Annotated in this window: 52 protein-coding genes and 1 tRNA gene (1 of these 53 only partly in view); 17 read left to right on the top strand and 36 right to left on the bottom strand. The window is 57.3% G+C overall.

From position 1 onward, the window contains the following. Nucleotides 1–28: 28 nt before the first annotated feature. The 4 genes from GRI34_RS05255 to GRI34_RS05270 are packed head-to-tail and all read left to right on the top strand — an operon-like array spanning nucleotide 29 to nucleotide 3,436. Nucleotides 29–514, top strand: coding sequence for a hypothetical protein (locus GRI34_RS05255; protein WP_160595050.1), 486 nt, complete (start codon nucleotides 29–31; stop codon nucleotides 512–514). Then, nucleotides 511–1,302 carry a tryptophan synthase subunit alpha gene (gene trpA, locus GRI34_RS05260; protein WP_160596398.1) on the top strand — a complete coding sequence of 264 codons (792 nt, stop codon included), beginning with the start codon at nucleotides 511–513 and terminating at the stop codon, nucleotides 1,300–1,302. Before GRI34_RS05255 ends, trpA begins: the two co-directional genes overlap by 4 nt. Next, a complete protein-coding gene (gene accD, locus GRI34_RS05265; RefSeq protein ID WP_160595051.1) occupies nucleotides 1,299–2,147 on the top strand; it encodes an acetyl-CoA carboxylase, carboxyltransferase subunit beta in 849 nt (282 codons plus the stop codon). The genes trpA and accD overlap by 4 nt, the downstream gene beginning before the upstream one ends. 8 nt (nucleotides 2,148–2,155) lie before the next feature. Next, nucleotides 2,156–3,436, top strand: a complete 1,281-nt coding sequence (locus GRI34_RS05270; RefSeq protein ID WP_160595052.1) for a bifunctional folylpolyglutamate synthase/dihydrofolate synthase — start codon at nucleotides 2,156–2,158, stop codon at nucleotides 3,434–3,436. Here GRI34_RS05270 and GRI34_RS05275 read toward each other — a convergent pair. Both GRI34_RS05275 and GRI34_RS05280 read right to left on the bottom strand, forming a co-directional pair. Beyond that, complete coding sequence (locus tag GRI34_RS05275; protein ID WP_160595053.1) at nucleotides 3,433–3,813, bottom strand: hypothetical protein; 381 nt, start codon at nucleotides 3,811–3,813, stop codon at nucleotides 3,433–3,435. The two genes, GRI34_RS05270 and GRI34_RS05275, sit on opposite strands and share 4 nt — an antisense overlap. Before the next feature lie 56 nt (nucleotides 3,814–3,869). Next, on the bottom strand, nucleotides 3,870–5,624 hold the full coding sequence (locus GRI34_RS05280; protein WP_160595054.1) for an AmpG family muropeptide MFS transporter: 1,755 nt from the start codon (nucleotides 5,622–5,624) through the stop codon (nucleotides 3,870–3,872). Nucleotides 5,625–5,697: 73 nt separating this feature from the next. Between GRI34_RS05280 and GRI34_RS05285 the strand changes: the two genes are divergently transcribed. From GRI34_RS05285 to rsmD, 3 genes are read left to right on the top strand one after another with little or no spacing between them, the layout of a single operon-like run. Next, nucleotides 5,698–6,861: an aromatic ring-hydroxylating oxygenase subunit alpha gene (locus GRI34_RS05285; protein WP_160595055.1), complete on the top strand. Its 1,164-nt coding sequence runs from the start codon at nucleotides 5,698–5,700 to the stop codon at nucleotides 6,859–6,861. 19 nt (nucleotides 6,862–6,880) lie between these two features. Then, complete coding sequence (locus GRI34_RS05290) at nucleotides 6,881–7,645, top strand: pseudouridine synthase (protein WP_160595056.1); 765 nt, start codon at nucleotides 6,881–6,883, stop codon at nucleotides 7,643–7,645. Then, complete coding sequence (gene rsmD / locus GRI34_RS05295) at nucleotides 7,642–8,187, top strand: 16S rRNA (guanine(966)-N(2))-methyltransferase RsmD (RefSeq protein ID WP_160595057.1); 546 nt, start codon at nucleotides 7,642–7,644, stop codon at nucleotides 8,185–8,187. The genes GRI34_RS05290 and rsmD overlap by 4 nt, the downstream gene beginning before the upstream one ends. A 91-nt stretch (nucleotides 8,188–8,278) precedes the next feature. Here rsmD and GRI34_RS13195 read toward each other — a convergent pair whose 3' ends face one another. Continuing rightward, nucleotides 8,279–8,872: a hypothetical protein gene (locus tag GRI34_RS13195; RefSeq protein WP_199800116.1), complete on the bottom strand. Its 594-nt coding sequence runs from the start codon at nucleotides 8,870–8,872 to the stop codon at nucleotides 8,279–8,281. A 116-nt stretch (nucleotides 8,873–8,988) separates the two neighbouring features. Between GRI34_RS13195 and GRI34_RS05300 the strand changes: the two genes are divergently transcribed. Beyond that, complete coding sequence (locus GRI34_RS05300) at nucleotides 8,989–11,301, top strand: ATP-dependent helicase (protein WP_160595058.1); 2,313 nt, start codon at nucleotides 8,989–8,991, stop codon at nucleotides 11,299–11,301. On the opposite strand, the gene GRI34_RS05305 is transcribed toward GRI34_RS05300, so the two are convergent. The 3 genes from GRI34_RS05305 to GRI34_RS05315 form a co-directional block, all read right to left on the bottom strand. Beyond that, the gene (locus GRI34_RS05305) at nucleotides 11,298–12,125 is read right to left on the bottom strand and encodes a sterol desaturase family protein (protein WP_160595059.1); all 828 of its coding nucleotides are present in this window, start codon (nucleotides 12,123–12,125) and stop codon (nucleotides 11,298–11,300) included. The genes GRI34_RS05300 and GRI34_RS05305 overlap by 4 nt on opposite strands. Nucleotides 12,126–12,168: 43 nt before the next feature. Continuing rightward, a complete protein-coding gene (locus GRI34_RS05310) occupies nucleotides 12,169–13,539 on the bottom strand; it encodes a DEAD/DEAH box helicase (protein ID WP_160595060.1) in 1,371 nt (456 codons plus the stop codon). A gap of 110 nt (nucleotides 13,540–13,649) precedes the next feature. Beyond that, nucleotides 13,650–14,237, bottom strand: a complete 588-nt coding sequence (locus GRI34_RS05315; RefSeq protein ID WP_160595061.1) for a hypothetical protein — start codon at nucleotides 14,235–14,237, stop codon at nucleotides 13,650–13,652. Between the two features lie 149 nt (nucleotides 14,238–14,386). On the opposite strand from GRI34_RS05315, the gene GRI34_RS05320 reads away from it, so the two are divergent. Beyond that, nucleotides 14,387–15,838 carry an FAD-binding oxidoreductase gene (locus tag GRI34_RS05320; protein ID WP_199800117.1) on the top strand — a complete coding sequence of 484 codons (1,452 nt, stop codon included), beginning with the start codon at nucleotides 14,387–14,389 and terminating at the stop codon, nucleotides 15,836–15,838. Nucleotides 15,839–15,920: 82 nt separating this feature from the next. Further along, the gene (locus GRI34_RS05325) at nucleotides 15,921–16,709 is read left to right on the top strand and encodes a SapC family protein (RefSeq protein WP_160595063.1); all 789 of its coding nucleotides are present in this window, start codon (nucleotides 15,921–15,923) and stop codon (nucleotides 16,707–16,709) included. Between the two features lie 25 nt (nucleotides 16,710–16,734). On the opposite strand, the gene GRI34_RS05330 is transcribed toward GRI34_RS05325, so the two are convergent. Beyond that, a complete protein-coding gene (locus GRI34_RS05330) occupies nucleotides 16,735–16,944 on the bottom strand; it encodes a hypothetical protein (protein ID WP_160595064.1) in 210 nt (69 codons plus the stop codon). Between GRI34_RS05330 and GRI34_RS05335 the strand changes: the two genes are divergently transcribed. Next, nucleotides 16,927–17,709, top strand: a complete 783-nt coding sequence (locus GRI34_RS05335; RefSeq protein ID WP_160595065.1) for a M48 family metalloprotease — start codon at nucleotides 16,927–16,929, stop codon at nucleotides 17,707–17,709. The two genes, GRI34_RS05330 and GRI34_RS05335, sit on opposite strands and share 18 nt — an antisense overlap. A gap of 11 nt (nucleotides 17,710–17,720) precedes the next feature. On the opposite strand, the gene GRI34_RS05340 is transcribed toward GRI34_RS05335, so the two are convergent. Continuing rightward, nucleotides 17,721–18,653, bottom strand: coding sequence for an N-formylglutamate amidohydrolase (locus GRI34_RS05340; protein ID WP_160595066.1), 933 nt, complete (start codon nucleotides 18,651–18,653; stop codon nucleotides 17,721–17,723). A gap of 112 nt (nucleotides 18,654–18,765) precedes the next feature. On the opposite strand from GRI34_RS05340, the gene cpdR reads away from it, so the two are divergent. After that, a complete protein-coding gene (gene cpdR, locus GRI34_RS05345) occupies nucleotides 18,766–19,158 on the top strand; it encodes a cell cycle two-component system response regulator CpdR (protein WP_090482863.1) in 393 nt (130 codons plus the stop codon). A gap of 85 nt (nucleotides 19,159–19,243) precedes the next feature. Beyond that, a tRNA-Val gene (locus tag GRI34_RS05350) sits at nucleotides 19,244–19,318 on the top strand. Between the two features lie 156 nt (nucleotides 19,319–19,474). Here GRI34_RS05350 and GRI34_RS05355 read toward each other — a convergent pair. The 17 genes from GRI34_RS05355 to GRI34_RS05435 form a co-directional block, all read right to left on the bottom strand. Further along, nucleotides 19,475–19,696, bottom strand: a complete 222-nt coding sequence (locus GRI34_RS05355; RefSeq protein WP_160595067.1) for a hypothetical protein — start codon at nucleotides 19,694–19,696, stop codon at nucleotides 19,475–19,477. 321 nt (nucleotides 19,697–20,017) lie between these two features. Further along, nucleotides 20,018–21,193, bottom strand: coding sequence for a hypothetical protein (locus GRI34_RS05360; protein WP_160595068.1), 1,176 nt, complete (start codon nucleotides 21,191–21,193; stop codon nucleotides 20,018–20,020). A gap of 20 nt (nucleotides 21,194–21,213) precedes the next feature. Next, nucleotides 21,214–23,352: a GumC family protein gene (locus tag GRI34_RS05365; protein WP_160595069.1), complete on the bottom strand. Its 2,139-nt coding sequence runs from the start codon at nucleotides 23,350–23,352 to the stop codon at nucleotides 21,214–21,216. Further along, nucleotides 23,349–24,074: a polysaccharide biosynthesis/export family protein gene (locus GRI34_RS05370; protein ID WP_160595070.1), complete on the bottom strand. Its 726-nt coding sequence runs from the start codon at nucleotides 24,072–24,074 to the stop codon at nucleotides 23,349–23,351. Before GRI34_RS05370 ends, GRI34_RS05365 begins: the two co-directional genes overlap by 4 nt. Before the next feature lie 70 nt (nucleotides 24,075–24,144). Next, complete coding sequence (locus GRI34_RS05375) at nucleotides 24,145–25,551, bottom strand: O-antigen ligase family protein (protein ID WP_160595071.1); 1,407 nt, start codon at nucleotides 25,549–25,551, stop codon at nucleotides 24,145–24,147. Between the two features lie 313 nt (nucleotides 25,552–25,864). Continuing rightward, on the bottom strand, nucleotides 25,865–26,833 hold the full coding sequence (gene fcl, locus GRI34_RS05380) for a GDP-L-fucose synthase (protein WP_160595072.1): 969 nt from the start codon (nucleotides 26,831–26,833) through the stop codon (nucleotides 25,865–25,867). A 9-nt stretch (nucleotides 26,834–26,842) separates the two neighbouring features. Continuing rightward, nucleotides 26,843–27,964, bottom strand: coding sequence for a GDP-mannose 4,6-dehydratase (gene gmd, locus GRI34_RS05385; protein WP_160595073.1), 1,122 nt, complete (start codon nucleotides 27,962–27,964; stop codon nucleotides 26,843–26,845). A 229-nt stretch (nucleotides 27,965–28,193) separates the two neighbouring features. Beyond that, nucleotides 28,194–28,955 carry a WecB/TagA/CpsF family glycosyltransferase gene (locus tag GRI34_RS05390; RefSeq protein WP_199800118.1) on the bottom strand — a complete coding sequence of 254 codons (762 nt, stop codon included), beginning with the start codon at nucleotides 28,953–28,955 and terminating at the stop codon, nucleotides 28,194–28,196. Continuing rightward, the gene (locus tag GRI34_RS05395; protein WP_160595074.1) at nucleotides 28,952–30,145 is read right to left on the bottom strand and encodes a glycosyltransferase family 4 protein; all 1,194 of its coding nucleotides are present in this window, start codon (nucleotides 30,143–30,145) and stop codon (nucleotides 28,952–28,954) included. The genes GRI34_RS05390 and GRI34_RS05395 overlap by 4 nt, the downstream gene beginning before the upstream one ends. A gap of 541 nt (nucleotides 30,146–30,686) precedes the next feature. After that, on the bottom strand, nucleotides 30,687–31,769 hold the full coding sequence (locus GRI34_RS05400; protein ID WP_160595075.1) for a glycosyltransferase family 4 protein: 1,083 nt from the start codon (nucleotides 31,767–31,769) through the stop codon (nucleotides 30,687–30,689). Continuing rightward, entirely contained in the window at nucleotides 31,769–32,554 is a 786-nt protein-coding gene (locus tag GRI34_RS05405) for a glycosyltransferase family 2 protein (protein ID WP_234028152.1), read from the bottom strand. Before GRI34_RS05405 ends, GRI34_RS05400 begins: the two co-directional genes overlap by 1 nt. Further along, nucleotides 32,535–33,371 carry an SAM-dependent methyltransferase gene (locus GRI34_RS05410; RefSeq protein ID WP_160595077.1) on the bottom strand — a complete coding sequence of 279 codons (837 nt, stop codon included), beginning with the start codon at nucleotides 33,369–33,371 and terminating at the stop codon, nucleotides 32,535–32,537. The genes GRI34_RS05405 and GRI34_RS05410 overlap by 20 nt, the downstream gene beginning before the upstream one ends. Before the next feature lie 4 nt (nucleotides 33,372–33,375). Further along, nucleotides 33,376–34,656 (bottom strand): hypothetical protein, encoded by a 1,281-nt coding sequence (locus GRI34_RS05415; RefSeq protein ID WP_160595078.1) that lies wholly within the window; start codon nucleotides 34,654–34,656, stop codon nucleotides 33,376–33,378. Beyond that, nucleotides 34,653–35,912 carry a glycosyltransferase gene (locus GRI34_RS05420; protein WP_160595079.1) on the bottom strand — a complete coding sequence of 420 codons (1,260 nt, stop codon included), beginning with the start codon at nucleotides 35,910–35,912 and terminating at the stop codon, nucleotides 34,653–34,655. The genes GRI34_RS05415 and GRI34_RS05420 overlap by 4 nt, the downstream gene beginning before the upstream one ends. Next, complete coding sequence (locus GRI34_RS05425) at nucleotides 35,909–36,841, bottom strand: class I SAM-dependent methyltransferase (protein WP_160595080.1); 933 nt, start codon at nucleotides 36,839–36,841, stop codon at nucleotides 35,909–35,911. The genes GRI34_RS05420 and GRI34_RS05425 overlap by 4 nt, the downstream gene beginning before the upstream one ends. 15 nt (nucleotides 36,842–36,856) lie before the next feature. Continuing rightward, on the bottom strand, nucleotides 36,857–38,098 hold the full coding sequence (locus GRI34_RS05430) for a lipopolysaccharide biosynthesis protein (RefSeq protein WP_160595081.1): 1,242 nt from the start codon (nucleotides 38,096–38,098) through the stop codon (nucleotides 36,857–36,859). Between the two features lie 434 nt (nucleotides 38,099–38,532). After that, nucleotides 38,533–39,624: a sugar transferase gene (locus GRI34_RS05435; RefSeq protein WP_160595082.1), complete on the bottom strand. Its 1,092-nt coding sequence runs from the start codon at nucleotides 39,622–39,624 to the stop codon at nucleotides 38,533–38,535. Between the two features lie 549 nt (nucleotides 39,625–40,173). Here GRI34_RS05435 and GRI34_RS05440 point away from each other — a divergent pair. Then, complete coding sequence (locus GRI34_RS05440) at nucleotides 40,174–41,394, top strand: NADP-dependent isocitrate dehydrogenase (RefSeq protein ID WP_160595083.1); 1,221 nt, start codon at nucleotides 40,174–40,176, stop codon at nucleotides 41,392–41,394. Nucleotides 41,395–41,452: 58 nt separating this feature from the next. On the opposite strand, the gene GRI34_RS05445 is transcribed toward GRI34_RS05440, so the two are convergent. Then, nucleotides 41,453–42,025: a sugar transferase gene (locus GRI34_RS05445; protein ID WP_160595084.1), complete on the bottom strand. Its 573-nt coding sequence runs from the start codon at nucleotides 42,023–42,025 to the stop codon at nucleotides 41,453–41,455. A gap of 39 nt (nucleotides 42,026–42,064) precedes the next feature. Then, a complete protein-coding gene (locus GRI34_RS05450) occupies nucleotides 42,065–42,835 on the bottom strand; it encodes a hypothetical protein (protein ID WP_160595085.1) in 771 nt (256 codons plus the stop codon). A 243-nt stretch (nucleotides 42,836–43,078) separates the two neighbouring features. Here GRI34_RS05450 and GRI34_RS05455 point away from each other — a divergent pair, with 243 nt between their 5' ends. Next, nucleotides 43,079–44,734, top strand: coding sequence for a bifunctional GNAT family N-acetyltransferase/carbon-nitrogen hydrolase family protein (locus GRI34_RS05455; RefSeq protein WP_160595086.1), 1,656 nt, complete (start codon nucleotides 43,079–43,081; stop codon nucleotides 44,732–44,734). 3 nt (nucleotides 44,735–44,737) lie between these two features. Here the strand turns inward: GRI34_RS05455 and GRI34_RS05460 are convergent, their stop codons facing one another. Next, complete coding sequence (locus tag GRI34_RS05460; RefSeq protein ID WP_325065227.1) at nucleotides 44,738–46,897, bottom strand: S8 family peptidase; 2,160 nt, start codon at nucleotides 46,895–46,897, stop codon at nucleotides 44,738–44,740. A 37-nt stretch (nucleotides 46,898–46,934) separates the two neighbouring features. Beyond that, nucleotides 46,935–47,087, bottom strand: coding sequence for a hypothetical protein (locus GRI34_RS13270; RefSeq protein WP_234028324.1), 153 nt, complete (start codon nucleotides 47,085–47,087; stop codon nucleotides 46,935–46,937). A 198-nt stretch (nucleotides 47,088–47,285) separates the two neighbouring features. Between GRI34_RS13270 and GRI34_RS05465 the strand changes: the two genes are divergently transcribed. After that, entirely contained in the window at nucleotides 47,286–49,046 is a 1,761-nt protein-coding gene (locus GRI34_RS05465) for a cation:proton antiporter domain-containing protein (protein WP_160595088.1), read from the top strand. Between the two features lie 53 nt (nucleotides 49,047–49,099). Further along, nucleotides 49,100–49,279, top strand: a complete 180-nt coding sequence (locus tag GRI34_RS05470) for a hypothetical protein (protein ID WP_090478612.1) — start codon at nucleotides 49,100–49,102, stop codon at nucleotides 49,277–49,279. Between the two features lie 41 nt (nucleotides 49,280–49,320). Here GRI34_RS05470 and alaS read toward each other — a convergent pair whose 3' ends face one another. The 7 genes from alaS to GRI34_RS05505 all read right to left on the bottom strand — a co-directional run. After that, nucleotides 49,321–51,984, bottom strand: a complete 2,664-nt coding sequence (gene alaS, locus GRI34_RS05475; protein ID WP_160595089.1) for an alanine--tRNA ligase — start codon at nucleotides 51,982–51,984, stop codon at nucleotides 49,321–49,323. Nucleotides 51,985–52,057: 73 nt separating this feature from the next. Then, the gene (locus tag GRI34_RS05480) at nucleotides 52,058–52,897 is read right to left on the bottom strand and encodes a class I SAM-dependent methyltransferase (RefSeq protein WP_160595090.1); all 840 of its coding nucleotides are present in this window, start codon (nucleotides 52,895–52,897) and stop codon (nucleotides 52,058–52,060) included. Beyond that, a complete protein-coding gene (locus tag GRI34_RS05485) occupies nucleotides 52,890–53,912 on the bottom strand; it encodes an NAD-dependent epimerase/dehydratase family protein (RefSeq protein WP_160595091.1) in 1,023 nt (340 codons plus the stop codon). The genes GRI34_RS05480 and GRI34_RS05485 overlap by 8 nt, the downstream gene beginning before the upstream one ends. Next, the gene (locus GRI34_RS05490) at nucleotides 53,912–55,078 is read right to left on the bottom strand and encodes a nucleotide sugar dehydrogenase (protein WP_160595092.1); all 1,167 of its coding nucleotides are present in this window, start codon (nucleotides 55,076–55,078) and stop codon (nucleotides 53,912–53,914) included. Before GRI34_RS05490 ends, GRI34_RS05485 begins: the two co-directional genes overlap by 1 nt. 96 nt (nucleotides 55,079–55,174) lie before the next feature. Then, nucleotides 55,175–55,801, bottom strand: a complete 627-nt coding sequence (locus GRI34_RS05495) for a glutathione S-transferase family protein (RefSeq protein ID WP_160595093.1) — start codon at nucleotides 55,799–55,801, stop codon at nucleotides 55,175–55,177. A 205-nt stretch (nucleotides 55,802–56,006) separates the two neighbouring features. Beyond that, the gene (gene recA / locus GRI34_RS05500; RefSeq protein ID WP_160595094.1) at nucleotides 56,007–57,068 is read right to left on the bottom strand and encodes a recombinase RecA; all 1,062 of its coding nucleotides are present in this window, start codon (nucleotides 57,066–57,068) and stop codon (nucleotides 56,007–56,009) included. 110 nt (nucleotides 57,069–57,178) lie between these two features. Beyond that, nucleotides 57,179–57,671, bottom strand: partial view of a DUF4139 domain-containing protein gene (locus tag GRI34_RS05505; protein ID WP_160595095.1) — the end only. 1,133 nt of this gene lie beyond the right edge of the window; the window shows 493 of its 1,626 coding nt (coding positions 1,134–1,626); the start codon falls outside the window, past its right edge; its stop codon occupies nucleotides 57,179–57,181.

Here is a 57,671-nt window from a genome sequence, read left to right on the forward strand (position 1 = left end):
CTGGGTGACAGAAAGGTTTCGACAAAAGTTGCTGAACTGGTTCTGTAGCGTAGGCTTAGTTTTGCTTATCACCGCGCTTTCGGCAACGATTTCTTGGTTCAAGACATTGCCCGAAAAGGTGGCTGAGGGTTCTTTCGACCCATGGTTTGCCTCCGGTTTGATGGGCGAAACGATCCTGACGTTCGTATTCTATCTGCCGATCATTCTCTCTTGGCACTTGTTTGATTTCGTCGAGAAAAAGTCATCCGATAGGCGGTTCCTCAAGACCCTGAACCGCTACCCAACGTTACTCCTTACGATGTCAGCATCTGCCTTCATCTACCTGGCCATGGGACTCGGCGTGGGCAGGTACAACAGTTGTGATGAACTCAACGGAGCATATTTCCATTCTTGCTACGTTGGCCCAGCAATGTGGATTATGTTGCCATGGCTCATCGTCACTGGCCTCGCCTTCCTCCTGTCGATACTGAAAGCAGCTATGTCCATCTCGTCGCACATCACGATTCCTCGATGACCCGCCTTTCCAACGCCTTCTCGAAAAGCCATCCCGCGCTCGTCTGCTTCGTGACTGCGGGCGACGGGGACACTGCGGCCAACCTCGACGCGCTGGTCGAGGGCGGCGCGGATGTGATCGAACTGGGGATGCCTTTCACCGATCCGATGGCCGATGGCCCGGCCATCCAGGCGGCGAATATCCGTTCGCTGAATGCCGGGACGACCACCGCCGACGTGCTCCGCATCGCGCGCAAATTCCGCGACCGTCATCCCGACGTGCCGCTGGTTCTGATGGGCTATGCCAATCCCATGATCCGGCGCGGCCCGGACTGGTTCGCCAACGCGGCAAAGGAAGCGGGCGTCGACGGCGTGATCTGCGTCGATATTCCCCCGGAAGAGGACGATGCCCTCGGCCCGCAATTGCGCGACGCAGGCATCGCTCCCATCCGCCTCGCCACGCCCACAACCGATGCTAAGCGCCTGCCGCAGGTCCTCGAGGGATCGTCGGGCTTCCTCTACTATGTCGCTGTCGCCGGAATCACCGGCATGCAGCAAGCCGCCATCGAATCCATCGAAGCGAATGTCAGCCGCATCAAGCAATCGACCGATATCCCCGTGGCCGTCGGCTTCGGCGTGCGCACGCCGGAACAGGCGGCAGAGATTGCCGAGGTCGCCGATGGCGTCGTCGTGGGTTCGGCGCTTGTCGAACTGGTCGGCGAACACGGTGCAGATGCTCCCGCCAAGCTGCGCGAGCTTACCGCAGGGCTTGCCAAGGCGGTCCATTCGGCGGCAAAGGGCGCTGCATGAACTGGTTCACACGCGTCCGTAACTCGATCTCCTGGCTGCCCAAGCGCAGCACCGACGAAAACCTCTGGGTAAAATGCCCCAGCTGCCAGCAAATGGTTTTCGCGCAGGAATATCAGGAAAACGCCTACGTCTGCCCGCGCTGCGAACATCACGGCCGAATTGGTGCGAACGAGCGTCTACGCCAGTTGCTCGATGAAGGCTTCGAAACCCTGCCCGTGCCGGAAGTTCGCGAAGACCCGCTTAAGTTCAAGGATTCGCAAAAGTATACGGAGCGCCTGAAAAAGGCGCGCGCCAAGAGCCCGCATCGCGATGCATTCATCGTCGGATCGGGTGCGATCGAGGGCAAGCCTGCCGTCGTCGGCGTGCAGGACTTCACTTTCATGGGCGGCTCGATGGGCATGGCTGTCGGCACGGCATTCTGCCAAGGCGCGGAGCGCGCCCTCACCCGCCGCGCGCCCTATATCGTGGTCACCGCAGCGGGCGGCGCGCGCATGCAGGAAGGCATCCTGAGCCTGATGCAAATGCCCAAGGCGACCGTGATGACGCGGCGACTAAAGGAGGCTGGCCTGCCCTACATCGTCGTGCTCACCGATCCGACTACGGGCGGCGTTACGGCCAGCTACGCAATGCTGGGCGATGTCCACATTGCGGAACCCGGCGCATTGATCGGTTTCGCCGGCCAGCGCGTGATCCAGGACACGATCCGCGAACAGCTTCCCGACGGGTTCCAGCGGGCCGAATACCTGCACAAGCATGGCATGGTCGACATGGTCGTACACCGCCATGACCTGAAGGACACGATCGCGACGCTGCTGGATTACCTGGCACCCGCCGAGGCGGCCTGACCCCTTACATGCGGGACTTCGCCCGCTCCGAAAGCGCTGCCGTGCAGGCACAGCTGGACCGTTTGGCGCAGCTCAGCGTGCCTGATGGACGGCTAGGGCTGGACACAATCCGCGCACTGCTCGACCGCTTGGGCAATCCGCACCGCAGATTGCCCCCCGTGTTTCACGTCGCCGGAACGAACGGCAAGGGTTCGACTTGCGCCTTCCTGCGCGCGATGCTGGAGGCGCAAGGCTATTGCGTCCACATGACCACCAGCCCCCATCTGGTGCGCTATAACGAGAGGATCAGGGTCGCTAGCGAACTGATATCGGATGAGCGACTGGCGCAATTGTTGGCCGAAGTGCTCGATGCGGGCGAGGAACTGAATCCCAGCTTTTTCGAAGTCACGATCGCTGCCGCCTTTACCGAATTTGCACATGTGCCTGCCGATGCTTGTGTCGTCGAGGTGGGCCTCGGCGGACGCTTCGATGCGACCAACGTATTGGAACCGCAAGTGCTGGCGGCCTGCGGCATCGCTGCGCTCGGCATAGATCACGAGCGGTTCTTGCTCGCACCTGAGGAAGGCGTGCCGTCGGAGCCACTTGCCCGCATCGCCTTCGAGAAGGCGGGAATTGCCAAATCGGGCGTGCCGCTGGTCACGATCACCGAGAGCAACCCACCGGAAGCAGAACGAGTCATCAGGAGCGTGGCAAACAAGGTGGGCGCGCAGCTGATCGAGGCGATCTCTTACGGGAATGGCGCAATCGACGCGGATGCTCTCGATTATCCTACGCCGGGGATCCGCGGACCGCACCAGGAGCGCAACGCCGCTCTCGCCAATGCAATGCTTCGTAGCCAAAGCCGCATTTTAGTGGACGAAGCCGCTATTGAAAAAGGCATTGCACACGCAAGTTGGCCTGCGCGCATGCAGCTTTTGCAGAAAGGCCCGCTCACCGACTTGGCGGGCGAGCGCCAGGTCTGGCTCGACGGTGGGCACAATCGCAATGCGGGTGATGCCGTCGCAAAGGCATTCCCAGGGCCGCTGCATCTCGTCCTGGGAATGCTGGACAACAAGGATCCACGCGCACTTATCGAGCCGCTCGGAAACAGGCTTCGCTCGGTGACGATTTTGCCGGTCCCGGGACATGACGCCCATCCCGTCGAAGCATTTGGGGAGAATGCACTCAGTGCGGATCGAGTTGAGGAAGCTCTGCGCAATCTGCCTACGGACGATTGCCCGGTGCTAATCGCAGGCTCGCTCTACTTGGCGGGCGAGGTCTTGCGCATAAACGAAGAGATGCCGGATTAGGTGCCTTGATTACCCTGGACGAAATCGCGGGCGATCGCGCCTAGGTAGGCGCTGTCGTTGCGCCAGATGCGCGGGGCCATCTCACGCGTTTTCTTGATGATCACCGGCCGCAGCGGGACATCGAATACAAGGCCTAGCTCGTCACCTTCGCGCCGACCGATCGACGCATAGGTATCGAAGCCCAGCCAGACGAGGACGCAGTCCTTGATGTTTTCGACCGGCGCTAAAAGCTTCACGCGCGCACCGCCTTGTGACAAGTCGATAATCTCGACCTTCTTGCGGCCTTCCAGAGTCTCGATATGCGCGAGCACGCCGAGTTCGAGGCGCAGGTAATCCCTCCGCCCCTCCTCACTCGATGTTTGTCGCACAGTGGTCATAGTGAGTCACGTAAGGTGAAATAGTTGCACATTCGCTAACCACTGGGGCGCGCTTGTCAGGCGGCTTGTTCTCCCAATTCCGGTGCGACCACACCTGCCGCCGCCTTTCCGCGGCTTTCGCGATACCATTCGGCCAGGCACAGTATCACCGCGACAACACCGATCAGGGTCGTGAATATGAACACGAAGTAGTATCCGCGTTCTTCGATCATCTGGCCAAGCGCGCCGCGCCCCAGCGTGCCGACCAGCAGGGTCAACGATGCGAGCAGCGCGTATTGGACGGCCGCGTATTTCTTCGCGACGATGCTGGAGAGCCAGGCGATGTAGGCCGCACCGGCAATACCGATCGCGAGGTTTTCCCAGAAGATTGTGAAGGTCAGGCGCGCCAGCCCTTCGATCTCGGACATCTGGAATACACCGGCGATGAAGTTGACGAGCGCGGTAAACCCGATGGCGTCGCTTCCTGCCTGCATGAGCTCTCCGCCGATGGCGAGATCGGCGTAGAGCAGGTTCGTGGCCGCGGCGAGCGCGGCACCCAGCGTCAGCGTGAACATTCGTCCGAACTGGGTAATGATCCAGCCGCCAAGCGCCAGTCCCAGGATAATAGCAAATACTCCGAAGAACTTGGAAGCGAATGCCACCTGGTCGCCGGAATAGTTCAATTCGCCGAGATAGAACGGGTAGGCGAACACGCCCCAGATCGAGTCGCAAATGCGATATGTCAGCACCAGCGCGAGGATCAGCACCAGCGACCAGCCCATGCGGCCGACGAATTCGACGAGCGGCAGGACGAGTGCACGGTAGAGGTGATCGGTGAACTTCACGCGATGCCCCGCGCCCACGCCCGGAGCCGACACAATGACATTTCTTCCGACCTGTTTCTGCTTGGCGATCCAGGCAGCAATGAACGCCGGCAGGACCACGGTAGCGATCACGATCAAGGGACCGAACGTCGTCGTGAATTCCGTCACATCAGGGCGGCTTTCAGGAGTAGCGGTCATCGAGCGGACCATGAAGACCACGACCGTCGCGATGGCCCAGCCCCACAGCAATCCAACTGCCAGCAGCGCCCGATTTCGAACCTTCTCGGTAACCTCGCCCGCATTGTAGAGTTCGGCAACTTCGTCCTCATTCGCGGCAACCGTCGCGGCAGAGCGTTTTTCGACGCTGGCATCGGGCGCAAATAGCCCTGCGATGCCGATGCCGAGCATGATTGCCCCCATGATCACATAGGTTTGCGGCCAGCCGATCCGTTCCGCGATAATGAGGCCCAGAGCACCGCCGATCAGCGCAGCCAGACGGAAGCCCATCTGCGTAATGGTCGACAGGATATCGAGGGTCGCCGTTTCATCGGCCACGTCGATGCGCCATGCGTTGATGGCAATATCCTGCGTCGCACTGGCGAAGGCACCGATCGCCGCGAGCAGGCTGAACCAGCCGAGCGCGCTCTTGGGATCGAGGAAACTCATGATCAGCAGGGCAATGCCGACGATCAACTGCATCGGCGCGATCCATTGCTTGCGCTTGCCGAGCTTACGCAGCCCCGGAATATCAACCTTGTCGAGCAGCGGTGACCACAGGAACTGGAAGGCGTAGGCCAGGCCGACGAGCGAAAAGACGCCCATCGTTTCGAGGTCGACTTCCGCCTCGCTCAACCAGGCATAGAGGGTGCCGAGAAACAGTGCCGGCGGCAGGCCCTGGGCGAAACCGAATAGCGCCATAAAGCCGCTTTTCCGGTTCGAGAGTGCCAGGCCGAGTGCACGCCAGGTCGATATTTTCTTTTTCTTTCCGTCGGCAACCGCTTCGGCCATTCCCTAGCGTCCTTTTGTTATCGTCTGTTTTTTGCGACACTAGCCGCGAGAGAAGGAGAAAGGAACAGGTCCGATGGGTGTTCCGAACACACTGGCGACAGGTCGGCGACCAACCGACGGAATGCTGCGACTGGCGCGCGATATCGCCGAGAATCGCAAGCAGGAAAACCTCTGCCAATCGAGCGTGCCGGCGAGCGTCTATACCGATCCCGATAACTGGCAGCGCGAGAAGGCTGCGATTTACGACCGGCTCCCGCAGATCCTGTGCCCCAGCGCGGTCCTGCCCGACTCCGGGATGGCCCTCCCCCATGACGCGACCGGCCGCCCTTTGCTCATCACCCGCGATGCCGACGGCAAGGCCCACGTCTTCCTCAACGTCTGCCGCCATCGCGGGACCAGGCTGGTCGAAGGCGATGAAGTTGCGTGCACGAAAAAGCTCGTCTGCCCTTATCACGCATGGACGTACTCGGTGGACGGACGCCTCCTCGCGCTACCGCGACCCGATTCTTTCCCCGAACTCGACAAGGGCGAGATGGGACTGGTCGAACTTCCCTCAAAAGAGACCGGCGGTCTCATTTGGTTTTGCCCGCAGGAAGCGACTGCCGATTTCGGTCATGCCGACAAGATCGGCGAAGATTTCGACGCGCTCGGCATGGGCGAACATGTGCTGTTCCGTCGCAAGACCCACGATGTGGCCGGCAATTGGAAGCTCATCATGGATGCTTTCCTCGAAAGCTACCACGTAACGCGTCTCCATGCGCAGACCATCGGCCCCTTCTTCAAGGACGGAGTCACCAGCGGCGACATGATCGGCCCCTTTGCCCGCAGCGCTGTCGGCAGGCTGGAAGAGATGGAAGGCGTCGACTTGGAGGACATGGACCAGATGCGGCGCGTGGTGACATTCGCCTACCAGCTGCTGCCCGGAGCCCTCGTCATCCCCAGTCCGGACTATATCAATGTGATGGTGATGATGCCGCAGGCGCATAACCGCACGCTCGTCGAGGACTTCATGCTGATCCCCGAACATCCGAGCACCGACAAGGCGCGCGATCACTGGGAGCGTAGCTGGGCCTTGCTGGACGGAGGCGTTTTCGCGGGCGAGGATTTCCGCGCTGCTGAGCTCGGCCAGCAGGGGCTGGAGACCGGTGCGGTCCCCGAACTGACGCTAGGCACGATGGAGGGCGGGATACGCCGCTATCACGAGACGGTCGAGGAAGCCTTGCGCGCCGCCAACTGAGCGCCTAACCGCGCGGGTTATGTCCGACAATCGACTTCCGGAAGAAGGCGACCGTATCGCCAAGCTGCTCGCACGGGCTGGTGTCGCCAGCCGTCGCGAGGTCGAACGCATGATCGCGGACGGCCGCGTATCGCTCGACGGGAAAGTGCTCGACACGCCCGCAGTCAAGTTGACCTCGCTGAAAGGTGTCAGTGTCGATGGCAAGCCGGTCGGCAAGGCCGAAGCCACCCGCCTGTTTGCCTTCCACAAGCCTTCAGGTCTCATAACGGCGGAACGCGATCCCGCGGGCAGGCCGACAATCTATGTAGCGCTTCGCAATGCGCTGCCGAAGTCGGCCGGACGGGTGATGCCGGTTGGCAGGTTGGACTTCAACACCGAAGGCCTGTTGCTGCTCACCAATGACGGCGAACTGAAGCGGGCGATGGAACTGCCGTCTTCCGGCGTGCCGCGCAGCTATCGTGCGCGTGCATTCGGGGATGTCACGCAGGCCATGCTCGACGATCTGATCGAAGGCGTCGAGATCGACGGCATTCGCTACGGGCGCATCGAGGCCGATCTCGAGCGGGGCAGCGGCATGAACCGCTGGATCCAGATGACGCTGACCGAAGGCAAGAACCGCGAAGTCCGCCGCGTGCTTGAGCACCTCGGCCTGCAGGTGAACCGCCTGATGCGTATCTCCTACGGTCCGTTCGAGCTGGGAGATCTGCCGCGCGGCCAAGCGGGCGAAATAAATCGCGAAGCGGTCGAGCAATTCCGCAAGCAGCTGCTGCGAGATATCAAGTGAGGGTCATCGCCGGGGATTGGCGTGGCAGGAAATTGGTCGCCCCCAAGGGCGAAGGCACTCGCCCGACGGCGGACCGTACCCGCGAAACGCTGTTCAACATGCTGGTCAGCAGGCTGGGAAGCTTTCAAGGGCTGTCGGTGCTCGACCTTTTCGCGGGGTCCGGCGCGCTTGGCATAGAAGCCTTGTCTCGCGGCGCGGAACACTGCCTTTTCGTTGAACAGGATGCCGATGCGCTGAAGGCGATCAAGGCCAACATCGCGGCGCTCGATGCCCGGAAGCGTTCAACCGTGCAGGCCGGTTCGGTCATGAGCCTTGGCCCTGCCAAGACGACGCATGACCTCTTCCTGCTCGATCCGCCGTACGACACAGGTGCGGGACAAGTCGCGCTCGACCGGATGCTGAGGCTGGGCTGGATAGGCCCTGCCACATGGATCGCTCTCGAAACGCACAGACGCGAAGAGATAACGCTGCGCGGACTTGCGATCGAGGCAGAGCGCGTGGTCGGCAAGGCCAAGCTTACCATCCTGCGCCTCGCCGATTGAGTGCATAGGAAAGGGGCAAGGTCACCATGGCAACCTTGCCCCCTCCAAGCGTCTCCGCCGGTTGAAACGGCAGGGACGAAATTATCGTACGTTAGTCGTCACGCGTGGCCGGAAGCGGTCCGTCGATTTCGCTAGCCGGACGTCCGGGCCAGTATTCAAGCGGACGATTTACACCCGGGCCGCGCTTGCCAGCTTCCCAGGCGTTGATGCAGTTGTCCTGTGCATCGCTGGAACAGATCGGCAATTCGCCGTCCGGCGGGCCAGCATCGGCGGGAGTGGTCTGGACCACTTCGCTGCGTACGAAACGCGGACCGGTCGTGGCCGAGCTCGATGCTGTACGCGCTGTTGTCGAAGTTGCGCTCGCATTCTGCATCTGGGCTGCGATTGCAGTCCAGGCCTGTGCGCGCTGTTCGGTGTTCATTTCGTAGATGCGGACGCGCTGCGTGTCATTCAGCACCCACCAACCGGCTTCCTGCTCCGGTTCGAGGGTCCAGTAATATTCCTGTGCGCCTGAAGACCATGCATCATAGATGCTGCGGCGGTCACCCGGCCAGCTATCATAGGTCGACTGCTGGTCGGCAGTCAGCACATAGGCCTTGGCTTCGCCTTCCATGTGATGATCGGCCATCGCGGGAGCGGCAGTGAAAGCGAGCGCTGCGGCGCTGGCAAAAATGAACGTTTTCAAGGGGCTTCTCCTTTTCTCTTCATTGCCGACACTACGCAAAGCCCGTGTGCAAGGTTCCGAAACAGTCATCTGGCCCCTTGTGCTGGCGCTCGGCGTTCCCTAGCTGTTCTAGGCAAATGACAACTCCCCCTACCCCGCAAGATACGACGGAAAACGGCGACGTTCCGGCCTATGCCGCAATGTTGAACGAACCGCAGCGCCAGGCCGTCCTGACGACGGAAGGGCCAGTGCTCATGCTTGCCGGTGCGGGCACGGGAAAGACTGCCGCGCTCACTGCCCGGCTGGCTCACCTGATTGCCACACGCAGGGCCTGGCCGTCGGAAATCCTGTGCGTCACCTTCACCAACAAGGCAGCGCGCGAAATGCGCGAACGGGTCGGCCGCCATATCGGTGATGCGGTCGAAGGCATGCCATGGCTCGGCACCTTCCATTCGATCGGCGCGAAGATGCTTCGCCGCCATGCGGAACTAGTCGGATTGAAGTCGAACTACACCATTCTCGACACCGACGACCAGCTTCGCCTGTTGAAGCAGCTGATCCGCGATCAGGAACTGGACGAAAAGCGCTGGCCCGCCCGCCAGCTCGCCGCGCTGATCGACCGCTGGAAAAACCGGGGCCTTAATCCCGGCGATCTCGATGCCGTCGAAAACGAAGCCTATGCCAACGGGCGCGGAACGCAGTTCTACAAACTGTACCAGGATCGCCTGAAGGCGCTCAACGCGTGCGATTTCGGCGATCTCCTGCTGCATATGCTCAACATATTCCGCCAGCACCACGATGTGCTCGCGCAGTACCAGAAGCGCTTCAAATACATCCTCGTGGACGAATACCAGGACACCAACCAGGTCCAGTACCTCTGGCTGCGCCTGCTCGCGCAGGAGCGCAAGAACATCTGCGTCGTCGGGGATGACGACCAGTCGATCTATTCCTGGCGCGGGGCAGAGGTAGCCAACATCCTGAAATTCGAAAAGGATTTCCCCGGCGCTGCGGTCGTCAAACTGGAACAGAACTATCGGTCGACGCCGCAAATCCTCGCTGCCGCATCGGGGCTCATCAACGCCAATAGCGAGCGGCTCGGCAAGACGCTCTGGACCGAACTGCCTGCTGGAGAGAAAGTCCGCGTCGTCGGCGTATGGGATGGCCCGGAAGAGGCGCGCCGCGTTGGTGAAGCGATCGAACGGCTCGAATCCGAAGGTGCCCCGCTTGATGAAATAGCCATCCTCGTGCGTGCCCAATACCAGACGCGTGAATTCGAGGACCGCTTCATCCAGATCGGTCTCAACTACCGTATCGTTGGCGGCTTCCGCTTCTACGAACGCGCCGAAATCCGCGATATGCTCGCCTATCTCAGGGTCATTTCGCAGCCTGCAGACGACCTCGCATTCGAACGCATTTACAACCAGCCGAAGCGCGGCCTAGGCGCAAAGACGCTGGAGGTCATGCAACGCCATGCACGGCGGACGCAGGCACCCCTCGCTGCTGCATCGCTAGAGCTGGCCGAAACTGACGAGCTCCCTGCCCGTGCGCGCAATACGCTGGTCGGATTGCTTTCGCAGTTCGTACATTGGCGCGAACAATCCGAAAAAGTAACACCATCCGAGCTCCTGCGCATGGTCGTGGCGGAAAGCGGCTATGAGGAGATGCTGCAGAAGGACCGCAGTGCCGAGAGTGCCGGCCGATCGGAGAACCTGACCGAGCTTGCCCGCGCGATGGAAGATTACGAGACGCTCGGCGACTTTCTGGAACACGTCGGGCTCGTGATGGACAACGACCGTGCGAATGACGGCGAGAAGGTCACCATCATGACGATGCACGCTGCCAAGGGACTAGAGTTCGACCATGTCTTCCTGCCCGGCTGGGAAGAAGGCGTCTTTCCCAGCCAGCGCGCCATCGATGAGGGCGGCCTAGCTAGCCTCGAGGAAGAGCGCCGTCTCGCCTACGTGGCGATCACCCGCGCGAAACGACGTTGCACCATCTACCACGCGGCCAACCGCCGCATTTACGGGCAGTGGACGAGTTCGATACCGAGCCGCTTCATCGAGGAACTGCCCGGCGATTACGTCGAAAGTGAAACGACGATGAGCGGCGGTGCTTCGCTCTGGCGCGCAAACTGGACGGAGAACGAGGATCCGTTCGCCCATGTATCCAGCAATCGCCCCGGGCGATCTTCAGCGCGCGGTCCCGGCTGGCAGCGCGCGCTTGCTTCAGGCTACGACGCCACGCCCAAGCGGCTTGCCGAACCCGGCAAGAGTGCCGCGAGCTTCGCCGCCAAGCCGCGCACCGATGTCGCGGTCGGAGCGCGCGTGTTCCACGACAAGTTCGGCTATGGATATGTGATGGATCAGGAAGGCAACAAGCTGACCATCGAATTCGAAACGTCGGGCGAAAAGCGGGTGCTCGACAGCTTCGTCAAGCCGGTTTCCGACTAGGCGACAGCTCCGCTATCGTCCTCTACCGCCACGGACTTGCGCCGCCAGTACCGCTTCTCGAACGGACGCACGAGTTCGCCAGCGATGCCGCGTGTTCCTTCCTCGATACCTGTTTCACATCCGACATAGGGCGTCGGATCGCAAAACGTGCCGAACATGCGATCCCAAGCGGTCAGCGTATTGCCGAAATTCGTGCCCATCAGCTGTTCGTCGCGGATGTGGTGCAGCCGGTGCGCAGCCGGTGAGATCAACCAGTGGCGCAGCGGACCGAAAGTCCAGTTTACGTCGCAATGAACCAGAAAGCCCCAGAAGGTAATTCCAAGGCCCGCGGTCCCAATTGCCCATTCAGGGATTCCTATAAGCAGCAGCAGGCACAGATCGACGCACACGCTGAGCAGTTTGCTCAAGGGATGTTTTCTCTGAACCGATAACCACGACAGAGCCGTATCGGCGTGATGCGTTGCGTGGATACGCCATAGCAGGGGAGAATGCTCGAGCCGGTGGCGCCAGTAGATCACGAAATCGAACGCCAGGAAGGCGATGATAACGGTGAGCCAGCCGGGAACACCGTCCCAGAAGCCGGCGAAGTTTTCCGACATGCCGATGAAGTTGCGCACCGCGCCGCTGGGTAGAGCGAGAAAAGGAGCGAGGATGACGAGATTTATAAATGTGAGCGCGAGATTGGTGGTAAATTCCTTGCGGCCACGATTCATCGCATCGACGATAGCGCCGCGCTTCATGATCAGCGCAAGCGATCCAAAGAACAAGCCCGCCAGAAAGAGCAGGCTGACCGTATACCGGAAAGGTTCTTCGAAAATTTCCATCACGTCCCCATCACTACAAGATTGTAGTTAGAGAGACGTTAAGTCAACACGCCGAAATGTCGAGGAATCCGGGCACCGGACCGTTCCATTCGCCCGCATCTTCGGCAGTGCTTTCCGTTTTTGGCTTGGACGCCTTGGATTTCACTGGCTTTTCAGCCTGATCGGCCTTCTTGGCTCGTTTTTCGGGCTTCGCTTTCGGCTTCTCGGAGCGCTTCTTCGGCTCCGATTTCTGGTCGGATTCTTCGCGTTCGCTCTTAGGCTTCGATTTTGTATCCGGCTCGACCAGTTCGACGCGAACGTCTTTCTTGCCAAATACCGGGATTTCCGACTTGGTCAGCTTCTCGACATTGGCAATCGCTTCGGCATCATCGCCTGCCACCAGGGTAAAGGCGCGACCTTTCGCTCCTGCGCGGCCTGTGCGACCGATGCGGTGGACGTAATCGTCGGGATGCCACGGCGTGTCGAAGTTGAAGACGTGGCTCACGCCCTTGATGTCGAGCCCTCGTGCCGCGACATCGCTGGCCACCAGGATGTTGATATCGCCGGATTTGAAGCGATCCAGCTCCTTGATCCGGCTGGACTGGTCCATGTCTCCGTGGATTTCACCGCTGGCGAAACCGTGGCTCTGCAGACTCTTGTTGAGCTCGCGCACGGTGGTCTTGCGATTGGCAAAAATTATCGCGGTTTCGACCTGGTCGTGGCGGAGCAGCCAGCGCAGGGTCTCGCGCTTCTGGCGCTGCTGCACCGGGATCTTGAAGGCGGTGATATCCTTGTTCGTCGTCGCCGCACGGCTGACTTCGATACGTTTGGGATTCTTGAGGAATTTCTTCGCAAGCTTTTCGATCGGCGGCGGCATCGTCGCCGAGAACAGCATCGTCTGACGACTTTCGGGCAGCTTGTCGCAGATAAATTCGATGTCGGGGATGAACCCCATGTCGAGCATCCGGTCCGCTTCATCGATGACCAGCAGTTCGCAGCCGTTGAGCAGGATTTTCCCACGCTCGAAAAGGTCCATGAGGCGACCCGGCGTGGCGATCAACACGTCAACGCCCTCGTTCAGGGCCTTGACCTGGTCGCCCATCTGCACGCCGCCGATAAGCAGCGCGAGCTTGAGGTCGTGGTTTTTGCCGTATTTCTCGAAATTCTCGGCCACCTGCGCAGCGAGTTCGCGTGTCGGCGCGAGGATCAGCGAGCGCGGCATCAGGGCACGGCGGCGACCGCTGGCCATGACATCGATCATGGGCAGGACGAAGCTCGCCGTTTTGCCGGTTCCGGTCTGCGCGATACCGATGATGTCCTTCATCATCAGGACGGGCGGGATGGCCTGGGCCTGGATCGGCGTCGGCTCGGTGTAGCCGGCGTCGGAGACGGCTTTGAGCAAGTCAGGTGAAAGGCCGAGATCGGCGAAGTTCATGCGAGTGTCGGATGCCCCAGAGATGCGGAAAAAGGAAAGCGCCGCAAGATGCAGCTTCTTTCGATTGCGCCCTTTGACGTTTTACCCTGAACAGTCAAGAAAAAGCGCGGTTACTCGACCGTTTCGAGCACCATCTGATGCAAGCTTGCAACCTTGCACTTCGCACCGGAGCGGCTCATCAGCCGGTCGCGGTTTACGCATAACTGGCCGTCATCGGATGGCTCCATGTAGAAGCCCTGGTAGAATTCGCGCGGACTGCAGCCCTTCTCGAGTTGCGCCGAAAGGGTCCTGCGGTCCCGCAGGAACAGCAACAGCCTGCTTCCCTGATCCGCCACACCGCCGATCCGCTTGGCATCGATGCATTTGCCGAACGGCCGTTCGACGACTTGCCTGCGCTGCGGCTCGAGACTTTCGGCCGTCAGGCTCTGTCGAGCGGGGCCGCGGGCCGGCGAGATGCGCAGGATTACCCTGCCCTCGATCCGGACCTGGTTGGCCTGGACTGGCTTGGGTGCATCGAAGATGGAATTCCATGCGTCGGTGCGTGCCGAGAGGGGCAGCGGCGAAACCCGGCCATTCCCGTCGCGCGCTTGCTGCCATGTAGGCGCTTCACACGTCCCCCGCGCGCCCGCATCGTCCTGCGCCGTAGAAGGCGCAAGTAACAACGCCAGGGGCGCGGTCAGGGAAAACAAGCTGGGCATCGGGGCGATCAATATCCTCGTGTCCACGCCGCAAGAGCTTGGCGCGTAGCGAACGCCCTGCCCCCCGACATTTGAATAACGGCTTAATTACATCGACAGCGATGGCAATAGGTAGTGACTTACCTATCCAGTGTGGCATGAGCGCATCAATGACAAAGACATCCCAATCTTTCGTCGAGCAGGCATCGGAGCTCCTGGGTCCACGCGGGTTCACACAGGATTCCGATCTCGTAGCACCTTGGCTCACTGATTGGCGCGGCCGTTATACCGGCAAAGCATTGGGCCTCGCATCGCCTGCCGATACGCGCGAAGTCGCCCAACTGTTGACCCTGTGCGCCGAGCACGGAAAGCCGATCGTGCCACAAGGCGGCAATAGCGGCATGTCGGGGGGCGCTACGCCGGACGAAGCGGGTAATTCGATTATCCTTTCTCTAAGGCGCATGAACGCCATCAAGCATATCGACGCGCAAGCAAAGCAGGTGACGTGCGAAGCAGGCGTCGTCCTGCAGACACTCCATGACGAGGCGGCACGACACCGCTTACGGTTCCCGCTGACCCTCGGCGGAAAAGGGTCGGCTACCATTGGCGGCCTGATCTCGACCAATGCCGGTGGGACGCAGGTACTGCGCCATGGGACGATGCGGGCCCAGGTCCTTGGCCTCGAAGCCGTAATGGCGGACGGCCAGGTTCTCGACACGCTTACCCCGCTGAAAAAGGACAACCGCGGTTTCGATCTGAAACAGTTGCTGATCGGATCGGAGGGAACGCTCGGGATCGTGACTGCCGCCACCTTGCGGTTACTGCCTGAAATCGGGGGGCGATGCGTCATTTGGGCCGGGCTGGAATCCCTTTCCCAAGCGCGCCAGCTGTTGCTCCATTGCGAGGATAGGGCAGCGGAAGAACTGGAAGGGTTCGAGGTTATCCCATCGCATTGCCTGGAGGCTGTCCTCGATCACCTGCCCGATGCGCGCAATCCCCTGGCGGGGCATCACGCCTGGCATGCATTGATCGAACTCGTCGCCGAAGCGGGACAAGTCGGCGCCCTCCAGCCGCTTGCCGAGGACATGCTCTCCTCCGCCATGGAACAGGGCCTCCTCGAAGACGCGGTGATTGCCGCCAATGAGACGCAGGCGGAGGCGTTCTGGCTGATCCGCGATTCGATCTCTCCAGCCGAACGCGCGATCGGACCGGCGATGCAGCACGACATCTCGGTCCCGGTCGCGACCATGGCGCAATTCGTGGAGCATGCGTCCCCGCTCATCGAGGAGCGGTTCCCGGGCACACGGGCGGTCGCCTTCGGGCATCTGGGTGACGGAAATGTCCACTTCCACCTTCTTGCCCCTCCGCAGGCGGTCAGGGGGGAATGGGAAGAAGACCAAGGCAAGGAGATAAGCGCATTCGTCCATGATCTTGTAACCCAATGGGATGGTTCGATCAGTGCAGAGCACGGGATCGGCCAGATGAAGCGGGACGAATTGGGTCGGCTCGGCGATCCGGTTTCGCTGTCGGTGATGAGGTCTATCAAGGACGCATTAGACCCCCGGGGATTGCTCAATCCGGGCAAGTTGGTCCCGCTTGCGAAAGGCGATTTGAACGCCTAAAGCCCCAATCGAGGGCGCATGCGGGTTCACCACGGATCCGCGTCTCATCCCAATTATATCAAAACGACTTCGGAGAAATTTCATGGCGAGCGCGCCGCAGCAGCCTCAGTTGCCCCTTTTCTTTAATGACCTCATGCCCCTGAACAGCAAGGATCATGCGAACTACAAGTCGCGTACCGTCAGTGCTGCTCCTTGGCTGTCCAAAGCTCATGCAATTCCGCTTACCGTGGAAGAATTTGTGCAGGCACAGCGCTTTTTCCCGATCGTGTTTTCCACTGGCGACGCTCCGCTGCCGCTGGCGCTCATGGGTCTCAACGAAGGTGTGAACACCTTCGTCGATAAGGACGGCAAGGTCACCGACCCTGTCTACATCCCGGCATACATTCGCCGCTATCCCTTCATGCTGGCGAAGCTGCAGCCCGATAGCGACACGCTCTCGCTTTGCTTCGATCCGACCAGCGATGCCGTTGGCGAATTTGACGAAGGCCGTCCGCTTTTCGAAAACGGTGAAGCCGCCGAGGCGACAAAGCAGATCCTCGAGTTCTGCCAGAACTTCGAAGGCGCTGCCCAGCGTACGCAGTCTTTCATCGCGCAGCTCATGGAAAACGACCTGCTAATGGACGGTGAAGTCTCGATCCAGGCTGACGGCAACGACAAGCCTTTCCTCTATCGCGGCTTCAAGATGGTCGATCAGGACAAGGTCCGTGAACTTCCCGCCGCCAAGGTCGAGGAATTCAACAAGAACGGTCTGATGATGCTGATCCACGCACATCTTTTCTCGCTCGACAACATGCGTGCCGTATTCTCGCGACAGGTCCAGCAGGGCTGGAAACCTGAGGCGATTGCAGAGAATGGTGCTGCAAACGTCTAATCGAAATCCGGCGTGGCCGGGCCGCTTATGCGCGCTCGGTCACGCCGTCGCCCTCGCCTTGGCGGCGAGCTTTCCTGTTTCGGTACTCGCAGAGACAAAACAGCCCCCTTCCCAGTCCCCACTGGACGTTTTCCAGCAACAGGAAGACCGTCTCTTCCAGACCGGTTACCGCCTGGCCCTGGCGAATGCGCCCTTCTGCCAGCGCCGTACCCGCGGTGTGGGGATCCTGATCCACGATGCCGCTTCCTACCGGCGACCGGACGTGGTCCGCGCCCATTTCTCGCTTCGCGGTGACGTAGCGATACAGTCGGTGGCAACAGGGTCGCCGGCCTACAATCTCGGGATCCGGCAGAACGACACACTCGCCTCAGTCATGGGGATCGACGTCGAAGCTCTTGCGAACTCTGGCGAAAAGACCTGGGAGCGGGCAGCCCGCATCAACAGGATGCTGGCAGAACAGGGCCCGGAAGGTCTCGTGCGACTTGCTCGTGCGGACGACCGAGGCCTCGCGACATCATTCGAGCTCGAACCGGTCGAATTGTGCGCTTCGCGGTTTGAACTGCAAAGCGGAAACTCGAAGGCGGCTGCCGACGGAGAGCGCGTGCTGGTCGGGGATTCCTTTCCCGCATTCGCGTATTCGAACCCGAAATTTGCTGCCGCGCTCGCCCATGAAATGGCGCACAACCTCCTCGGACATCTCGATCACTTCGAGACATACGGTCGTCGTGGTGGCCGGGTGCGCAAGAGCGAACGGGATGCCGACCGGTTAATGCCCTGGCTGCTCTACAATGCGGGGTACGACCCCCGGGCCGCCGTCGAGTTCATGCGCGAATGGGGCCCCAGACATGGCGGCGGCATTCTTCGCAAGCGAACGCACGACGGGTGGGACGAAAGGGTAGACCTGATCGAGGCCGAACTGCCACGGATCGAAGCTGTCGCCACCGACGGCAAGGTCGATTGGCAGATACATTTCGTCCCGATGCTTAAGGAAGAGGGTTGAGGCTACTCGCGCTACTCGGCAGCCTCTGCAAACTGACCGCCCGATCTCAAATTCGCGACTTCGCTTCCCAGCATCTTCACCAAACCACCAAGGAGGCGGCCGACGCCGCCCAACCGCGCGCTCGGCTGGTCGAGCTGGCGGTCTAGATAGAGCGAACGACACACCTCGATCTGAATCGCATGGAGGCCTCGTTTCGGCATTCCATGCCTGTCGAGGACATAGCCGCCCGAGTACGGTCGGTTATGCGTCGCAAGCCGTCCATTGAGTGAAAGGTAGCTCAGCGCGCCGGCCGAAAGAATTCCGCTACAACTTGTCCCGAACCTATCCCCGATCACGAATTCGGGCCGCGCGCCGCCGAAAGCTTTCGGGTTGAGCGGCGGCATGGAATGCAGGTCCACCAACAACACCGCCCCCCAGCGATCGCGCAGCGTCTCCAGCGCCCTGCCAAGCGCGCTGTGATAGGGATGATGGATCGTCTCGATGCGGCGATCCAGCTCCGTTCTCTCTATCGGCCCACGCCATATTTCGCCGAGCCCGGGAAGGCGGCGGGGAACCAGCCCGAGACCGCTGCGCGCTCGGCGATTTGCCAGTGAATGGGAAGTCCTGCCCTCACCTTCGCCCGAAATCATGCCCCAGTCCACATCGTCCGGCGCGCGGTTCAGGTCGATCTCCGCACGGGGAGCCTTGGCGACCAGCAGTGCTGCGCCGCTTGCGCGCGCGACTTCCGCCGCCAGGAGGTCGACATAGCGGTCCTCCAGACGGGTCTTGCACGCCGGATCGCGAAAGGACTGCTCGACCGCTTCGGAGTAACCTCTACCGCCATGGGGGGCGGCAATGAGGATCGGAATCGACTGTGCCGCCTCGAGGGTAAGCTCGAAAGGGGTATCATTGCCGATGTCTCGGAGCGGAGCCCTCCCGTCGCCCTTGTCTTCTGGTGAAGTCATGGCGTCAGAGATGGCGGACCTGGTTAGGCGAGTCAAAATCGATTGCGCCAAAGAGGGACACAGATCAAATCCTCTCAAGATTTGTTAAGCGGTTTCGGTTAGTAAGATCAGCATGAGTGAGCCGAACCACCAGCGAATCCTGCTTGCAGAAGACGACGATGCCATGCGCACCTATCTCGAACGTGCGCTCGACAATGCCGGGTATGTAGTCGATTCGGTGGACCGCGGCACGGCTGCAGTGCCGCTTCTGGAAAGCAAAGAGTACGATCTCCTCCTTTCGGATATCGTAATGCCTGAAATGGATGGGATCGAGCTGGCCCAGAAGTGCAACGAAATCAGCCCCGGCACCAAAGTCATGTTCATCACCGGCTTTGCTGCGGTAACGCTCAAGGCCAGCGCCGAACAGCCAAATGCCAAGGTGCTTTCGAAACCGTTCCACCTCCGCGATCTGGTTCTGGAAGTGGAACGCGTTCTGGGCAGCCAGGTCAGCGCACAACTTTTATAAAGCGGGACCGTTTTGCCCCTTGCGCGGCAAGTGCTGCCCCGCTAATTGCCTCGCCTGCCGACTAGTTCGGCACATTCGATAGCGTGGGCGTATAGCTCAGTGGTAGAGCACTATGTTGACATCGTAGGGGTCCCAAGTTCGAACCTTGGTACGCCCACCATCGAATTCCTAAGGTCCAGAAGCCCGCCGTTAATGGCGGGCTTTTTGCATCGGCCCTCGATTCGAATAGCATATTCAACACTGATATTTCGCGACGCACGCAAAAAACCCGGCCCCGCTTGCGCGGAGCCGGGTTCAAGAAATCGTGAGACGATAGTTAGATGCTGACAGGCAGATCTTCATCGTCATCGCCATCTGCGGCGATGACGATGCCCGCAATTACTGCGGCAGCAGCGAGAATGGCAACAAGCACGCTCGAACCACCGAGCTCGGCTTCTTCCTTCGAAGTCTGCGAGGTACGCTGCACGTCAGCAGCGGTAGCCATAGCCGGCGTCGCGGTCATTGCGACTGCAGCGAGCGGAAGCAAAACTTTCTTCATTGAGTAAATCTCCTAGTCTCTGAGCGACATCTCAACAAACTGATCTGTCGATTCCAAATTACGTATACTTCGATCCACCAAGGAACTCAACCCCTTACGAGTAGCCACGCCCTGATGAGAATAATCCGATTCAAACATAGACCGGCTAGGGGCAGATTATTAAAATCCTGCTAAACTCCAAACGTTCCGAGCAAATCTGAAACGGCCACACAAAAACCAAGAGCGGAATCGCCGCAAAGGGGCAGTTACCAGTTGCGCCACAGCAAGCCGACAAGCGCGGACGTAGGATGCTACCCTGCAACAATGAACTTCGACGAGCAGTCACATGCGGGTAGACAAGAGCAAAGGAGAAATTTCTCCCTTGAGCGCGGATTTTCCCGACCATGCCCGTCCATGGAGAGCGAGCTCAAGGAAGGAACACCCATATGGAAGCCTAGTGATTGAGTGCGACAGCTCGTCCGCACCAAATGGCACTTCCATAACCTGTTCGCCGCTGCCCACGCAGGTCAAGACGACTTTTACATCTTGGGACAAGTTACTTGGGCGAATGTCATGCTTAGCGGAAATCGTGAACGGCACGTCAGGGGCGCTAATGGTCCGCGTGGCGAATGGGCCACCATTTCCAGGGCGGATGTAAAGTTCAAGATGATCTGAAATTTGGCTTGTTTGCGCCCGGAACTCGGCGCTGTCGACAAAGGTCCAATCAAAGGGCTCGAAGGTATAGGTCCAACTCAGGACTTGGCTTGATCGCCCGGCGGATCCCTCTCCTGATAATCGACGATATAGAGCGTACGAAGCTTCGAGATCTCCTTCCGCAGCTAGGTTGCGCAACAAGCTTTGATCTAGCTTTTGATCATCAAAGGATTGTCGGGACCGCAGTTCAACAAGGTTGGCGAGCGCCTCGGGTTGCCCGATGGCATAACTGACGAAGCGCTTGTGCCAAGGGGAGGAGCCATCGAGCACTTGTGAAAATTCTTCCACAGCGCCTTCTTGCACAAATACCGAGAGCAAGACTGGAAAAAGCTCAGCCGACCTGGAGGGACGAACTCGCAGAATCTCGTCTACAGTGCCAACTGCACCACCATAATTTTCCACTAGGACTTGCTCTTGAAGAACGAGACCTTGGAGTGTCAAATCCCGGCGGTTCAGCGTCGAAGCTAAATCGACGACCGTGGAGCGTGACTTTCCTTGATCTGTAGCAAGCGCAAGGATCGCAAGAGAATTCGGGGTAAGAGGCTCTTTCAAATAAGCTAGCCGGGCCCACATCTTCGCCCCTCGCGCCGCAGCCTCTGGTCCCTGTGAAAGGGCGACGGAAGATGCGTACGTTTCAGAGGCAATATTCTCTTGTGCTAAACCATTCAGCGGGAACAAGTTGGTCGCTGTTTCTGGCTCCTTGCTAGTCAAGGCTATCCCCGCAGACTGGAAACCAAGGCCAAGAGCTAAAAGGCCGCAAGAAAGGGTAACAAGTGTAAACCTGACAGGCTTGGCAAGTTTCATAGATCGGGCCCCGCTCGCCTTTACGCCTTTTCGGCCTTTTCGCTATCGCCGTAGCCATATCCGTAGCCGTAGCCGTAGCCGTAGCCGTATGCCGAATTCTTTTGGCTCACCTTGGTCACAACCGCACCGTAGACTTGGGCCCCCGATCGTATCAGGCGACCAAGCGCGTTTTCGATGCCACGCAGCTTGATCCGTTCCGTCTCAATCACAAAGATAACCCCGTCCACAGCCTTGGACATCTCAATAGCATCCGCCAAAGCGAGCATCGGTGCACCATCAATGATGACTTGATCATATGATCTTCTCGCGGTCTCGATTAACTGTGCGAAGCGCTCTCCGGCTAAGAGCTCTACCGGGTTCGGCGGAGTATAGCCCATCGGAAGCATATCAAATCCAAACTCGTCGAGCGTAATGATTTGCGACTCTAAGTCAGTTTCCTGATTGGTTAGCAGCGCGGCCAAGCCGCCCTTGTCGTGACCCTCAAGTTGAAGTGTGTTGCGAAGTTTGGAATTGCGAAGGTCTGCGTCAATGAGAAGCGTACGCTTACCCAATTGAGCAAAGCTGGCCGCCGTCCCCACAGTTGAGATACTTTTACCTTCTGCCGGAACGGATGAAGTGAACATCAGCGCCTGCGGTGCCCCCTGCGGTGTAAGGAAGTTTATGTTGGTCCTTAGCGTCGTATATGCCTCACTGATTTGAGACGATCGCTCGGCGAGCTTGTCTATCATCTCCCCGTCGTCGTTTCGCGGAATTGCTCCAAGGAGTGCGATGCCAAGTCGCCTGCGAACATCTTCTGGATCCTGCAAGGTTTGGCTGAGCGCAACGCGTAAATAAACCAAGCCCCCAGAAATAACCAAGCTACCGAATATCGCAATCAATAGATTCAGTATGAGTGACGGCGAATAAGGTTCATCGGGCGCCTCTGCCAAATCAATGATCTGGATATTATTTTGTCCAGCGCCGGATGCTTCAAGCTCCTTGAAGCGCTGTAACAAGGCATCATAAATCTCGCGATTTGTATCAACTTCGCGCTTGAGGATGCCGTAGCTGATGCCCTGCCCTTGCTGACCCAGGAAGCGGCGCTTGGCCTCTTCCATTCGTTCGCGCAATTCGGCCTCCCTCAGACGAGCCCCCTGAAGCGAAGCACGAGCACCGCTCGAAATCGCAGAATTAAGTGAATTCACTTCAGCCTGCTTTTCCACGACCTCGGGATATCCCGGACCATAATTGGATCGCAGCACAGCGAGTTCCGCTTTAGCTTGGCTCAGTCGCGTGAGAAGTTCGTTACGAGGATCGTTTCCAGGAAACTCGCCAGCTACAACCGCAGCCTGTGCACTAACCCGGTCAGCAACTGCATCCGCAAGCGCTGTATTCAGCGCTTGCAAATCTGCACCGACAAGTGTTTGTCCAGCGCTTTCAGCTCCGGAATCCTCTCCCGAATGAAGCACCAGAATCTCGTTGGCATTCGCGTATTCCACGAGTTCACGCTCAGACTGCGCCAACCGCTCTCGGAGTTCGGCGATCTGGCTCTGCAGGAAATCGCGCGCTTCGATATTAGCCCCGAAACGTTTCTCGTAATTAGCTGCCACGAATTCCTGCGCCCAAAGGTTTGCTATTTCAGCTGAAACGGCAGGGTTTGGGCTGGAGTATTTTACATCCACCAGACTGGATTGCGTGATCGGATCAATGCTGATGTTCTCGAGGAGAACCCTCTCGATCGATCGGTTGAGGTTTGCGGCCTCATCCAAATTGAAGGCCTCTAGAAACTCTTCGTCCCTGGACAAGTTACCCGCTTCCAAGACCCGCTTGGCCATGAACTGGGAGACCAGAAGCTCGTACTGAGTGTTGAGATACTGGAGCTCAGAGACCAATCCCTCTGACTCGAGCGAATCCAAATTGGTCACATCGGCAGTGACCTGCGACACCTCGAGCCGCGACGTGGCCATGTAGAGAGGTGTGGCAAGAAGAGTTACCAGAATACCTAGCAAGAGGCCCAGAGCGATTATCCCGGCAAGCCAGTACCTTAGTCCGAACGCCTCATGCCAGTACCGTTCTAGATCCAACGCGAAAGACAAGTCATTATCAATTTCCTCATCGGTGATCTGGCGCCGGCCATCATGCTCCACGCCACCCGGGCTTGCGAAGTCGATCTTGTTCATCGCCCAATCCGATCGATCAAAATTGCAGAGGTCGAAAGCAAGGGCGCAAACCGCAAAATATTATCAAGGCGCCTCCTCGTAGGAGAGTCTCCAACGATGACGATGTCATTGGGATAGAGTGTCGGATCTGCATAATTGCCGCGTTGAATAGCTTGAATGTTATAGGCGCCTATGTACCGCTGGCCGGCAACAGTCCGCAAAACCAAAACATCCTGCAAATCGGCGTATTCCGCCAGGCCACCCGCTTGATTCACAACTCGCAAAAGCGATTGCCTGACAGGGACAGGATACTCTCCCGGTTTATTTACCTGCCCGCCCACCGAAACTGTGCGTGGCGGTATCTCGCTAGGCAGTACCCGCACTTCAGGATTTAGCAGGTAAGTTCCGCGCAAGGAGTTTGCGATTAGCTCCGCGGCCTCATTGGGCGCAAGTCCGTTAAGTTCGAGGACGCCGAGCAAAGGGAAAGAAATGCGCCCGAGCCCATCGGAGAGGTATGTACCGCTCAGCCGCTCTGCGCCAACAACCTCAATTTCTAAAGCCTCCTGGGGTCCTATGACGTATAGGTTCTCAATTCGCGGGGCAGGCAATTCTTCAAGCTGCGCTATCTCGATCCCTGGCGCTGTACCGTAGGTGCGGTCGGTCGCGCACCCTGACAACGCAAGAGCGGCCGCCAGACCGGCAAAACCCGTTCTCAACTCTCTCACTACACGTATTCTCTTCATGTTGGGCGCCTTAGCGCATTTCTGATGGCGGGAAAGTCGGATTATCGCAGAGTAAGATTATCCCGACGATTCATGTGTCTTCCGCGCCACGTTGGTCACGCGAGAGTGCCACTAGCAGCCAAATCAATACCAGCTGAAAAATCGGCGTTCTCAATGGATAGTCGACTATGGATGCTGCACCGATTACGCTGAAAATGCTAATCCAGAATATACCCAAGCCGGACGCCTCTCGGGCAGAGAATATTCTTGCGATGGCTTTCACCACCCATGTAGCCAGTCCAATTAACAAGCCCCCAGCTATCACTCCACCTTCAATGAGAAGTTGCAACCAATCGTTATGCGCTTGGTTCACATAATGTGGCATCAACAAAGCGGATGGCTCGTGTATTTGGTAAACTTGCTCGAACGAACCAAATCCTGACCCCACCAACCAATACGTCGACAGCATCTCCGAAATTACCGGCAAGATCGACCATCGCAAGTCGGCAAAACTATCTCGAGCCAAAATATCACTGAAAGCTGGTGATCGGCCAAGAGTTGCAAAAGCGATAACGGTCATCGCCAGAACTGTGAGGGGTATAAACGCAATTAGATATGGGCGGCGACGGCTCCAGCGACTTTCTTGATCGGAGACGGACTTAACGCTCCGCCTACTGGGCGAAACAGCGATCATAATGGATGAGATGAGAGCTGCACCCAAACAAGCGGCGAACCCAGCACGCGATCCACTTACCAAAGCAACCAGAATTATAAAGAAAAAGACGGCTGGATAGAATATGCTCAACCAACTAGCGCTACGCTCAATTCGCGTCTCCAAACCAAGCCTCGCCACTACGAGCAGAGAGCAGGCAGCGAAGATTGCCGAATGGTTCTCATTGGCGAAAATGCCGACCGCCGATCCCCAATTGGTAAGCTCGTAAAAGTAGAGAGGGCTAGATCGTCCCGAAATCACTTGCAGCAAACCTAGGGCTGCGTTCAGGATCCCCAATCCAGCGATAATTTGAAGGAGATCGCGGGTCCTTGCTCGTAGGGCAATTGCCAGCAGCAGTCCCGCCGCCGGCAAGACTAAACTGCCAAAGGCATTCCATGTTCGCGTGGGTGCCATAGAGAGGGGACGCCAGATATCGCCATATCCTAAAGCGCTGTCCATCTGCCTAATAGCATTTCGCCCAGGCAGTGTATGCCAGATCTCTGACGGCAGCGAGATGAGCTGCGATCCAATCAGAATCACTAACATTCCAAAGAGAGATACAAGCGCAACCTCTCGCTTAAGGTCATGATGTGTGAGATAATAGAGCGCTGGTATGATGAGAAACGATGATAGAGTGCGCAATGGTACGATTTGGATCGCATCATATCTTGAAGCACCCCCGAGAAATGCCGCCACTGCAGCCATGAGCGCTAGAAATATCCATCTCTGGGAGGCCCGAATTTTATGGTGGCCGGATACGGATCCGGGATTGATACCTTTGGCCATCAGTTTTTTATCGATCCCTCACAAACTCAATCGGGCATTCAAATTCGTGGGCGTCTCTGAAGGCAATACGCGCTCAGTGCAAGCGAGTGTTGGTGTGGTGCCCCACCGCATGGACGAGGATAGAGTAGCCCCCACCGGTCTTGGTAAGGTAATGCTTATCTTCCTGCTTTTGAAGCTTGCCAAAATGCGGAACTCCAAGCAGTCCGAAAAGATGCTTCCGGAAACCGCGCAAAGGTATGGAATACAGTAAATGTGCTTCCCCGTGATCTTGGGAGGGTTAGCCACAACGACTGGGCCTCAATGGAAGCGGATTTCATATGCGTGCCGTATCGGCGTTCCCAAGGAACCAGCGATAGGTCGCCTCAACGCCATCTTCGAGACTGATCGTCGGTGCCCAGCCCATCCTCCTGAGCTTGCTCACATCCATCAGCTTGCGCATAGTACCGTCGGGCTTTGATGGATCAAAAATGATGTTACCTTCGAAACCCGTCACGCTCGCCACCATCCGCGCCAGCTCTAAGATTGAGGTGTCTTCACCACAGCCAACATTGATATGGCTCAACATTGGCTGCGTATTAGCCTTATATTGATCGAGTGGCAGGTTTAGCACGAATAGCGACGCAGCGGCCATGTCATCAACATGGAGAAACTCTCGCCGAGGCGTTCCAGTGCCCCAGATCACAACTTCGCCGCTTCCATCCCTCACAGCCTCGTGAAAACGGCGAATTAAGGCAGGAAGCACGTGGCTGTTTTCGGGATGAAAATTATCTCCTGGGCCATAAAGATTGGTCGGCATGACCGAGCGATAATCGGTGCCATGCTGACGATTGTAGCTCTCGCAAAGCTTGATGCCAGCGATCTTGGCGATAGCGTATGGCTCATTCGTGGCTTCAAGTACGCCGGTTAGTAGCGCATCTTCCTCCATTGGTTGTGGCGCTTGCTTGGGATAAATGCAGGAAGAGCCGAGAAACAGCAGGCGCCCGACACCAGCTTCGAAAGCCTGATGAATGACATTCGCCTCAATCATCAGGTTCTCATATATGAAGTCCGCAGGATAGGTGTTGTTAGCATGGATTCCGCCCACCTTCGCTGCCGCGAGGATGACAGCATCAGGACTCTCATCCTGAAGAAATTTTCTCACCGCCGCTGCGTCAGTCAGGTCCAATTGAGCATGGGATCGGGTAACAATCTCAAACTCTTCACCACTCCTTTGGCGCGCCTCAAGCTCGCGCAGGATCGCACCGCCAACCATGCCTCGATGGCCCGCTAAGTAGATCTTCATCGCCCCCCCCTAGCTCTCGATGCTAACCGGCAGTTCAAAGCCATTGGCCTTGAGGAAAGCGTGGCGCTGGGCATCCCTGAGGTCAGCAGCAACCATCTCGGCACACATCTCGCGTGCGGTAAACTCCGGCTCCCAGCCAAGCTTTTCGCGTGCCTTAGTCGGGTCCCCGAGAAGTGTTTCAACTTCAGCGGGGCGGAAGTAACGCGGGTCGATTCGCATAATAATGTCACCTACCTCGAGGGCCGGTGCCTTTTCACCTGTGATACTTGCGACTCTCGCGATCTCGGCAGTCCCCTCACCGGAGAACTCGAGCTCGAGCCCTAGCTCCTTGGCTGACCACTGGATGAACTCACGTACCGAATATTGCAGGCCAGTTGCGATTACGAAATCATCTGCTTCATCTTGTTGTAGCATTAGCCACTGCATGCGCACATAATCATGCGCATGCCCCCAATCGCGCAGCGCATCGATATTGCCCATGTAAAGGCAGGGCTCGAGTCCTTGGGCAATATTGGCGAGGCCACGTGTAATCTTGCGCGTCACAAACGTCTCGCCGCGGCGCGGACTCTCGTGGTTGAAGAGAATGCCGTTACACGCGTATAGCCCGTACGCCTCACGGTAGTTGACCGTGATCCAATATGAATAGAGCTTTGCAACGGCATAAGGTGAGCGCGGATAGAATGGTGTGGCCTCTTTCTGCGGCACTTCCTGTACCAACCCATAGAGCTCAGAAGTCGATGCTTGGTAGAAGCGCGCCTTCTTTTCAAGGTCGAGAAACCGTATCGCCTCGAGCAAACGAAGTGTTCCAAGTCCATCTACATCTGCTGTATACTCTGGTGATTCGAAACTCACTGCGACATGTGACTGGGCGGCCAGGTTATAAATTTCGTCGGGTTGCACGTCATAGATAATGCGTGTCAGGTTTGAAGTGTCGGTGAGGTCGCCATAATGCAGGCTAAGCTTGGGATTGGGCTCGTGGGGATCCTGATAAATATGGTCGATCCGCTGGGTGTTAAGAGAGGATGCTCGACGCTTTATTCCGTGGACCTCATAACCTTTCTTCAAGAGCAAATCGGCAAGATAAGAACCATCCTGCCCGGTTATACCTGTAATAAGAGCACGCTTACTCATTCTAACTAAAGTCCTTTGAAATAATTTCGTTTCCGCGATAAAGTTTGGCGTAGTTCCAGATACAGAAAACTCTTGGACGAAAAATGCCTAGAAAATTTTTACATGTTATATGGGATGACCCGCTGACACCAAGTCGGTTCTCTAGCATTATTTAGAAATTCGTGATTTTTTCGGCCTTTTCCATCTAGATCGGGCAGCTCAATAAGGCGGTCCCAAAGCTGCACCAGAATTATTTGGTTTCCCTAAGTTTTGCCCACAATACATGAAACACAAAGATTGGCGCTGAGATAAGCGTACGGCGCCATAATCGGCGTGGCTCACGAAGAAGGCGTGGCAGCCATTCAAAGCCAAGTCTTTGGAAAAGGGCCGGGGATCGAGGCACATTTCCAACGTAGAAATCGAACACGGCCCCTACTGACAAGGCTAAGCCAAGGTTCAGGCGACTGCGGTTTGCTTGGATCCATTTCTCCTGTTTCGGAGCAGTCATAGCCACCCAGAGAATATCCGCATTACTGGCATTTATCCTATTGATCATCGCGTCGGTTTCGGCGGCAATAAACTCTTTCCTGTACGGTGGCGAGAGTGTGCCAACCAAGGAAACATGAGGAAACTCCACTGCGAGCTTCTTTTTCATCTTAATGAGCGTTTCCTCTGATGACCCCAAAAGAAAGACCCGCCCCTCTTTCGCGCTATTCAGGCGTGAATACAGGCCGGAGAAGACGTCCCAGCCAGTTACGCGTTGGGCGATCTCGCCCGACTGCGCTTTAGAAGCCATGACGATCCCAACGCCGTCCGGTATCAGCCAGTCCGCAGAGTGTAGGGAATCGCGAAAACTCGCGTCTTTTAAAGCCGTAACATATGAATGTGGATTGAGGCACGCTAACGTGCGGCACCTATTACTTTCTCTAAGGGAGGCTTCTAATTCATCAATCAGGCTTTCTAGACCTAGAGTAGAAACCTGGTAACCGAGTATCATCTCGTGATCTTTCATGCCACCTTCCGACGTTCGAGCGCTCGGGAATAAATCCCGTGTAGGATATCCAAGTTAGCTTCAGCCGTATAGCGCCTACGAAATTCAAGATGGCCCATCTCCCCGACGTGTCGTAATTTCGCTTGGTCACTCCAAATCTTTCGGAGACCACGCGTCACTGCTGCTTCATCGAATGGGTCGAGAAGAAAGCCCGCGCGCCCACCGTCGACGATTGAGGGTAATGGTCCGAGATCCGAAACGGCAACTGGGGTTCCAAAAGCGAAAGCTTCCCGGATAACCATAGGAAACCCTTCAAAACATTCTGAAGGCAAAATCAAGAGACGGGCATTGGCGATTTTTCGTTCGGTCTCCGAAGGTGTCAATTGTCCATCGAATATCACGTTGGCTTCCCTCGCTTCCTGCAAAAGCTTTTCGCGAAGTGGGCCATCGCCAATGACATGAAGAAACGGAGCGTCCTTTCCCCACCGCCGCCACGCACGGATCAGTTTTACGATCCCCTTATATTCGGAGAGACGCCCTACAAAAACGCAGTGCGGCCCTCGGATTTTCCACGGCTGGACTTCTGGATTACCCGGGTAGAAGTTCGGCTTTACCTCAATCTTGGTGGCCGGTATGCCTCCCAGTGATAGAAGATCCCGCTGAAATTCTGTTAGAGCGACGAATGCTTCGATATCGTTCTGCCAGGTATTCCGAAGGCGATGAAGGGCAATTCCTGCCGCAAGCGGAAGAGTGGCAATTTTGCTTTCCCGATAACAACCATAGCGCATTGCAGGTGCGACAGTTCGCCGTTTGATGCACAAAGTGCACGGGTGATTGTCGCGCATCGGAATTCCAGCAGCGCATAGCAATCGGTAATTATGGAGGGTCATCACACGAGCAGGTCCGCCAGCTGCCGCAGGGAAAATGGAAGGCGAAATGAGAGGAAACGTATTATGAGCATGGAGTATGTCCGGCTTCCACGACGCTACAAAATCTCTCATTTCACGCGCAGAAAAGGGATTCCACGGAACTGATAAGGCCCCCGCCATGGAGCCAATAAGGCCACGACTTCGTATGCTGTCGCTATGTCGATCGAAAACAGCGACCTCGTGGCCATAGTCTCGCAACAATTGCACTTCGGTTTCCACGACCTGATTCTCACCCGAAGGCGAGGCAGACCCGTAATAGTTATGAACGACAAGGATGCGCATACCCTAGAGAACCCTATATATATTTTCTTGAACCCGCACCGTTGAGCGTAATAACCATACGAGGGATTGCGGGTTGCAAAGTAATTTGTTCATCTATGAGTAAATATCAGGATCAAGCCTGAAACAATGAGCCTGACCCCCTCCACCAATTATCCAACAATATTCAATGAACGGCCTGCAACAAAACTCCGCATCAGGACGAGCGTCCATTTTTCAGTATCCGCCCCTGCCTCCCTTCGTGGCCCGCAAGATCCTTTTGCATCTCAAGTCTTTCAGCCCTGAGGTCCACTCGCGACGCCAAAAGAGTGAATTAAATGCATTCACAGCGGCCAGAATATCAACCTACACTCGTGACTTCGCATTTCTTTTGACAATATTTTTAAAGAACCGCACATCATATTCTCAATATTCGAAAAACCTCAACGCCTACATCGAGAATATAGTTTCGTTGATGATTCTTGAAGAAGTACTAAAAATATTCACTTCACTTTCCCTTTATAAATTCTTTATGTTGTGCAAATTGCGCAATATAACCCATAGATTACCCTTTGCTTGAAAACGCGATGTCACACGCTAATTGCAGACCACGTGCAGCATTGGCGTAATTGAAAGGCTGGACATCTCGAAGAGCTTGGGTCGACATCTTCTGCCATAACAATGGATTTTCGAGCAACTCTGTGCACGCCGTTGCCCACGCCGAAACATCGACCGGCAGGACACGACCATTAAGTTGGTCAACTACGAGATCTGACGCCGCACCAGCCGCAGAAGTGGTGACGACCGGCGTGCCCGAAGCCATTGCCTCATTCACCACCACTCCCCATGCATCCAGCTTCGTAGGAAATAGCAGTAGTCGCGCCTGAGGATACCATGTGGGGAGCTCGTCTGGTTGTATAAAACCTGGAGCGATAAAGTCGACCTGCTCATCGCGCAAAGCATTCAATACTCCTTGCCGCTCAGGGCCATTGCCCACTACCAGTGCTCGGCAAGAACCGCGACGGCGACGAACTTCCGCGCATGTTTCAACGAAGAAATAGGGAAGTTTGTGGTCGTGCAGACGGCCGCAGAACATCAAATCATAAGGGCGTTCCGAAAGTGGGCTTGGCGAGAACCTAGAATTGTCAGCACATAAGCGGCTTAGAAAAATGCGATTGGGAGCGAGCCCATAACTCTCAAGAAGGCGCTTTCCGGAAAGGCTGGCGGCCACGCCAGTCGAAGCGCCGCGGATCATGCACCTTCTCAGCAATCGGTGTTTCCAAGAAAGGTGCCTTTCAGACAATTCAGTGCCGTCTGTCATATACACATACGGCACGCCGTGTAGCTTCGCCCAAGCTATAGAATATATATGAGTGGGATTCAGGCCCGTCGCGACGACAACTTGAGGCCTAATGCCATTCAACACTCTCCACACATCTGGATTGTTGTGGATGAAATTATAGCCGTCCTGCAGATCGCTTACGTTTTCATTCAGGAAAACATGGCTGAAATCCAGAGGTGGTACGAGCCATTCTCGATTGCCCTCTGTTCGCGCACAAAATACCACCGTATTCTCACCTCTTGGCAAAAGTGACCATACGGGATTGCGGTAAGGAACCGGCATATTGGTAACAATGGCGCACTTCATTACCAACTCAAACTCGATTTTATCTTACGGAAATATGACCCCAAATAGAAGCGAGTGGCAGAAAAAACATCCTTTATTGTTACAGAACAAGCTAGTATTAGAGAAAGCTCATTAAATGAATAGCTCACCTTCTCAAGCCAAAATCTACCATACTCTCTTTGCGAAAGCCCTCCAAGCAAATAATTTGACAAAGGACTATCGGTATAAAGGCACACATCAGCCCGCTTCAAGCTGTCAATTACCCACTTTTGATCGGCGATAAAAGAATATCGTAGGTCATAAAATGGCACGATACTGCGTCGCAGGATGATGGATTGATGAGACACTCGCATTCCCCAAGCCATTTTCTCAGACGATAGTAATTGCGGTGCTTCAGCGACATTGACGAGATGCCCACCCTCATCGATCAGATTGGTGTCTCCATAAAGAACGTCAGGCGACTGCCCCGACCGAAGTTTATTCAGTACATCGGCAGCCGCGGGCGTGTCACCGGCATTCAGGAACCACACATACTCCCCAGACGCGAGCTGGATCCCCTTGTTCATCGCGTCGTAAATTCCATGATCAGGTTCTGAAACACTACGCACAGAGATCATTCGATTAGAACAAAGTATATCTACGGTTCCGTCAGTCGACCCACCGTCGATGATGATATGTTCTAGATTGGGATAGTCCAAGTCGTCGATCGCATTAATGGTCTGCCTAAGAAGCTCTCGCGCGTTGAAGACTACCGTAATGATTGAAACTCGGGGCGCTACAATTTCACTAGGATCCACCCGGCGCATCCCCCTGCCGTGTCAGCACCCAGCAACCCACTGTCGGCGCAAAGCGCCGCAAAAAGCCGGTCCTATGATAACTCCAGTTCCATTCTGTCAAGCGTGAGAGCAGGCTATCGACCTTCACAAAATTTGAGCTGTTCCAAGGCTCGATGAGGCCGAACCTAAATGCAAGATTGAGGAGTGGACCAAATCCGACCAGTTGCTCCGCGGTGAGCTCCATCCCCATGCGATCGCATAAATTCCTAATGAACTCCTTCGGCAAACCTCGCTCGCGACTTGTCAATCCGTGCCGCGGCTTACGCCAGTCCCCCATCGAGGTCACTGGTTCGCGAACAAACAACCTCCCCCCAGGGCGTATGACCCTCGCCATCTCTCTCAAGACTTGGGAGACATTCGGGATGTGATGCAGCACACCAAAAGCGGTGCCCACGTCAAATGAAGCGTCTTTGTACGGCAAACGTCCGTTAGCGTTTGGCATAATGTAGGTAGCTGGAATCCCCGATATGTCATTTCGCCAAAATTTCTCAGCCGGCTCAACAATCGAAAGTGAACGCACCCTGTCCGCCAAGGGCTTGAACTCCGAGCCCCAAGCACTTCCCAGCCCGATGATATCAAGTTGCCCTGGCGGCAAGAAATTCCAAGCGTAGGCTGCGTCTAGTGCATGATAATGGTAAACATCGGTTAGACTGTCGGCGTGGTCGAGCTTTGCATAACCTTCCTTTTCGTCCGCAAACCACGCATCGATCTCATCAAGGCTAAAATCGTCGCCATAAAGAGTCGCACCGCGCAAAGCATCTTCTATCTTAGGATCAGTCTCATTCATCGAGCTAAACTTTACTACTCATCGAAATGTTGCAGGCCGGAAGAGGCTTGAATTGATCATGCCGTCGGTAGGCGCTAGCGGCTGATGTCCGGCTTGTCACGGTCGCTTTCGTATGCGTCAGGTACAAAAATGGCAGACCCAAAAATAGCGCATACGTGAGAAACTGTTCGCTAAAGGCTATTACAATTACGACTACCGTTAAAATGATCCGGTCACCCTTCCTAACGCCAGTCCGTCCAGACAACAGGCTTAAGAAATAAAGGAGCGCGCCAAAAAATCCAAACGTCGCAATGAAGTTGCTCAATCCATTACTATGGCCTAAATTACGATTGTGAAGCTCAGGGTGGTCAGCTAAGCGCGTCTCTTGTATCAATCCATTCCCGAAGACGGGGTTTTTCTCGATATAATGGATGTCAAAAAACAAAGACCCAAAACGGTCCGGCGAAAAGGAAGCGCTATAGAGCGATCGCTCAATTTGACCAAGAATCTTAGCTCCAATAAAATCCAATTGAAATGTGGCAAAGACGCTCAGTGCAATCGCAAAGGAAATAAGTGGAACGCGGAGCACCCAAGATTGCCTTATTTGTGTAATTTTGACTGTCAAAATAATAAAAAATAGCAGGTATCCTGTAGTGCTGAACGTTGTGATCAATGCTAGCAAAACACAGATCATTCTGAATCGGCGGCTCGGCTCAAGCCATGACGATAACGGAAGGAGAGACAATGAAAGGTTTATGATCGCTTGAAATGCTCCTGGCTCCCAAAACATCGCGGAGTTGCGCCACCATTGGTCAGTCATCAGGGTTGTGAAGATTAGCATTGTTTTGACGTTTTCGCCAAAAAGCTCAGGCGACTCCATGCCCAACATCTTCTCCGGCCCTAGGATGAGTAATGCCAAGTAGCAAAGAAGCGATACGAAACTGATAAAAAAGACGACCGAAAAAAGTCGCTCGGGGAATCTTGGGCCAATCCTCTGCAGAGCAAACCCGCCTGCGAGAATTTTAAAAAGAAAAAACAACCATGTCGCAATCGGATACGAGCCAAACTGGATCGCATGCGCCAAGAAAATAAAGAGAAATGCTAATTCAAATAAGAAAATTTTTTTTAAGAAATTTATATCGTATATCTTTCTATCGATAAAAACGACATATGTAGTCAGCGGCAGTAGGATCCATGGGGTAACATCAGAACTCGAAAACGCAGGGTTTCCGCTTACAAGAATTATCAAAAATAGGATGAGAAATTGTGTCTGTATCTTAGCTCGTTTTTTGTTAGTAAGATTCATCGGCCTGACTCGTATAAAGATTGGGCGCTCTCGTAAGCCTCCAAGTAAAGAGGTAGGGTTGCAGCAGGAGCCCAGAGTGAGACTGCGCGATGTCGAGCTTGCTCGCCCAAGAGTTTAAGTCGGTCGGTATCCTCCAAAACCCATGCCACGCCTTCTGCTATCTCGATAGGATCATACGGTTTCGCCAAAAAGCCCGTTTCTTGGTGCGCTACGACATCTGGGAGGCCAGCGACGTCGAAAGCAACTACCGGCGTCCCGCAGGCTTGGGCTTCCGTTCCTGCTTGAGGAAGATTTTCAATACGGGATGGAATAACTACGACGTCGACGGCCGAATACAACAAAGCGAGCGATTGATCGTCCGCGAGTTTGCCCACGTAGTGCAACGGCATGCCGATTTGAGGTGGTTTAGCAGGTTTGCTCTGACCGACAATGACGGCCTGGCAATCCGGCCTCAGATGCGCCAATTTCCGTAGCGCAGCCCAGAGAAGATCTGCGCCCTTGATGGTGTTCTCCGCACCGCCAAGGGCTCCAAAGAGAACGAGTGGGGCCTTCGCAGGAAGGCGAAATGCGCGCCGGCCCGTAAATTTATCCAATGGGCGATACACATCCACTGGCAACGGATTCGGTACAACTCTGATCGGCCAGTCCCGCATTAGTGCCGAACGCTGGGCGCATTCTGCAAGCCATCTGCTCGGGGTAACCACAACCTGTGGGCGAGTCCAAGCTTTGCGCTTGCGATTAAAGATCCAGCGATCAAGGTCGAGTCCGTCATGTCCGCTCGGACGAGAGCCCCGATCGTAGCCAGTTAGAAAACGAGCGTTGGTTAGCCCATCGCTCAGATGTTCCGCGCCGCAAAAGGCCCACATATCATGGAGGGTCCAGACGACTGGGCGGTCTATCGCAGCAATATCGCCGATAGACATAAACTCGTGCCCAACCCAATGCAAATTTACCACATCAGCGGATTTTACCAGCGGACTCGATGATAGCTTCGATGGAAGGCATGCCAACGAATGCTGCACTGGATTCTTGGTCTTCTGAGCCCTCATTATCGCTCCCGCGATCCGAGGTCGAAGCAACTCCGTTAGGCGTGAGAATTTGCTTTGTGAGATTACGACTTTTGGATCGTCAGTCAAACGTTGAGCTACGCGCATCCAACTGTCTTCGCCAGATTTGAGCAACTGGGTATGAAGCCGAAACGCGGCACGCGCTGCCCCGCCAAGTGCGTCAGCCTGGGAGAGCAGCACGACCTTCATGTGGTCTGGCGGCACTTAAGTTTACGATAGGAAGCCATGATAGTGTGTCCGCTAACGTCTTCAGGTATTGCGGAATTCCCAGCGCGAAGGCCTGCGACTTTGGCTAGAACACGACCAATGATCGACGTGTCTAGCAAAGTGTCGCCCAAGCCGAAAAGGCGGCGGAGTTTACGTTCTTCAACCGCCCGCGCAGCCCAAGCTTGGTGGATGGTCGAAACCGCTTCGCGTTCAATCGCCAACAATTCCAGATCAAAAACTTCCGCAATCATCCGCAGCGGTTGCTCGCTCCAGTGGCTAACATGATGAGGCGGCATGTCTAGTATATTGTTTTGTGCGATCCCACATAGGCCGTCTTGATCCGGAACCGCCAAGACAAGTGTCCCTCCCGGCTTGAGCGCCTCAACGCAGCCTTGAACGAAACCGCGCGGATCTGCTACATGCTCAAGCACCTGAAAAGATACAACGCCGTCGTAATCCTCAGGCTGCGAAGCCGCGTGAGATTCGACAGTTTCTTTTAGCAGCCTTATCCCACCTTCTGCTGCACGGCGAAGAGCGCCATCGCTAAATTCTAGACCTGTATACCTCTCGGCGCCCACGCAAGAGGCGAACGCCCCCTTGCCCGACCCAACCTCCAGAATACGCCCCTCAATAGGCAATAAGCGCTTTGCCATGTCATATTCCGGTTTGCTTGTGCTATAGTACCAGTGAAATTTTTGGAGGATATCGTAAATCTCACTCGCCCCGCTACAAGGGGGGTCGAAAAACCTTAAGCCGCAACGAAAACACGAATTGTATTGTATTATTAACTTCCCAATACCAGTACTTATGCCGAAGCTCTTCGACCAAGCGCGATCAATCTTTTCGCCAGAAATTTTTTCGATTAAAAATATCTCATTCGAGAAACAAAGCGGGCAAGACGTGGTCATCATTTATTTAGGGATCCTCTAGCTTTTCAATGGCTTTATAACTTCATCTTTGAAAAAGAGCCAATATAATAATGGTACCGATATTATCCAAGCTATTATAGTTGAAAGAACAATTCCATGTAGTCCAAAGGCCTTGCTTAAGTAAATTTTCAATGGAATGGAACATAAGCAAAAAATTATTACTGCATATATTTGCGGTTTTATTACGTAGCAGCCGTTGAGATACACTGACGCGGCTGAGGAAGTAGCTTCAATGACGGACCAAATACCATAAATGACCACAAACGAAATCGGCAAGATAATCACCCCATCAGTCCAGCGCTCAACCAAAGGTCTATGTGCGAGAACTAAAATCGACACCAGAACCAGCGCGAGTGTTGCCGCACCGATCAGGCTGAATTTCAAGACTCGGCGGATGAACGCTCTATCTCCACTGGCATTCGCTTCAGCATAAGCTCCCCATAATGGCTGAGTGAGTATTTGAATTGGCAAGGCGGCGAATTGGAACAATCTCTGTGCAACAGCAAGCGATGCTGCGAATGCCGCTCCCATAGTGGAAGATACGATCAAGAGATCCGCCCCCCACCCCACCATGGCGCCTACTTGAAGGACAAAAAAGAGGCTGCCGGTTTTCAAAACAAGAGGCGCCTCGAACCGCACCCCTCGCCATCCCGCCCTCATGCTCAGAAGATTTTTCTTCCAAAGAATGACAATCAGTGGGATGGCTCCGATTGACTGACCCGCAAGCATGATGGCCAGGAGCACCGGGACACCGACGCGGTACTCAGCGGCAATGATCAACGCGAGTATGGCCCCCATATTTGCGACCATAGAGGCCATATGCCCTATGGCAGCTCGCTGAAGTCCGAGAAATACTTTCTGGACTCCCCCTGAAAATAGAACAGCGACGAAGCCGAGGGCAAACACCATACTACCAGTTCGCGCTTCGCGGACTAAGGCAGGATCCGTTAGCCGAAACACGCTGGCCCAAGGTAAAATCTGAGACAGCCCCATCATTACCAGCGCCACTCCTAAGGCAATCCCGATCAAGACGAGCAGTCCGGAGCTAATTGATTGGCGGAGATGGCAAACGTCCTCATTCGTGGCTCTCTCGGCGGTCAAATTTGTCAAGGCATTGCCAACTCCGAGGTCAAGAAAGCTTAACATTGCAACAAAGCTCATGAGCGTCACCCAAACACCAAAACGCTCAGGTCCGAGATATCCTATCGTGGAATTGACGCTGACAATCATCAGCAACATGGAGACACCCTTGCTGCCAAAGTTGGCCAGAGATGCCTGACCTGCGAACCTGAGGCGGTCGGCACCACGCCCCCCCCCTAAAAACTTTTTTATCAATAACATATCGAAGTGGAAACTGTAGGAATGGCAACCTTGCGGTAATTAGATTTTTGCAATTTTGTTGTCCCAAACCAGTACATCTAGAAGGAATATTATGTTTCGTGAAATTGCGGCTCTGAGGGCTTCAGGCAGAGACTAAGCCACGTCAGAACGAGTAGGTGAGCTTACTTTTGCGCTCATTACATGCTTGCTTCAAAAAATTTTTGGAGAAAGTGGCTACCTATTTAGAAGATCGCTACAAATTGCACTATCGCATGACAACGCACTCTCACAACACGTATCCCAACCTAGATGATAGTTGGGGCTTTTTCTTTACCGGCCGCGGTCAGTGGCGTCTATTTCGCCCCGAAGCCGGACAGCACGACTTTCACTGTGCGCAAGGCAATTACAGTATCGAGCCAATATGAAAGATTCTTAACATAGTAGAAGTCGTATCGGAGCTTCTCATTAACCTCCGCAATTTCAGCGACATGCCCCTGATTAACCTGAGCCCAGCCGGTTATGCCTGGACGCACCATGTGGCGATAGCGGTAGAATGGAATCTCGCTCTCATACCACGTTGATAGACTCACCGCTTCGGGTCGTGGACCGATCCAACTCATTTCGCCGCGAAGGATATTATAAATCTGGGGAAGTTCATCGAGACGGGAACGGCGCAAGAAGCCACCAATCTTCGTGATCCGCCGGTCGGCAGCCTGTGTTATGGAGAGATCGCGGCTCTTACCTTCATGTCCATGATTCATCGTACGCAATTTTAGTACGTCAAATTCCACACCGCGAAAACCCATCCTTCGTTGGCGAAAAAATACAGGCCCCGGACTGTCGAGTCTAATGAAGATCGCACAAATCAAAATTATCGCAAGAGCTATCGGCAACACCGCAATCGCCGACAGCAAGTCTATCGCGCGCTTTAATTTCTGATATGAAAAGCTGGGTAAAAGTGCTCCGAAATTATTCTCCGAGAGATGATCAATTTGTACCTTACCCGTCTCCGCCTCCCATACCTGCTTGTAATGATAAATCGGGCGCCCGGATATGGCAGCATCGGCAAGGAACCGCTCCCACTCCTCCCCGATGTCCGCGTGAAGATCAGCGACGATTGCACAATTAGGCAGGCCCGCTAGCGATGGTGAATTGAGAGTGAAAACTGGCGCCGATTTTAGTTGAAAAATCATATCTGAGCGGCCGCCAGGAACGACATAGTACAGCAATCCCTTCGCGCGGCTTCGCATTGCCGTTATCGCGAAACGCGCGAAAAGAACCCCAAGAAAACACGATACAATTAGCTTGTTGTAATATTCCAATCTTAAGCCAGCGATTATGCCAATTAACAATCCGAACATGAGCGCCACGATCGGCAATATTGAACGAGCGACCGCAACCCCCGGCAGGTAGCGTAAACGCCTTAAGATGCCGATCGAAAGCAACGCGCAAACAGCGCTGCCGACGGATGAATTTACAACACCGGGTTGAGTGAGCCAAGTCAGGGTTTTTTTGCACTAAGGTGACTAGCACCCTCAGTGATTGCGAGCATCGCAAGCGGGAACGCAAGACCAAAGAGCAATACAAAGGCGAGTTCGAAACGCAAGGAATGTACTAAACCATGCCGGACAATTGGAGAAATGAATGGTGCTGACAATTTTAGCTCCGAGTCGCCTTCGCGCCGCAGTGTTCCCGTGCAGCGCCATCAAAAACTAGCTCCATTGCATGTTCGTATGGAACAGTCACTCGCCCTTAGGGGTCTTTCCGCTACGTTGCCAACCTCATTTGATATGCTGGGACACTTCAGCCGTGCACTAAGGCTTAGGCGAAACTAGCGCCTCGCGAGTCACACGCAGCGCTAAGCAGCGACATTTAAGGTATTATTGGCCGAACGTTGTTGAATCCTACTCGTCGCTCGGCGAGCTTGCCAAACTTGCCCTCTTGGAAGGCTCTGCTAAAGCGCGCGCAACTCAATTCGAACTGACAGGAAACCCATGGCCAAGATCAAGGTAGCCAACCCGGTCGTCGAACTCGACGGCGACGAAATGACGAAGATCATCTGGAAGTGGATCCGCGAGCGGCTGATCCTTCCCTATCTCGACGTCGACCTCAAATATTATGATCTCTCGATCGAGAAGCGCGACGAGACCGACGACCAGATCACCGTCGACGCCGCCAACGCGATCAAGGAACACGGTGTTGGCGTCAAGTGCGCCACCATCACTCCCGACGAAGCACGCGTCGAGGAATTCGACTTAAAAAAGATGTGGCGTTCGCCGAACGGCACGATCCGCAACATCCTCGGCGGTGTGGTTTTCCGCGAGCCGATCGTGATCGACAACGTGCCTCGCCTCGTGCCGGGCTGGACCGATCCCATCGTGGTCGGTCGTCACGCATTCGGTGACCAGTATCGCGCCACCGACACGCTGATCCCGGGTGCGGGCAAGCTGCGTCTCGTCTTCGAAGGCGAAAACGGCGAGAACATCGATCTCGACGTGTTCGAATTCCAGAGTCCAGGCGTCGCCATGGCGATGTACAACCTCGACGACAGCATCCGCGACTTCGCGCGCGCCAGCTTCGCATACGGCCTCGACCGCAAGTGGCCGGTGTACCTGTCGACCAAGAACACCATCCTCAAGAAGTACGATGGCCGCTTCAAGGACCTGTTCCAGGAAGTGTTCGACGCGGAATACAAGGCCGACTTCGAAAAGCACGGCCTCACCTACGAACACCGCCTGATCGACGACATGGTTGCCGCCGCACTCAAGTGGAACGGCAAGTTCGTCTGGGCCTGTAAGAACTATGACGGCGACGTTCAGTCGGACATCGTTGCGCAGGGCTTCGGCTCGCTCGGCCTGATGACCTCAGTCCTGATGACGCCCGACGGCAAGACCGTCGAAGCGGAAGCGGCCCACGGCACCGTAACCCGCCACTATCGCCAGCACCAGCAGGGCAAGGCGACCTCGACCAACCCGATCGCCAGCATCTTCGCCTGGACGCGCGGCCTCATGTATCGCGGCAAGTTCGACAACACGCCCGACGTGGTGAAGTTCGCCGAGACACTCGAGGCAGTCTGCATCAGGACCGTCGAGAGCGGCAAGATGACCAAGGATCTCGCGCTGCTCATCGGTCCCGACCAGAGCTGGATGACCACGGAACAGTTCTTCGAAGCCATCGTCGAGAACCTCGAAGCCGAAATGGCGAACTGGGGCTGAAACGCTGGACAGCGCCGAAATCCGAAGGGGTCGGCTCGCGCCGGCCCCTTTTTCTAAATCAGGGCCGTTCAGGCACCAGTACCCAGAGTGTCCCCACGAGGATCTTGAGATCCAGCCACGGGGACCAGTCGCGGATATACTCCAGGTCGACCTGCAGCCGGTTGGTCAGGTGCGCTTCTGTATCCGTGACGCCGCGATACCCGCGGATCTGCGCAAGTCCCGTCATGCCGGGTTTAAGAGCATGACGCTGCCAGTACTCCCCGTCGATTTCCCAAAACAGCTTGTCGCTGGCCAGCGAGCCGAGCGCATGCGGGCGCGGGCCCACAAGGCTCATTTCTCCCAGGGGCACATTGAACAGCTGCGGCAATTCATCGATGCTGGTGGCCCGGATGATCTTCCCAACTTTGGTGACCCGCGCATCGTTGGGCGTAGTTGATCGCGAGCCGTCAATGTCGCTCGTCTCGACCTTCATCGACCTGAACTTGAGCATTTTGAAGATCCGGTTTCCGTGTCCGATCCGTGGCTGGACGAACAAGAACGGACCGCCATCCTCGAGCTTGATCGCCAGTGCGACGATCATTATGACTGGCGCAAGGATGGTCAGTGTGATGACTCCGATCAACAGGTCCATGCTCCGCTTGATGAGGCGCGAGCGAAGTCCCAGAGGGCCTTAGGACACCACCAGAAAGGCCATGTTGTTTTCACGGACGAGATCGAGAATACCCAGTTCATTCAATGTCTCCGACGGGATCTCGCCTTCGACGCCTGCAGCGCGCAGGATCTTCGTCCAGGCAGCGCGCCGGCCATTGGGGCAGCTTACGATAACGCGGTCCATGCTGCGCATATTACGGCCAAGCGCATCTAGCCGCTCCGGATCGCTCGAAGCCTGTATGGCGAAGTCTGGATCGACCTCGATCCGAAACGCCTTCTCCAGCACGATCTCCGGGCCGCCGTCATCGATAACGAGCCTATTTTGCACACGCCCGCCAAGCATTTTCGCCACATAAAGAGCGATTATACCGCGCACGCCGAGCATGCTCAGAAATACTGCCATTACAGCGAGCGAGTATTCACCGCGCAGAGGACCGATGTCCGGCTTCAGATAAAACAGTAGGAATATGAACAGAAACGCCGAGACAAGCAGTGCGAAAAGGAGGCGGGTTGCCGCGTAGCGAAATTCTATCAGTCCCCGGATGGAATAAACAGGATTGTAGATCGCGATGATGGCAAAGATCGGGACCATGGTTTGCATGAAGCCCGCCTCGGAACCCGCGGCCGAGGTGCCCACTTGGATCTGGCCCGCAAGCTGAAATATCCCCGTCAGCAGGACGAGATCTGCTACGAAAGTAATAATGTAGAGACGGACGCGGCGGGACACCATCGAGAGCAGCTTGGTTCCAACGTCGAGATCGTCTGTTCGGATGGTCACTTGACGCTCCACGTGAACCCGGCCCAATCCACGTTCTCTATTCCGCTTGAGGAAAGGAACTTCCTGCCCCTCAGGTCAGGCGAGTAGGCACTTCGAATTCGCAGCAGATACAGGGAAACTACCGCTGCGAAATTTCACGCGAGGCCAACTCGCGGGTGGTGGTTGCCGTCACCAAGGATGGAAACGTAAAGAGAGTTGGCACATTGCGCATAATAGCCGACTGTCACTAGGGTCGGGTCAACCAATCGGGAACATATGGTCAAGCAACCGGAAAAGAAGCGCACCACTCGCCGCAAGGGCAGCGAAAAGTTCGGGCAGAAGCGGCTCGACGTCCGCAATGCGATGATCAAGGATATTCCCGGCATCGCGAACCTCGTGCGCCGGGTATACGAGGACATGCCCGCCTATACGCACGGCGAAATCCGCGGCCAGATCAACAATTTCAAGGAAGGGTGCTTCGTCGCCCTACTCGATGACGAGGTGGTGGGCTATTGCGCCACCATGCAGGTTGCTGAAGCCCTCGCCTTCCAGGACCACGACTGGGACGAGATCACCGGTAACGGCTACGGCAGCCGCCACGATCCGACCGGCGACTGGCTCTATGGCTATGAAATGTGCGTGGACCCCAAAGTGCGCGGTGTGCGCATCGGACGCAGGCTGTACGAAGAACGTCGTGCGCTGGCCGAAGAGAACGACCTGACCGGTATCGTCTTTGCCGGCCGGATGCCGAATTACCGCCGCCTGCGCCGCAAGGTCGAAGGGCCGAAGGATTACCTCGAGAAAGTCGTCGAAGGTAAGCTGCACGACCCCGTCCTGCGCTTCCAGCTCGCCAACGGCTTCGAGCCGGAACGGATCATCGAGGGCTATTTGCCAGAGGACAAGGCCAGCATGGCGAACGCCGTGATGATGGTCTGGCGCAATCCCTACGTTGAGCGTGACCAGCCGGTCAAAAAGCGGATCCCGCGGGGCGTGGAGGCGGTGCGCGTCGCCACCTGTCAGCTGCAGGCGCGTCAGGTTGCGGACTATGACGAGTTCATGCGTCATGTCACATATTTCGTCGATGTTGCAAGCGATTACGAGGCAGACTTCATCGTATTTCCAGAGCTCTTCACGCTAATGTTGCTGAGTTTCGAGGAGAAGGAACTCTCGCCCGTCGAAGCGATCGAGCGCCTGTCCGAATACACCCCTCGACTGCGCGACGACATTTCCGAAATGGCGATGCGCTACAACATCAATATCATCGCAGGCAGTCACCCCACGCGGATGGATGATGGCGACATCCACAATGTCGCCTACGTCTGCCTGCGTGACGGGTCGGTCCATGCGCAGGAGAAGATCCACCCCACGCCCAACGAGCGGTACTGGTGGAACATCAAAGGCGGCGACAAGGTCGAGGTGATCCAGACCGACTGTGGCCCGATCGGCGTGCAGATCTGCTACGACAGCGAATTCCCCGAACTCTCCCGCCGCCTCGCCGACGAAGGCGCGCGCATCATCTTCGTGCCTTTCTGCACCGACAGCCGCCAGGGTTACCTGCGCGTGCGCTATTGCGGACAGGCGCGGGCGATCGAGAACCAGTGCTTCGTCGTGCTTTCCGGCAATGTCGGAAACCTGCCGAACGTCGGCAACATGGACATCCAGTATGCCCAAAGCTGCATCCTGACGCCCTGCGACTTTCCCTTCGCGCGCGACGGTATCGCCGCCGAATCCACCGAGAACGTCGAAACGCTCACCATCAGCGACGTGAACCTTGCCGACCTGCAATGGGCGCGCGCCGAAGGTACAGTGCGCAATCTCGCCGACCGGCGCTTCGATCTCTACCGCATCGAGTGGGACGAGGACGGCAAGCACCCTGGCAAGCCGCGTCCCCGCCGCGAGCCCCTTGGTCCAACCGGCCCTGGAGGCGGCTGACGCTTAGAAGCGGGCGTTGAAACTCGCCGCCGCTCCGACCTCAGCCGGGCTATCGGCGATGTGGTCCGGCTCGTGTCGGTAGAACAGGGATGCGCCACCCCAACCGAAGGACACCGGTCCAGCCCATCTCAATTCTCCAACCAATTCCCGTCCGGTCGGCGTGAGCGACAGGCGCCGGTTCGAGAAGCTCGCAGTCTCGGTTGCATAGTCGTAGCTCGTCGGTACCCGGAGATTGAGCCCCCCCCGCTCCACACGCAGCGGCTGGGAAAGGCGAAACGCCACGCTATCTGCGGGGCCAAGGGCACCTTGTCTCTGGAGGTCGACTGACCATCCCGATGTCGTCAATCCGTTGGAATTCGCGACGAGGCCTGCTTCGTCGGCAAACGACCAGCCGCTCTGCCAGGCGCCTGCCAGCCTCCATCGATTGGCGAAGGAGCGCGCAAACCGGGCGGTCATACTCAGGCTCTGCGAACCGGAGCCGCCGAGGGCGCCCCCGAACCAGCCGCCGAGCAGCGTGTTGTCTTCCCGCATCCAGTCGAAAGATATCGAACTGTCGATCGGCAGCCCCTGGGCGGAGAATTCGATACCGGACCGCGTGAAGCCGAGGCGGTCGAAGAGTTCAGGCTGGCGATCGAGGAGGAAGGTGTCGCCTACAAAGCCGACGTGTCCCCGCTCGAAAGTGGCCACAGCACGAACGCCGGGAGCAAGGTCGTATCCCGCGGCGAAGGCGCGTTGGTCCCTACTCTGGAAGGCCGAGGCGCTGGCGCCGGATCCGGCAATCAGGAATGCCGGCTCAAACGCCCCTGCCAGTTGCGCAGATAGGCCATGAGCCCCTTCGTTCACGGAGAATGCGAAGTCGAGCTTGGGAGAGAGGCGCGCGATCACCCTGCCGGCTAGCAGTCTAGCGGTGTCGGTTTCCCGCTTGGAGAGAAGCAATCCCCGCGGTTCTGCAACTCCGCCACGCGCCGAGAATCTGTCCGTCACGCTGAAGGCCATGGTCAGCGGCCCTTGCTGGGCCGAATGCCGCCGCGAACCGGGTGCGAGCGCTGCTCGAAGCCTGTCATTGTCCGGCCTTGCGTCCTTCATTCCGACACCGAGATCGACCGCGAAGGCGCGTGCGTACTTGTCGGTGGCGACAACAGCTAAAATGCCTTGCGAAGTCAGCGCGTCGCCCATTGCTGGAGACCCGATCCCGGTCGGCTGGTTGACCGCCAACGGCACAGAAGTTCCGGGTATCGACATCGCTCCGGCCGGTCGGAAGGCTTGGGCGACGTCGAGAATACCGCGGCCGAAAATCGCATCGGTTCCGGCTGCACCGCCATCCCTTGCGCTTTCGAAGAGGAGCGAGACAATTTCCGCACCGGTAAGATTAGGAAAGGCTTGCCGAATAAGGGCCACAGCACCCGCAACCTGCGGAGCCGCGAAGCTGGTACCGGAGAACAGGATCACGAACTGCCCCTGGGGGGTCTGTTCGATATATATCTCGCCATTCTCGTAGACACAGCAGATGCGTTCGCCGCGGGCGGCAAGATAGAACTGCGAATCGTCACCTGCGGGATTGGCGAAGTCGGAGAACTGGCCATTTGCGTCGACCGAACCCACGATAATCACATTGTCGCCGCCTGCGGCCCTGATGTCGCTGGCAAAGGGAGTCGGCTGGAACTGGTCGAAATCGGGATCGCTGCCATCGCCGTAATTGCCCGAGGATACGACAATCACCACGCCCGCCGCCGATGCGCGTCTGACCGCATCGAGCACGGCAGTTCCCGGTGACTGTCCCCCAAGGCTCAGATTAACGACGGTCGCCCCGGCGTTGATCGCGACGTCGATACCACGCGCGATGTCCCGGTCGAAGAAACTGCAACCAAGCGACGGATCGTCGGGCGTATCGGTGGCGCAACTGCCCGGAGCGTCGGCTCGAAGGGCCAGGATCTCGGCGTCGAATGCCATGCCGAGAATACCGCTGCCGTTGCGTGCAGCCGCCGCGACGAGGCTGACGTTCGTGCCGTGGTCGTCCTCGCCCTCGACCGAACGGTTGCCCGCCACGTCCTGCGATTGCGGATGGATGCGGTTGGCGAACTCGGGACTGTCGAGATCGATACCGGAATCGATGACCGCGATGATCGAACCGGAACCCGTCGCCCCGTTTTCCCAAGCGGTGATGGCACCGTGAAATTCGGGGCCGTCCGACTCCCTGAATTCATTCGTCTGAAAACTTGAGGGCGCGGGAGTGGGTGTTGGTGTAGGAGTTGGGGTCGGAGATGGAGCGGGCGTCGGTGACGGGCTGGGCGTCGGCGAAGGGGCCGGTCGCGGCGTCGATATCGGCCGATCGCTGCTTCCCCCACCTCCGCATGCATAGACAAGCGGCACCACGCTCAAAGCGGCGCAAGCGCGAAGCAGGTTCGAACGGGTGGACTGGTTTTTCAAAGCGCGACCTTTCCATACCCGTTTATCTTTCCTGGGTTAGCGATTCCTGAACCATGGAATCCATCCGTGCATTCAGCCTCCAAAGCCGGATGACAAGGGGTCTCGAAGACCATAAGGAAACCCCATGGCATCAGGCGACCTCGCATCCCCCGCAATCTCTGACGCGCTCGTCATCCTTGGTGCGGCGGGTCTGGTCATCCCGGTCTTCACGCGGTTCCGTATCACGCCGGTCATCGGGTTCATCCTCATCGGTATCCTGGTGGGGCCCTATGGCCTCGGACAGCTGGTCTATGAGAGACCATTGCTGGAACATATAACAATATCCGATCCAGAGGCGCTCGAACCTTTTGCGGAGTTCGGGATCATCCTGCTCCTCTTCGCAATCGGTCTCGAATTGTCGTTCAACCGCCTCTGGCAATTGCGCAGGCTGGTGTTCGGACTGGGCGCCATGGAACTGATGATCGGCGGCCTGTGTCTTGCTGCCGTGCTGGCCATGATGGGGCAGTACTGGACCGGCGCGTTGGCGCTCGGTTTCGCGCTCGCCTTTTCCTCGACAGCCATCGTCTTGCCGATTTCCGGCAGCACCAGCCCGGTCGGGCGTGCAGCGCTATCCATGCTGCTGTTCGAAGACATCATGATTGTCCCGATCATTTTCCTGCTCGGCGCGATGGCTCCCAATGCGCAGGCAGAGGGCTGGAGCGGCATGATCGATACGCTGTGGCAAGGCGCCCTGGTCATCGCGGTTATGATGATTGCGGGCCGGATCGCCCTACCCCGCCTGTTCGCACAGGCTGCGCGCACCAAGAGCCCGGAATTGTTCCTCGCTGCCGCGTTGCTGGTCGTCATCGGCGCCAGCCTTGCTACGGCAGCGGTTGGATTGTCGCCGATCGTCGGCGCCCTGATCGCAGGCCTGCTGATCGCCGAAACCGAATATCACGGCGAAGTCGAAAGCATCATGGAGCCGTTCAAGGGCCTTGCCCTCGGTATCTTCCTGATCACGGTAGGCATGAGCATCGACTTGCGCACGATCTGGGACAATCTCGGCACCATCGCCGTCGCAGTCCTTGGTGTGCTGGTCTTCAAGGCCCTGCTAACCGGAACGCTGCTGCGCCTCATGGGTGCGCGCAGGAGTACCGCAGCCGAAACGGGCATATTGATGGCCAGCCCGTCCGAGACGACGCTGATCGTCCTCGCCGCCGCCAGCAGCGCAATGCTGATCCAGCCGGGCACGGCACAGTTCTGGCAGATCGTCACTGCCATCGGCCTCACCTTCACGCCGCTGCTGGCCCGCCTGGGCCGCGTGGTCGGCCGCCGCGTCGAACCTGCTCCCGAACTTCCGGAAGAGGACGAGGGCGAACCGCGCGTCATCATCATCGGTGCAGGCCGCGTCGGCAGGCTGATCGCGCAAATGCTCGACGAACACGACAAGCCCTATGTCGCGATCGATTCCGACGCGGACATGATCGAAAGTGCCAAGCGCAAGGGCTATCGCGCGGTATTCGGAGATGCCGCTCGGGGCGATGCGTTGCAGCACCTCGGCATCGAGGATGCGCTGGCGGTAGTGCTCACCATGGACGAGCCGATCCTGGCACAGCGGCTGGTCGCCAAATTGCGCGCAAGCTATCCCGATCTCCTGATCGTGGCGCGCGCACGCGACATTGCGCATGCATCCGCGCTCTATCGCGCCGGGGCCAGCCACGCCGTCCCCGAAACGCTGGAGGCCACCCTCCAATTGTCCGAAGCTGTACTGGTGGATATCGGCGTCGCCATGGGACCGGTCATCGCCTCCATCCACGAGAAGCGTGACGAGTTTCGCACCCGTATCGAGGAAGACGGCGCGCTTACCTACAAGCCGAAGCTACGCTCAGGCACGGTAGACGGCTGATTTTATGTGAACTCTTGCGTTTCCGATGCGTTGGTTAGGCAAAGGAGACACAAATGAGCGACATAGATCCGACCAAACCGATCCCGAACGACGAAAAGTTCAAGCCACAGAACGTGGCCGATCCGTTGAAGGACCAGGCCCCCGATCAGCTGCGCGGCAAGCCCGGTGACACCGAAGGCTACGATATCGAGCAGGGCTCCAGCGGCGTAACGAAGAAAACGCCCAGCGCCTAATCTACGGTAAGAATTGAAAGCGCCTGACGGACCCCGGTTCGTCAGGCGTTTTCGCGTGCGAGCGCGGTGCGGACGGCAGCAAGCGCATCGTCCGCCTTGGCCCCGTCGGGACCGCCACCCTGCGCCATGTCGGGACGGCCGCCGCCGCCCTTGCCGCCCAAGGCTTCGACGCCGGCGCGGACTAGGTCGACCGCACTCACGCGATCGGTAAGATCGTCCGTTACGGCCACGGCAAAGGCGCCTTTTCCGTCATTGACGGCGCAAATCGCGGCAACGCCCGATCCCATGCGCTTTTTCGCCTCGTCGAGAAGCGGACGCAGTTCCTTGGGATTGAGGCCGTCGATCACCTGGCCGGAGAAGGTGATCCCGCCGATATCTTCATCCGCAGTCGCCGCGTCGCCCAAACCGCCACCACCGAGAGCGAGCGCGCGCTTGGCTTCGGCGAGTTCCTTTTCGAGGCGCTTGCGCTCGTCCACCAGCGCCGACACACGCGCAGCCGCTTCGTCCGGAGATGTCTTCAGCGCACCTGCGATTGCGCGCACGGTTTCGTCGCGCGACAGCAGCCACTGGCGTGCCGCTTCGCCCGTGAGCGCTTCGATACGGCGCACGCCGGAGCTGACCGCGCTCTCGCTGACGATCTTGAACAGGCCGATATCGCCCGTCGCTTCGACATGGGTGCCGCCACACAGTTCGACCGAGTAATTTTTGCCTTCGTCGCCCTTGCGGCCCATCGACAGGACGCGGACTTCGTCGCCGTATTTCTCGCCGAACAGCGCCAAGGCGCCTGCGGCCACGGCATCGTCGGGCGTCATCAGGCGCGTGCCGACCGTCTCGTTGGCGCGGATTTCCTCGTTCACCTCTGCCTCGATCGCCGCGATATCCTCGTCGGATAGGGGCTTGGGGTGCGAGAAGTCGAAGCGGAAGCGGTCGTCGGAAACCAGCGAGCCCTTCTGGGTCACGTGGCCGCCAAGGCGGTTGCGCAGCGCTGCGTGGACAAGGTGGGTCGCGGAGTGGTTCGCACGAATGCGATCACGGCGGCCGGCATCGATTTCGAGATGCACCGCATCGCCGACCTTGATCGTGCCCTTGGCGACCTTTGCCACATGCGTGTGCAAACGCCCTAACGGCTTGTTGGTCGTCGACACTGCAATTTCCAGCCCCTCGGGCGTCCAGATGCGCCCGGCATCGCCGGTCTGGCCGCCGCTTTCACCGTAGAACGGCGTCTGGTTGGTCAGCACGATCACGTCGTCGCCTTCGGACGCGCTATCGATTTCCTTGCCGTCCTTTACGAGAGCGACGACTTCGGCCTCGCCCGTGTCGGAGCTGTAGCCGGTAAACTCGGTCGAACCTTCGCGTTCCGCAATGTCGAACCAGACTTCCTCGCTGGCTGCCTCGCCCGAGCCTTTCCACGCTGCGCGCGCGGCAGCCTTCTGCTGCGCCATGGCGGCATCGAAGCCGTCCTTGTCGACGCCGATACCGCGATTGCGCAGCGCGTCTTCCGTAAGGTCGTAAGGAAAGCCGTAAGTGTCGTAGAGCTTGAACGCGGTCTCGCCGTCCAGCGTGCCGCCCTCGCCCATGTCGCCGGTGACTTCGTCGAGGAGCTTGAGACCCTTGTCGAGCGTGCGGCGGAACTGCGTTTCCTCGCGCTCCAGCACTTCCTGGATCAGCGGCTGGCCGCGCACCAGCTCCGGATAGGCGGCGCCCATTTCGCTGACGAGTTCGGGCACCAGACGATGCATCAGCGGTTCGCTCGCACCCAGCAGGTGCGCGTGGCGCATGGCGCGGCGCATGATGCGGCGAAGGACGTAGCCGCGGCCTTCGTTACTCGGCAGGACGCCGTCGGCCAGCAGGAAGCTGGTCGAACGCAAGTGATCGGCGATAACGCGGTGGCTGGCAGTCTGGCCGCCTTCGGCCTTCACGCCGGTCAGCGCTTCGCTGGCGCCGATCAGGGCCTTGAAGGTGTCGGTGTCGTAATTGTCGTGCACGCCCTGCATGACCGCTGCGACACGTTCGATGCCCATGCCGGTGTCGATGCTCGGCTTGGGAAGGTCGCCGACGATTTCGTCCGCTTCCTGCGTGAACTGCATGAAGACGAGGTTCCAGATTTCGACGAAGCGGTCACCGTCTTCCTCTGGGCTACCCGGAGGGCCGCCCCAGATGTGATCGCCGTGGTCATAGAAAATTTCCGAACACGGACCGCAGGGCCCGTCTGAGCCCATGGCCCAGAAATTGTCCTTGGTCGGGATGCGGATGATCTTGTCATCGGCAAAACCGGTGCGCTTCTTCCACAGTTCGAAGGCTTCGTCGTCCGTGTGGTACACGGTGACCAGCAGCTTCTCGGGATCGAGGCCCCACTCCTTGGTCAGCAGCGTCCACGCATGGTCGATCGCCTGTTCCTTGAAATAGTCGCCAAAGCTGAAATTGCCGAGCATTTCGAAGAACGTATGGTGACGCGCCGTGTAGCCGACATTGTCGAGATCGTTGTGCTTTCCGCCTGCACGCACGCATTTCTGCGAACTTGTCGCGCGCGGCGCCGGCGGCGTTTCAAGGCCTGTGAAAGCGTTCTTGAACGGCACCATGCCCGCATTGACGAACATCAGCGTGGGATCGCTGAAAGGCACCAGGGGTGCGCTCGGTACTTCCTCGTGCCCGTTGGAGGCGAAGTAATCGAGGAAAGAGCGGCGGATTTCGTTGGTCGACGTCATGGCTTGCGCACGTAAGCAATCGACGCGCAGCCGACAAGCGCGAAAGACCGCTGAAAGTGTGCAGATTCCCCGATTATCGGGCCAATGTGGCGCTTACGATCCAGCAGCTGGCGGGCAATTCGATGCGGTCGCCCTTGCGATTGGCCCCAAGCATGGCTCGCAGTCGGGAGATCGCCCGATCGCGCTCTTCACCCCCCATTTCCGAAATTGCACGCGCGGCCGGCCCGATCCGCATGAAGTATGACGTAGCATCCTCCAGTGCATCGCTTCCCTCGCCCGCAACCATGCCATAATCGATGGCGTGAAACTGAAGTGATTCCCATCCCGCTCTCTCAAGGATCCCGGCAACGTAGTCCCGCTCTCCAAACGCGAATGGTCCCGGCGCACGGGGGTCGGCAGACGCAGGCGATGCATCAAGAACCGACGAAAGCTCCCGCGCCCATAGGTTATCCGAGCGTTCGCGAAAGCAGGAGAACACTAGACGCGCATCACGAGCGACCTGCTGCGACAAATGGGTAAATGCGGCGACAGGATCGTCGAAGAACATCACGCCGTGACGTGACACGACGAGGTCTGGCCTTGCCTTTCCGGCCGGTTGCCATTGCGATGCGTCGGCGAGTTCAAATGTCGCGTTTCCCAGGTCCGCGGCCCGTTCCTTCGCGACATCGAGCAATTCCTCGCTGATATCGACGCCGGACACGTGCGAAGACGGAGATGTCTGGGCGAGGCGTACGGACACCTCACCTGCACCACAGCCTATGTCGAGAGCGTGCTCGAAAGACGCTTTCGTCGCTTCAGCCACGAGCCGCTCCGTCAGCGGGCCGAAACTGCGATCGGTGCGCTGCCACTCATGAGCCCAGCTCTTGCCGGTCCTTCCTGTCCATTCCGACCCGGAGACTGATGCGTCAGACATCATAATATTCCTTGTACCAGCGCGTGAACCGAGCGACGCCGTCACCGATTTCGGTCGAGGGAACGTATCCCGTTAACCTGCGGAGAAGATCCGCATCCGCCCAGGTCGCCGGAACGTCGCCGGGCTGCATCGGCATAAGATTGCGTTTCGCCGTCACGCCAAGCGCCGCCTCGATGGCCGCAATCATATCGCCCAGCTGTACGGGTTTCGAGTTGCCGATATTGACGATCCTCCACGGGGCGACCGGTGACAGGCTGTCTCCCTCCTCGATATCGTCCGGACCTTCGGGTCGAACCGGCGGCACATCGATCAGGCGGCGAACGGCTTCGACGAGATCTTCCACGTAAGTGAAATCGCGCGACATCTCGCCGTGATTGTAGACATCGATCGGTTCGCCCGAGAGCATGGCGCGGGTAAATTTGAAAAGGGCCATGTCAGGCCGCCCCCACGGACCATAGACCGTGAAAAAGCGGAACATCGTGATCGGCAGGTCGAAGAGGTGCGCGTAGGAATGCGCCATCGCCTCGTTCGCCTTCTTCGTTGCCGCATAAAACGACATCTGGTGGTCGGCCTTCATCGTCTCGCGATACGGCATTTCGGTATTGGCGCCGTAGGCGGAGGACGTGGAGGCCAGCAGCATATGCTGCGGAGGCTGTGCCCGCGCCGCTTCGAGCAGTTCGAAGCTCCCCACGAGATTGCTCTCCAGGTAAGAGCGCGGGTTCTCGATCGAATATCGCACACCCGCCTGAGCAGCGAGGTGCACGACAATGTCGGGCTTTTCAGCCTCGAAAAGGTCCATCAGCAGGCCGGACTGTTCGATCGGCTCGTTGACGATGCGGAAGCCGGGATTCTGGAGCAAATCGGCTTGCCGACGCCGCTTCAGCCCCGGATCGTAATAATCGCTGAGCGAGTCGACGCCAATGACCCGAAAGCCGTCTGCCAGCAGGCGCTTGCACGTGAAATACCCGATAAAACCGGCAGCCCCGGTGACGAGCGCCGTGCGGTTTTCTTGCATCAATCCGCCCCGAAAAGGTCGCGCGTGAAGACCTTGTCGCGCACGTCGGCAAGCTCCTCGGTCAAACGGTTCGCCACGATGACATCGGAAGAACGTTTGAACGCCTCAAGGTCGCGTTCCACGCGCGAACCAAAGAAGCTGTCTTCTTCCATGACAGGTTCGTAAACGATGACCTCGATACCCTTGGCCTTGATCCGTTTCATGATGCCCTGGATCGAGGACTGGCGGAAATTGTCCGATCCTGCCTTCATCACGAGACGGAACACGCCAACCGTCTTTGGCTCTTTCGCGATGATGCGGTCGGCCAGATAGTCCTTTCGCGTGCGGTTGGCATCGACAATCGCGCGGATGAGGTTCTGCGGCACCTCGCTGTAATTGGCGAGCAGCTGCTTGGTATCCTTGGGCAGGCAATATCCGCCATAACCGAAGGACGGGTTGTTGTAGTGCGAACCGATGCGCGGATCATGTCCGATGCCCTCGATGATCTGACGCGTGTCGAGACCGCGCGACAGGGCGTAACTGTCGAGCTCGTTAAAGAAGGCCACGCGCATGGCGAGATAGGTGTTCGCGAACAGCTTGATCGCTTCCGCCTCGTCGGCATCGGTCAGGAGAACCGGTACGTCATCATCCAGCGCCGGCTCAAGCAACAGGTCGGCGAATGTCCGGGCTATGTCCGAACGTTCTCCGACGATGATGCGCGAAGGGTGAAGATTGTCGTAAAGCGCCTTGCCTTCGCGCAGGAACTCAGGACTGAAAATGATCCGCTCGCTGCCGAAACGTTCGCGTGCCGATGCGACATATCCGACCGGGATCGTCGACTTGATGACGACGGTGACGTCCGGGTTTGCGGACAGGAGCTTCTGCGTGACGGAATCGACGGCAGAGGTGTCGAAGAAATTCGTTTCGGCATCGTAATTCGTCGGTACCGCGACCACGGCGAACTCCGCGCCTTCTACTGCGGTGTCGAAATCGGTCGTGAAATCAAGGTCGAGATCGTCCCTGCGCAGATATTCCTCTACCAGTCCGTCCTGGATGGGAGATTGACGGTTGCGGAGCATGGCTATCCGCTCCGCCGAAACGTCGACGCCGACTACCCTGTTATGCTGCGACAGCATAATGGCATTGGACAATCCGACATATCCAAGTCCGAAAACCGCGATCTTCATTGAGCTACCTGTTTTGCATAAAGTGTGCGGGCGTGCGTTCGGCAAACCAGTTCACCTGCCTCATGAGAGGCACGGCGAGCTGACGACAACCGAGGCTTACCAGACGAAATAGGCACCGCCCTTTTCACGTGCGCGCTGCCATGCCGGTCGTGCGTGGATCGCCTCCACGAACCGCGCAAGCTTGGGCGCTTTCTCGGCGAACCCCTGCATCACGGCGATTTCTGCCGGGAAGCTCATCATGACGTCGGCTGCGCTCCAATCCTGACCGACGAAATGGAGATCATCGCCAATCTTTTCCTCGGCGAAAGCGACATGAGCCGCGAGCTGTTCATCGACGCGCGGCATCAGGGGAGCGGCAGCGTCACCGAGCCTGCCTGCATAGATCTTGAGCATGACCGGAACGAAGAAAGAGCTTTCGCCAAATTGCATCCATTCCAGATGGTCGATCCAGGCATCGCTGCTGCGGTCGGGCAACAAGTCCTTGCCGCCGTGCCGTTCGCACAGATATTCGATAATCGCCCCGCTCTCGCTGATCATCCGGCCATTGTCCTCGATGACCGGTGACTTGCCCAAGGGATGAACCTGCTTGAGCTCCGGCGGAGCGAGATTGGTCTCGGCATCGCGTTGGTACGACCGTATTTCGTAATCGGCGCCCAACTCTTCCAGCAACCAGAGAATGCGCTGCGAGCGACTGTTGTTAAGGTGATGGACGATTACGGTCATTTTCAGCTCCAGAGTGGCGGCTAGGCCTGCCTAGTCGCAGCAGAAACGTAATGCCAGTATCGGATACGGAAAAGCCGGTGCGGCAACATCCTTGAAGGAGTGCGCGCACCGGCTTTCCGTTTCATCGGGAGCACCGGGGGACAGTCCGGCTTGCGAGTGGCAGGGGTTGAAGTGCCACCCACGCTCCCGCTTCGAGGGTCTGTGATCAGTCGTCCGCGTCCGGACCGGTCATCATCTCCTCGGCGACCTCGTCGGTTTTGCCGCGAATGGCGGCTTCCAACTTGGCACACATCTCTGGATTCTCTTTCAGGAAGGTCTTCGCATTCTCGCGGCCCTGGCCGATGCGGACGCTGTCATAGCTGAACCAGCTGCCCGATTTTTCGACGAGGCCCGCCTTCACGCCAAGGTCGAGGATTTCACCGATCTTGGAGATACCTTCCCCGTACATGATGTCGAATTCGACCTGCTTGAACGGCGGCGCGACCTTGTTCTTGACCACTTTCACACGGGTCGAGTTGCCGACCACTTCGTCACGGTCCTTGATCTGGCCCGTGCGACGGATGTCGAGGCGTACCGAAGCGTAGAACTTGAGCGCGTTACCGCCGGTCGTGGTCTCCGGGTTACCGTACATCACGCCGATCTTCATGCGCAGCTGATTGATGAAAATCACCATGCACTTCGAGCGGTTGATCGAACCCGTCAGCTTGCGCAGCGACTGCGACATGAGGCGCGCCTGGAGGCCGACGTGGCTATCGCCCATCTCGCCTTCGATTTCGGCACGCGGCACCAGCGCAGCGACGGAGTCGACTACGAGGATGTCGACCGCATTCGAGCGCACCAGCGTATCGGTGATTTCCAGCGCCTGTTCGCCGGTATCGGGCTGCGACACGATCAGTTCGTCGATATCGACGCCAAGCTTCTTGGCATAGACCGGATCGAGTGCGTGTTCGGCATCGACGAAAGCGGCCGTTCCGCCAGCCTTCTGGGCTTCGGCGATGGCATGCAGAGCCAGCGTGGTCTTACCCGAGCTTTCCGGCCCGTAAACTTCGATAACGCGGCCCTTGGGCAGGCCGCCAATTCCCAGCGCGATATCAAGGCCGAGCGATCCGGTGGAAATCGATTCCACATTCATCGCTTCCTTGCTGCCCAGCTTCATGGCCGAGCCTTTACCGAACGCGCGGTCAATCTGTGCGAGGGCGGCATCAAGCGCCTTCTGACGGTCTGCAGACATTTCTTTATCCTTCACGAGCTTCAGACTGGCCGCCATGACACATACCCCTTTCGCTTTTCCAGAGCCGTTTTCGACTCTTCAACACAACAGGGTGTACCGCGTTTGTTCCACAAGAACAAGAGTGGAACGAATTTTTTGTTGGAAAGCTAGTCGTTCCGCTCCCGAAACCGCAGGATCCTGCGGGAATTGGCGGGAACTTCAGTCTCGTAAATAAGCCGCCCATCCTTGATCCGCGTCCCTTTCAGGCCCCGGATTTTTGTATAGCCTGCCGTACCAAGGTCGAGCCTAACCGTGATCGCAGCGTCGTTGGCGTTGGAAACCTGCGCACGCTTGCGCACCCAGCGGCGCTCTTTATCGATATCTTCGTCGTCGACGTGCCCGCATTGGGCGAAGACCTGCGTACTTTGCGGAAGGTCGAGCTCGATGTCTTCCAACAGCGCAAAATCCCGCAACCGCGTTTCGGCCACCAGCAGATCGCCAAACGAAGTCGGTTCGTAAATGGCGATACCGCCCATTGGCAGGGACTGCCCCAGCCCCTTGGATTTTTCGTTCTTTGTCGCGAGGATCAGGCGGGCTGGATCGAAGTGCTCGACCTCGTCGGCCTCATCGACCTCGCCATAATCGCAACCAACCACGTAG

This window comes from Qipengyuania aquimaris, from assembly GCF_009827445.1.
GTDB classification, from domain to species: Bacteria; Pseudomonadota; Alphaproteobacteria; order Sphingomonadales; family Sphingomonadaceae; genus Qipengyuania; species Qipengyuania aquimaris.

Coding starts and splice junctions, on each gene's coding strand:
- GRI34_RS05440 (WP_160595083.1), top strand. CDS start 40,174: ATGGCCAAGATCAAGGTAGCCAACCCGGTCGTCGAACTCGACGGCGAC.
- fcl (WP_160595072.1), bottom strand. CDS start 26,833: ATGAAGATCTACTTAGCGGGCCATCGAGGCATGGTTGGCGGTGCGATC.
- GRI34_RS05415 (WP_160595078.1), bottom strand. CDS start 34,656: ATGAATCTTACTAACAAAAAACGAGCTAAGATACAGACACAATTTCTC.
- GRI34_RS05285 (WP_160595055.1), top strand. CDS start 5,698: ATGGGTGTTCCGAACACACTGGCGACAGGTCGGCGACCAACCGACGGA.
- GRI34_RS05480 (WP_160595090.1), bottom strand. CDS start 52,897: ATGTCTGACGCATCAGTCTCCGGGTCGGAATGGACAGGAAGGACCGGC.
- GRI34_RS05485 (WP_160595091.1), bottom strand. CDS start 53,912: ATGCAAGAAAACCGCACGGCGCTCGTCACCGGGGCTGCCGGTTTTATC.
- GRI34_RS05310 (WP_160595060.1), bottom strand. CDS start 13,539: ATGAACTTCGCCGATCTCGGCCTTTCACCTGACTTGCTCAAAGCCGTC.
- GRI34_RS05495 (WP_160595093.1), bottom strand. CDS start 55,801: ATGACCGTAATCGTCCATCACCTTAACAACAGTCGCTCGCAGCGCATT.
- GRI34_RS05270 (WP_160595052.1), top strand. CDS start 2,156: ATGCGGGACTTCGCCCGCTCCGAAAGCGCTGCCGTGCAGGCACAGCTG.
- GRI34_RS05370 (WP_160595070.1), bottom strand. CDS start 24,074: ATGAAGAGAATACGTGTAGTGAGAGAGTTGAGAACGGGTTTTGCCGGT.
- GRI34_RS05410 (WP_160595077.1), bottom strand. CDS start 33,371: ATGAATGAGACTGATCCTAAGATAGAAGATGCTTTGCGCGGTGCGACT.
- GRI34_RS05315 (WP_160595061.1), bottom strand. CDS start 14,237: ATGCCCAGCTTGTTTTCCCTGACCGCGCCCCTGGCGTTGTTACTTGCG.
- GRI34_RS05400 (WP_160595075.1), bottom strand. CDS start 31,769: ATGAAGTGCGCCATTGTTACCAATATGCCGGTTCCTTACCGCAATCCC.
- GRI34_RS05490 (WP_160595092.1), bottom strand. CDS start 55,078: ATGAAGATCGCGGTTTTCGGACTTGGATATGTCGGATTGTCCAATGCC.
- GRI34_RS13270 (WP_234028324.1), bottom strand. CDS start 47,087: ATGCGGAGGTGGGGGAAGCAGCGATCGGCCGATATCGACGCCGCGACC.
- GRI34_RS05375 (WP_160595071.1), bottom strand. CDS start 25,551: ATGGCCAAAGGTATCAATCCCGGATCCGTATCCGGCCACCATAAAATT.
- GRI34_RS05290 (WP_160595056.1), top strand. CDS start 6,881: ATGTCCGACAATCGACTTCCGGAAGAAGGCGACCGTATCGCCAAGCTG.
- GRI34_RS05405 (WP_234028152.1), bottom strand. CDS start 32,554: ATGCGCCGGGTGGATCCTAGTGAAATTGTAGCGCCCCGAGTTTCAATC.
- GRI34_RS05320 (WP_199800117.1), top strand. CDS start 14,387: ATGACAAAGACATCCCAATCTTTCGTCGAGCAGGCATCGGAGCTCCTG.
- accD (WP_160595051.1), top strand. CDS start 1,299: ATGAACTGGTTCACACGCGTCCGTAACTCGATCTCCTGGCTGCCCAAG.
- trpA (WP_160596398.1), top strand. CDS start 511: ATGACCCGCCTTTCCAACGCCTTCTCGAAAAGCCATCCCGCGCTCGTC.
- GRI34_RS05300 (WP_160595058.1), top strand. CDS start 8,989: ATGACAACTCCCCCTACCCCGCAAGATACGACGGAAAACGGCGACGTT.
- GRI34_RS05365 (WP_160595069.1), bottom strand. CDS start 23,352: ATGAACAAGATCGACTTCGCAAGCCCGGGTGGCGTGGAGCATGATGGC.
- GRI34_RS05390 (WP_199800118.1), bottom strand. CDS start 28,955: ATGAAAGATCACGAGATGATACTCGGTTACCAGGTTTCTACTCTAGGT.
- recA (WP_160595094.1), bottom strand. CDS start 57,068: ATGGCGGCCAGTCTGAAGCTCGTGAAGGATAAAGAAATGTCTGCAGAC.
- GRI34_RS05395 (WP_160595074.1), bottom strand. CDS start 30,145: ATGCGCATCCTTGTCGTTCATAACTATTACGGGTCTGCCTCGCCTTCG.
- alaS (WP_160595089.1), bottom strand. CDS start 51,984: ATGACGTCGACCAACGAAATCCGCCGCTCTTTCCTCGATTACTTCGCC.
- GRI34_RS05340 (WP_160595066.1), bottom strand. CDS start 18,653: ATGACTTCACCAGAAGACAAGGGCGACGGGAGGGCTCCGCTCCGAGAC.
- gmd (WP_160595073.1), bottom strand. CDS start 27,964: ATGAGTAAGCGTGCTCTTATTACAGGTATAACCGGGCAGGATGGTTCT.
- GRI34_RS05425 (WP_160595080.1), bottom strand. CDS start 36,841: ATGATGACCACGTCTTGCCCGCTTTGTTTCTCGAATGAGATATTTTTA.
- cpdR (WP_090482863.1), top strand. CDS start 18,766: ATGAGTGAGCCGAACCACCAGCGAATCCTGCTTGCAGAAGACGACGAT.
- GRI34_RS05455 (WP_160595086.1), top strand. CDS start 43,079: ATGGTCAAGCAACCGGAAAAGAAGCGCACCACTCGCCGCAAGGGCAGC.
- GRI34_RS05420 (WP_160595079.1), bottom strand. CDS start 35,912: ATGAAGGTCGTGCTGCTCTCCCAGGCTGACGCACTTGGCGGGGCAGCG.
- GRI34_RS05430 (WP_160595081.1), bottom strand. CDS start 38,098: ATGTTGCTGATGATTGTCAGCGTCAATTCCACGATAGGATATCTCGGA.
- GRI34_RS05445 (WP_160595084.1), bottom strand. CDS start 42,025: ATGGACCTGTTGATCGGAGTCATCACACTGACCATCCTTGCGCCAGTC.
- GRI34_RS05275 (WP_160595053.1), bottom strand. CDS start 3,813: ATGACCACTGTGCGACAAACATCGAGTGAGGAGGGGCGGAGGGATTAC.
- GRI34_RS05325 (WP_160595063.1), top strand. CDS start 15,921: ATGGCGAGCGCGCCGCAGCAGCCTCAGTTGCCCCTTTTCTTTAATGAC.
- GRI34_RS05355 (WP_160595067.1), bottom strand. CDS start 19,696: ATGAAGAAAGTTTTGCTTCCGCTCGCTGCAGTCGCAATGACCGCGACG.
- GRI34_RS05305 (WP_160595059.1), bottom strand. CDS start 12,125: ATGGAAATTTTCGAAGAACCTTTCCGGTATACGGTCAGCCTGCTCTTT.
- GRI34_RS05360 (WP_160595068.1), bottom strand. CDS start 21,193: ATGAAACTTGCCAAGCCTGTCAGGTTTACACTTGTTACCCTTTCTTGC.
- GRI34_RS05280 (WP_160595054.1), bottom strand. CDS start 5,624: ATGGCCGAAGCGGTTGCCGACGGAAAGAAAAAGAAAATATCGACCTGG.
- GRI34_RS05470 (WP_090478612.1), top strand. CDS start 49,100: ATGAGCGACATAGATCCGACCAAACCGATCCCGAACGACGAAAAGTTC.
- GRI34_RS05465 (WP_160595088.1), top strand. CDS start 47,286: ATGGCATCAGGCGACCTCGCATCCCCCGCAATCTCTGACGCGCTCGTC.